Origin of the sequence: Leucobacter sp. PH1c (assembly GCF_000633415.1) — a bacterium.
Lineage (GTDB): Bacteria > Actinomycetota > Actinomycetes > Actinomycetales > Microbacteriaceae > Leucobacter.
This window is the reverse complement of the sequence record NZ_AYMV01000020.1, coordinates 1-57,671: the sequence shown is the minus strand read 5'-3', so window position 1 is coordinate 57,671 and position 57,671 is coordinate 1. Positions and strand designations below refer to the sequence as shown.

Sequence of the window (57,671 nt, the reverse complement as noted above, 5' to 3'; positions counted from 1 at the left end):
TCGTTCGAGCTCGCGGCCGGTGAATCGCGAGAGCTGGTATACCGGTGGACTCCGGAACGCGCGGGCGACGAGCTCGCCGCGGAGCTCGGGATCGCCTGGCAGGCGATGGACGCCGAGCCCGGGACCGGGAGGCTCGCGGTCCCCGTCAGCGGTCACGCGACCGAGGAGCCCGTCGAGCCGCCCGTGCCGCCCACCGTCGTGCCGCCGACCACGGGTCCGCCGACGACGGTACCGCCGGGGCCGGACGGCGCGGGCACCGAGACCCTGCCGCGCACGGGCGCGGCCGACGGCGCCCTCTGGACCGGGATGAGTGCCGGGATCGGCGCGCTGCTCCTCGCGCTGGGCGCCGCCTGCATCGTCGGTCAGCGCGCACGCGCGCGCCAGCGGACCCGGTAAGCGGGTCCGCTGCGCGGCGGTGCGTGAAGTGCTGCGCGGCGGTGCGCTGAGGCCGGAACGCTCAGCCCACCGCCGCGTCACGCGGACTCAGGCGAGCCGCGACCAGTCGACCTCGGCATCGGCACCGCGCACGGTCTCGAACCACGCGGCGACCCGCAGGAGCCGATCGTCCGAGCCGATGGGTCCGGCAATCTGGAGGCCCACGGTGCGGCCGTCGGGCTGCACGCCCGCGCCGACGGAGAGCGCGGGCTGGCCCGACATGTTGTAGGGCACCGTGAAGGAGATGTGCCCCATCGTCTCGCGGGGATCCGTGATGGGCATGGGATCCTCCGCCGGGAACGCCGCAACGGGGGAGACGGGCGAGAGGACGAGGTCGAACGGTTCGGTCGCCGCGCGGGTGAGCCGGGCCATCTCGTCGATCTGGTTGCGGTTGCGCACGGTCTGCGCGGCGGAGATGTCCGCGCCCGCGGCGCACCACTCGGCGATGAAGGGGAGCACGGCGGCGCGCTCGGACTCGGAGAGCAGTTCGTAGTCCGCGTAGGAGCGGCTGCGCCAGAAGTCGACGAGGCCGTCGAGCACCTCGGGGCCGACGAACGGCGCGAGCTCCACGATCTCGGCACCCGCCGCGGCGAAGCGCTCGGCGGCGGCCTCGATGATCGCGCGGGTCTCGGGCTCGACCGGCAGGCCGGAGCCGGCGTCGAGCTGCAGCGCGACGCGCATGCCGCGCGGCTCGAGCGGCTCGGTCGACCAGTCCATCTCGGGGTAGGCGCGCGTGAGGTAGTCGCGGGCATCGGGGCGCGCCACGATCGACATGAGGCGCACGCTGTCGGCCACGGTGCGGGTGAGGGGGCCGGCGGCGCGGCCGTCGTAAGGCACGTCGAGCGGGATGAGGCCCTCGCTCGGCTTCAGCGCCGTGAGGCCCTGCCACGTCCCGGGGAGGCGGATCGAGCCGCCGATGTCGGTGCCGACGTGCAGCGGGCCGTAGCCCGCGGCAGCGGCGGTCCCGGCGCCCGCGGACGAGCCGCCAGAGGTGAGGCGAGGATCCACGCCGTTCCGGGTGATCCCGTGCAGGCTGGACACGCCGGAGGAGAGCATGCCCCAATCGGGCATCGTGGTCGAGCCGAGGATCACCACGCCCGCCTCGACGAGCCGGTCCGTCGTCGGCGCGTTGGCGGCCGAGACCGGCGGGTTCGGGATCGCGGTTCCCGAGGGCTTCGGCTGCCCGGCGCGGGCGATGTTCTCCTTCACCGTCGCCGGCACGCCGTCGAAGGCGCTGAGCGGCGCACCCGCGGCCCAGCGGGCGGTCGAGGCCGCCGCATCCGCGCGCACCTGCTCGGGATCGTGCAGGTAGAGGGCGTTGAGCTGCGGCTCGCGCTCCGCGATCCGGGCCAGCACGTCTTCCGCGACCTCGCTCGGGGTGAGCGTCCCGGCAGCGTACGCCGCGGCGAGCGCGCCGGCGTCGAGGTCTGCGAGTCGGGGGGAGACGGGGGAGGTGCCGGAGGCGGTCACGGGGTGTCCTTTCGAGCGGAGGAGGGGGAGCGGCCGCCCGAGCCGGGCGGCCGCCCGGGTATCAGAACGCGTGCTGCAGCTCCTGGCGCAGCGTGAGCGACGAATCGATGAGGCGCTGCGTGTAGGGGTGCTGCGGTGCGCGGTACACGGTCTCGGTGGGGCCGGCCTCGACGATCTCGCCCGACTGCATCACGATCACGGAGTCGCAGAGGTGCCGCACCACGTTCAGGTCGTGCGAGACGAACACGAGCGTGAGGCCGTACTCGTCGACCAGGTCGGCGAGCAGGTTGAGCACCTGCGCGCGCACGGACACGTCGAGCGCGCTCACGGGCTCGTCGGCGACGACCACCTGCGGGCGGCAGATCAGCGCGCGGGCGATCGAGATGCGCTGGCGCTGCCCGCCCGAGAACTGGTGGGGGTAGCGCTCCGCGGCCGACGCGGGGAGGCCGACGGCCTCGAGCATCTCCGCAACCATCCGCGAGCGCTCGGCCGCGGTCTCGGAGCGGCCGCGCACGAGCAGCGGCTCCGAGATGATCTGCTCGACCGTCATGCGGGGATCGAGCGACCCCATGGGGTCCTGGAACACGATCTGGAGCTGCTGGCGGAGCTCGCGCAGCTGCGCTTCCTTGGCCCCGGCGACCTCGTTGCCCGCGACGATCGCGCTGCCCGAAGTCGGCTGGTCGAGCCCGGCGAGGATGCGCAGGAGCGTCGACTTGCCGGATCCGGACTCGCCGACCACGCCGAGGCGGCCGCCGCGCGGTACCTCGAACGAGATTCCCTTGAGCGCACGGACCTCGGGCGCCGGCTTGAAGAGGCTCGTCTTCCCGCGCGTGTACGTGCGCACCAGATCGGTGACGCGCATCACGGGCTCGGCGGCCGGAGCCGCGGCATCGACGGCGTGCGCGGCGGCGGCCGGCTCGGCGGAGGCCTGCTCCGTGGCAGTCTGCTCGGCGGCTGCGCGCTCCGCCTCGGCGGCGAGCTCCTCGCGCGTCGGGGGCACGTACTCCTTCGCGCTCGCGACCGTGAAGAGGCGCCCATCGGCGTCGGTCGCGTCGAGGTCGCTCGCGGCGAGGAGGCCGCGCGTGTAGGGGTGCTGGGGGCGCAGGAACACGTCCTCGGTCGCCCCCTCCTCGACGACGACGCCCTGGTTCATCACGAGCACGCGCGTGCACATGTTCGCCACGACGGCGAGGTCGTGCGTGATGAAGAGGAGCCCGGTGTTGCGCTTCTTGACGAGCTCGAGGATGAGGTCGAGCACCTGGCGCTGCACGGTGACGTCGAGCGCCGTGGTGGGCTCGTCGCAGAGGAGCAGCGCGGGATCGTTCGCGAGCGCCATGGCGAGCATGACGCGCTGGCGCTGCCCGCCCGAGAGCTGGTGCGGGTAGGCCCGCGCGGCCTGCGCCGGATCGGGGAGGTGCACGGCGTCGAGCATCTCGACGGCGCGACGATTCGCCTCGGCCTTCGACGGGGCGAGCTTGTGGAGCAACATGATCTCGGCGACCTGCGCGCCCACGCGCATGAGCGGGTTGAGCGCCGTGAGCGGTTCCTGAAACACCATGGCCATGTCGCGGCCGCGGATCTTCATGAGCTCGGACTCGGAAGCCTCGAGGAGGTTCCGCTCGGCGCTGCCGGGGCGCTCGGCGATGTCGAGGTGCACCGAGCCGTCGGCGGTGACTCCCGCGGGGAGGAGGCCGAGGAGCGCGGTCGTCGTCATCGACTTGCCCGAGCCGGACTCGCCGATGAGGCCGATGCGCTCGCCGTGGGCCATGTGCAGCGAGAAGTCGTGCACGAGGGTGCGGTCGGGGGTGCGCACGTTCAGCGCGTCGACGGCGAGGAGCGGGCCGCGGCCCTGCGATGCGGTTGCGGTCGAAGAGGTCATTAGCCGCGGCTCCCATTCAGCTTCGGGTCGAATCGGTCACGGAGTCCATCGCCCAGCAGGTTGAAGCCCATGACGGCGATCGCGATCGCGATGCCCGGGATGATGGCGAGGAGCGGGTGGGTGCCGAGGAACTGCTGGGACTCCTGCAGCATGCGGCCCCAGGACGGGGTGGGTGGCGGCGTGCCGAGCCCGAGGAAGCTCAGCCCGGCCTCGGCGAGGACGGCGAGCGCGAACGACACCGAGCACTGCACGACGACGATGCCCACGATGTTCGGGAGCACGTGGCGGAGCGCGATACGGAAGCGGGACTGGCTCGCGGCCCGCGCGGCCAGCACGTACTCCGTGCTCATCACCTGTAGGGTGCCCGAGCGGGCGACGCGGGCGAAGCCGGGGATCGTCGCGATGCCGATCGCGATCATCGCCGTGAGCGTCGAGGCGCCGAACACGGCGCTGAACATGATCGCGAGGAGCAGTGCGGGGAAGGCGAGGGCGATGTCGGAGGTACGCATGATGACCTCCTCGATCCAGCCCCCGCGGATGCCCGCGAGGATGCCGAGCGGGGTGCCGACGAGGAGCGCGATCCCGACCGAGATGATTCCGACGAACAGCGTGATGCGCGCGCCGTAGAGCATGGCGGAGAAGACGTCGCGGCCGTACTTGTCGGTGCCGAACCAGTGCGCGCCGCTCGGGCCCTGGAGCCGGTCGGCGGCGATCGCCTGCACGGGGTCGTACGGGGTCCAGACGAACGAGATGAGCGCGGCGATCGTGACGATCGCGACGAGCGCGAGGCCCACGACGAGCGTGGGGGAGAGACGGCTCCGCTTCTTCGGCGCGCGGGGGGCCGAGATGGCGGTGGTGCGCGGCGCCTGGACCGGGGGCGTGGGGAGATTCTGCGTCGTCATGGTTATGCGCTCTTTCGCATGCGGGGGTCGACGATCGTGTAGAGCACGTCGACGACGAGGTTCAGGACGAGCGTGATCGCGACGAGGACCATCACGACCGACTGCACGGTGAGGAGGTCGCGGTTGCCGACGGCGTCGAGGAGCATCGAGCCGAGACCGGGGATCACGAAGACGCGCTCGATCACGACCGCGCCGATGATGAGGGCGGCGATCTGCACGCCCGTGACGGTGATGACGGGGATCGCCGCGTTGCGGAGCCCGTGCTTCACGAGCGCGCCCATCTTGCTCAGGCCCTTCGCGCGCGCCGTGCGGAGGTAGTCCTCGCTCATGATCTCGAGCACGGCGGAGCGCACGTAGCGGGTGAGGATCGCGCCCTGCACGGAGGCGAGGGCGAGGACCGGGAGGATCAGCCGCCGGAGGAAGTCGCCGAAGTCCTCGTTCGGTGGTGTCCAGCCACTCGCGGGGAGCCAGCCGAGGCCGACGGCGAAGACGAGCACGAGGAGGATCGCGGCGAGGAAGCCGGGGACGGCGACGCCGAGCTGCGAGCCCGCGCCGATCACGACGCCCGAGAGGTTGCGGTGCTTGACCGCGGCCCAGGTGCCGAGCGGGATGGCGATCGCGAGGGCGACGACCATGGCCGTGAGCACGAGGATGAGGCTGACCTGGAGGCGATCGGCCACGAGCGGGCTGATGTCGGTTCGGGTGACGTAGGAGACACCGAAGTCGCCGCGCAGGAGGCCGCCGGCCCAGTCGAAGTACTGGACGATGAGCGGTCGGTCGGTGCCGAACTCCTTGCGCGTCTGCTCGAGCAGCTCGGGGGTCGCGTTCACGCCGAGGGCGATCTGCGCGGGATCCCCGGGGATCAGCCGCATGAAGAGGAACACGACGACCGTCGCGACGAGATAGGTCACCGCAAATCGGGCGAGGTTGATCAGAATCCGTATGGCCATGCGCGGTCCTCGGGTGGTGGTGGTGAGTGCGGGCGCGGACCGAGCGGTCCGCGCCCGCGGGATGTGTGGGGCGGAGCCCCGTTACTTCCAGCTGAGGTCGGTCAGATCGAGCGCCTCGATGATGGCGTTCTCGGGGAGACCCTGCAGCTCGGCCTTCGCGACCGTGATGTTCGGGAACAGGAAGAGCACGCCGGAGGCGGCGTCGTCGACGATCTGCTCGGCGACCTGCTTCATTCCGGACACGTAGCCGGCCTCGTCGGCCTCATCGGCCGCGGCGGCGATCGGCGCGATCTTCGAGTTGTCGTAACCGATGTAGTAGTTCGGGTCGTTGAATACCGTGAGGATGTCGCGCGCCTCGGTCGCGAGGACCGTGGTCATCTGGTAGTCGTGCTTCGTGAAGACCTCGTCGAGCCAGACGGCGGGGAACTCCGAGCTCTCGATCGTCGCGGTGATGCCGACGTCCTTCAGCTGCGAGACGACGATCTCGGAGACGGCCTGCGCGTAGGGGCGGGTGGGCACCGTGTACGTGATGCTCAGGTTCTCCTGGCCGGCCTCCGCGAGGAGCTCCTTGGCCTTCTCGGGGTCGTACGGGTAGCGGTCGTTCAGATCCTCGTAGTACGGATCGGTCGGCGTCGCGTACGTCGCGACGAGCGAGCCGTAGCCGTTCCACGCGGTGTCGAGGATCGCCTGCTTGTCCAGTGCGTAGAGGACGGCCTGGCGCACGCGCACATCGTCGAAGGGCGCGGCCTGGTTGTTGAGCGAGAGCGAGATCTCGCCGCTCGAGGTGCCGGTGGTGACGGTGAACTTGTCGTCGCTCTCGAAGGTGTCGAGGAGCTCGGGCGCCTGGAGGTTCACGATGGCGTCGATGTCGCCCGTGCGGAGCGCGTTCGTCGTCGCGGTCGCGTCCGCGAAGTACTTGAGCGTGACGGAGTCGAGCTCGGGGGCGTCGCCCCAGTAGTCGTCGCGGGTGTCGAGCACGATCTTGTCGTTCGCGGTGAAGGTCTCGACCGTGTAGGGGCCGGTGCCGACGGGGGCGTTCGCGAGATCCGCGACGCCGTCGGGGGAGAAAATCGCGCCGACGGGGGTCGCGAGGCTGAAGAGCCAGGCGTTCGACGGCTTCGAGAGGTGCACGGCGACCTCGGTGTCGGAGAGGACCTCGACGCTCTCGACGACATCCATCTTCGCCTTGAGGCTCGACACCCAGTCGCTCTTCACGCGGTCGAAGCTGAACTTCACGTCGTCGGCGGTGAACGCGTCGCCGTTCGAGAAGGTCACGCCCTCTTCGAGCGTGAAGGTGTAGGTCTTGCGGTCGTCGCTGATCTCCCACGACTTCGCGAGGAGCGGCTGGATCTCGCCGGCCTGGTCGAGCTGCACGAGGCCCTCGTACACGTTCGACATCATGGCCTGCGGGATCGCGGAGCCGGCGGTCGTCGTGAAGTCGAGGTTCACGGGGGCGCCGGTGAGCGCGATCGTCGCGGTGGTCGGCGTGTCGCCGGATCCGGATCCGCCGGAGCCGGCGGATCCTGCCGAGCAGCCGGCGAGCGCGAGCGCGCCTGCGGTGATCAGCGTTGCGGTGAGAGCCAGGGAGTTCCTGCGTCGCATCGTTGCTTCCTATCGAAAAGGGTGGGGCTGCGGCGTCGGCCGCAGCGCATCTCAGTGGGGGACGAGCGGGGTGTGCTCGTCTTCGTGGCCGGGGTGGTGCGGTGGCACCGTGCGTTCACTCCCAATCATCCTTGATTTCCGGGTACTGGCCACGAGGTTCGAACCAGGATACATGGTAAGGCCACTGAGTGGGGACTAGACTGGGCGCAATTTCGTATCAGCGCGAGTCGACGCAGCGCAGCGCGGCGCGAGCGCGATCCCCAGCTACCGGAAAGACCCGCCGTTGATGACGACCCACAGCTTTTCTCCCGCGGTGCCCGTGCACACGTACCAGCGCATCGTCGAGCAGATCGAGGAGGCGATCCTCTCCGGCGAGATCCCGATCGGATCCCAGCTGGCGAGCGAGCGCGATCTCATGGTGCAGTTCAGCGTGAGCCGCCCCACCGTACGCGAGGCGCTCCGCGTGCTCCAGTCGATGGGGCTCATCGAGTCCCGGCCGGGCACGCGCGGCGGCCCGCAGGTGCTCGCGCCGTCCGGCCAGACGCTCGGGCGCTCGTTCCGCACCATGATCGGCACGGACGCCCTGAGCGTCTCCGAGCTCGTGCAGTTCCGCGTGATCCTCGAGGGCTCCGCCTCGAAGCTCGCCGCGCAGCGGCACACGCCCGCCCAGCTCGAGCGCATGCGCGCCGCGGTGGGGCGGATGCAGGCCGCCGCCGACACGAACGATGCCGACTTCGCCTCGGCCGACCTCGAGTTCCACGAGGCCGTGTGGGCGGCGAGCGGCAACCAGATCCTCGAGATGAGCGGCCAGGCCGTCTCCGGTGTGCTGCGGGGCATGATGGCACGCGACGCCGAGGGCGAGCACCACGACAACCGCGTGAAGCTCGCCTCCGCCGCCATCGACCGCGGGCTGTTCGACGCGATCGAGCGGCGCGACGCGCAGGCCGCCGGCCGGATCGCGCGCGGCGCCGTCGCCGAGCGCTTCGGGCCGCTCCTCGACGCGGACGACCGCGCCGCGCTCGATCTCCTCGCGGAGTAGCTCAGGGGCGGGCCGCCCCGCCCCGCGTCGTGCGCGTGGCGCTCACGCCCGTTCGGGCCGCCGGAGCGCCGCCGCCCCGAGCGCCGCGCAGGCGACGGCCGTCGCGATCGCGAACACCGTCACCCCGAGCCCGAGGCCGAGGCGCTCGGCGAGCAGGCCGAGGCCGATCACGGGAAGGGCGCTCCCGAGGTACGTGACGGTGTAGATCGCGCTCACGGTGGAGGCATGGTGCCGCGGGTCGACCGCCGCCGTCGCCGCTGTGAACGCCGCCTGGAAAGCGATGCCCTGGCCCACGCCGGCGAGGAGCGCCGAGCTCACGAGCAGCCCGGGGCTCGCGAGCGGCCCCGCCGCTGCGAGCCCGAGGAGCGCGAGCGCGAGCGCCCCGAGGCCGAGCGGCAGGCGCCAGGCTCCGCGCAGCGGGGCGAGCTGGGTGAGCGCCGAAGCGCCGAGCGTGAGCGCGGCGAGGAGGCCGATCGCGGGGCGAGAGTCGGTGCCCACGATGCCCGCGAAGTGCGACGGGGCGAGGGAGAGGCAGAAGCCGAACACCGTGAAGCTCAGGAAGCCCGTCGCCGCCGCGAGCCGGAACGCGCGGAGCGCTGCGGGGGACTGCCGGCCGGCTCGCCGCTCGCTGCGCGCCACCCGGGGCGGCGCGTCGGCGAGCGCGATCGTCACGGGCCCCGTGTCCGGGCGGCAGAGCTCGTGCGGGGCGGTGAGGAGGATCGCCGGGATGAGCGCCGCGAGCGCGAGCGCGAGCGTGAGGAACGGGGTCATGAGCGGGGCAGCGCTCTGCGAGAGGAGCCCGCCGATGATCGGGCCACAGGCGACGCCGCCCGAGCTCGCGAGCAGCGTGAGGCGGCCCACGAGCGCGGCTCGGCCGGGCAGCAGGACGCGCAGTGCACCGGATGCCGTGCCCGTCGCGCAGGCGATGGCGACGCCCTGCGCGGCGCGGGCGACGCAGAACCAGCCGAGGTTCGGCGCGACCGCGAGGGCGGCCGTGCCGAGCGCCGTGAGGGCGAGCGCCGAGACGAGCACGGTGCGGCGATTCGCCGTGTCCGCGAAGCGACGGAACACGAGGAGCCCCACGATGAGGCTGAGCACGTAGCTCGAGAACGCGAGCGTGGTGCCGAGCGGGCCGAAATCGAGCGTCCGCTCGAGGAGGGGGAACAGCGGCGTCGTGAGGTTCGCGCTCACGAGCAGCGTGAAGAGCGTCAGGGCGGTCAGCGCGGCCCGCGCCCGGGGGCGGACCTGGGGCAGGGTGGGGCCGGTCGCGGGGGAGGCGGGGCGTACGGGGGTGGGTGTCGCGCTCATGGCGTGCTCCTCGGTGGGCGTGCCCTTGTGGGGCGTGTCCGGCCGCGGCCGCCGGGTGTGGCGAGCGCGGGTGGGGTGAAGCGGGGGACGCGCTGACCGCGCCCTGCGCTCTAGTAGAGCGAGAAGTGCTCGTTCCGCGCAAGCGAATCATCTATCATTGATCAAACTGATCAATGGCTCGGTGTTCAATCGAGCGGGAAGCGAGCAAAATGAGCGATCTCGACGCGACCGACCGCCGGATCCTGCGCGAACTCGACCGCGACGCCCGGATGCCGACGGCCATGATCGCGCAGCGGCTCGAACTTGCCCGCGGCACCGTGCAGGCCCGGCTCGAGAAGCTCGCGAGTGCGGGGGCCCTGCGCCCGCACAGCGCCCGGATCTCGCCCGCGGCCCTCGGCCGCCCCGTCGGCGCGAGCCTCCAGGTCGAGCTCGATCAGCACTTCATCGCGGAGGCCATCGCCGCGCTCGCGAACATCCCCGAGGTGCTCGAGTGCTTCGCCCCGGCAGGCAACACCGACCTGCTGCTCCGCGTCGTCGCGAAGAGCCCGGACGACCTCTACCGGGTGAGCGAGGAGATCCGGCTGTGCCCCGGCATCAAGCGCACGTCCACGAGTCTGTTCCTGCGGGAGGTGATCCCGTACCGCGTCACGGGCCTGCTCGCGGAGGACGCCGGCCGGTCCGCCGTGCGGCGCTAGGGGCTGGCGCAGCTAGGACCGGGGCGCCGAGATCCGGGAGCGGTCGACCACGCGGCCGCCGCCGAGCAGGATCCCGCGGAGGAAGCCGCTGCCCCAGCTCAGGTGCATCGTGACGAGCGTGCGCACCGTGAGCCACCGATCGCGCGCACCGCGCTGCTCGGGGATCCGGAACGCCGCGAAGGCGATCCCGAGCAGGTACACGGCGAGCGGCGCGAGCAGCACCGGCCACGCCGAGGACCAGGGGAGCACCCCGGCGATGAGCAGCGCGAGCGCGACGACGCTCACCGCGAGCCCGAGCACGAGCGCGCCGGGGGCGAAGAAGCGCCACGGGTTCGCGCGGCCGTAGCGACGCACGAGCACGGCGCGCCAGGCTCCCGTCGCGAAGAACTGGCGCGCCAGGTCGGCGAAGCTCGCGCGGGGCCAGTAGGTCACCTCGAGCGAGGGATCGAACCACACCGTGAAGCCGGCGCGGCGCATCCGGAGGTTCAGCTCCCAGTCCTCGCCGCGCAGGATCCCGGGATCGTAGCCGCCGACGGCGTCGACCGCCTCCCTGCGGAAGATCCCGAGGTATGCAGACTCGGCGGGGCCGGGCGTGCCATCGCCGTGATACGCACCGCCCCCGAGGCCGAACGGACTGTTGTAGGCGCGCGCGATCGCGCGCTGCACGTCGCCGCGCCCGGCCGCCCGCATGATCCCGCCCACGTTCGCCACCCCGTCGGCGGCGTGCGCGCGAAGCGCCGCGACACCCCGGCTCGTGTAGTCGGGGGTGAGCTCCGAGTGCGCATCGACCCGCACGATCACGGGGTGCGCCGAGGCGGCGATTGCACGGTTCAGCCCGGCCGGGATGTCCCGCTCGGGGTTCGCGACGAGGCGCACGCGGGGATCCTCCCCGGCGAGCCGCTGCGCGATGGCATCGCTCGCGTCCGTGGACGGCCCGAGCGCGAGCACGATCTCCTTCGCCCCCGGGTACTCCTGGGCGAGGATCGTGCGCACCGCAGACTCGAGGAAGTCCTCCTCGTTCAGCACGGGCATGACGAAGCTCACCGCGGGGTGCTCGGGGAGCGCCGTGAGCGCGGGAGTTGCCGGAGGCTCGGGGGACGGGGGCGACTGCACCCGTCGATCCTCCCACACGGGGGTCGCGGGCGCCTGAGCACCCGGGGAGCCGGGCTATCCTGGAACGATGCAGCTGGCGAAGGATATGAAGCGCGCGGTCCGACTGGCCAAGCGGGTGCTCACGGGACGCCGGGCCTACTTCGATGTGCGGGAGATGATCGCGCAGCGCGGTCCGCTCCCCGAAGACCACTTCCGCGTCGCCGTATACTTCGCCGACAGCGACGTGAACATCTACCAGATGCGCCAGTGGTACGCGCCCCTCCACGAGCTCTCGAAGGAGTGGCCCGTGCTCGTCCTTGCGCGGAACGCGGCCGGGGCGCGCCAGCTCATGCGCGAGAGCGGCCTCGATGTCGCGTTCGTGCAGAAGGTCACGGACCTCGAGCGTGCGATCGAGCGCCAGCGCCTCGACGTCGTGCTCTACGTGAACCAGAACACCCGCAACTTCCAGATGATGCGCTACGGCCACCGCTGGCACGTGTTCGTGAACCACGGCGAGAGCGACAAGATGTACATGACGAGCAACCAGCACAAGGCGTACGACTACGCGCTCGTCGCGGGCGACGCCGCGCGTGCCCGGCTCTCGGCCGCGCTCTGGGACTACGACGTCGAGACCCGCACGATCCCGATCGGGCGGCCGCAGACCGACCACCTGAGCGGCGAGCCGCCGTTCACCCCCGACGAGCGCACCGTCGTGCTCTACGCCCCCACCTGGGAGGGCGACCGCCCGGCCGCGTGCTACGGCTCCGTCGCCTCGCACGGCGAGAAGCTCGTCTCCGCGCTCCTCGCCACCGGCCGGCACCGCGTCGTCTACCGCCCGCACCCGCGCAGCGGCGTGATCGATGCGGCGTTCGGCGCAGCGAACGAGCGAATCATCGCGATGATCGCCGCGGCCAACCAGGCGGATCCGTCGGCGCAGCACGTCTACGACCAGGCGCCCGTGCTCGGCTGGCAGCTCAGCCTCCCGGACCTCGCGATCTGCGACATCTCGGCGATGGTCTACGATCGCCTCGCCACGGGCAAGCCGCTCATGGTGACCCGGCCCGTCGCACCCGACGCCGTGGTCGACGAGGGCGGCTACCTGAGCGTGTGCGAGTGGCTCGACGAGTCGGCGCTCGACCGCGCCGTCGAGGTGACCGATCGCGTGATCCACGACGAAGCGGCGATCGAGCGCCTCGGCACCTGGTCGCAGCGCTACTTCGGGGACACCTCGCCCGGAGCGCCCACGCGACGCTTTCACGCGGCGATCGCGGAGCTCTTCGCGCGGGCCGACGCGTGGCGGGAGCGCTCGACCGAGCGCTAGCCGAGGCGCCGGATCAGCCGGCCGGGTGATCCGCGTTGTAGCGGTCGATCACGTCGTCGATCGGGCCGTCGAGCACGAGCCGGCCGCCGTTCAGATACAGCCCGCGCGAGCAGAAGCGCCGCAGGTCGCGCTCGTTGTGCGACACCAGGAACAGCGTCTTCCCCTCGGCGAGGAGCTCCTCGATCCGGCGGTAGCACTTCGCTCGGAAGGCCTTGTCGCCCACGGCGAGCACCTCGTCGACGAGGAGCACGGGCTCGTCGAGCTGCGAGACCACGGCGAAGGCGACGCGCACCTTCATGCCGCTCGACAGGTGCTTGAACGGGGTGTCGATCACGTCGGCTGCGCCCGCGAACTCGATGATCGAGTCGAAGCGCGCGGCGATCTCGCGCTTGCTCAGCCCGTGCAGCCCGCCCGTGAGCTGCACGTTGTCGCGCACCGTCAGGTCGCCGACGAATCCGCCCGTGATCTCGATCAGCGGGGCGACGCCGCCATGCACGGTGACGCGCCCCTCATCGGGGAAAAGGACGCGGGCGACGAGCTTCAGGAGCGTCGACTTGCCCTGGCCGTTGCGGCCGACGACACCGATCGCCTCCCCCCGGGTCACGGAGAAGGAGACATCGCGGAGCGCCCAGAACTCGCCCGCGCGACTGCGGCGCGCGCGGCCCGCGAACAGGTCCTTGAAACTGCGCCGCGCACCGCGGTTGCGCCGGAAGCGCACCCCGAGCCCGTCGGCGGTGATGATCGTCTCCGCGGCGCGCGCCGCGGGTTCCGTGCTGGCCTCGGTCACGTCACAACTCCTTCAGCACGCCGCCGATGGTGCGGCGGAACACGAGCACGCCGACGAGGAGCAGCAGCACGCTGATCCCCGCGGAGGCCGCCACGAGCGACCAGTTCAACTGATCGGGGAAGAACCCCGCGCGGAACAGCCCGAAGATCCCGGAGAGCGGGTTCAGCCAGGCGAGCGGCTGCGCGAACGCGGGGAGATCCGCCGCGCCGTAGATGATCGGCGAAGCGTAGAACATCACGCGGAGGATGAGCTTCGCCGCGCGCTCGAGGTCGCGGAAGAACACGACGAGCGGGGCGATGATGAGCCCGAGCCCGAGCGTCAGGATCGCGAGCAGCACGATCGCGAGCGGCATGAGCAGCAGCTCCCAGCCGACCCGCGCGCCCGAGAAGATCGCGAAGAGCGCCAGCACCGGCAGGCTGAGGAGGAACTCGATGCCCTTCGAGCAGACGATGCGTCCCACCCAGATCCAGTGGGGGAGCGCGATCGAGCGGACGAGCTTCACGTCGCGGAGGAACGCGCGGGTCGAGTCCGAGATCACGCCGTTGAACCACATCCACGGCAGCAGTGCCGTGAGAAGGAACACGATGTAGGGCGCCTCGCCGACCGAGCGAGAGAACACCTGCGTGAAGATGAACCAGTAGATGAGGCTCATGAGCAGGGGATCGAGGATCGACCAGAAGTACCCGAGGAGCGACGTCGAGTAGCGCACCTTCAGGTCGCGTCTGGTCAGGAGCCAGAGGGAGGACCAGGCGGTTGCGCGCGGTGGTCGAGGGGCAGAGTTCACAGGACTATTCTGCCGCTTTTCGCAATTCCCGGCGCGCATGCTCGGCGCGGCCGCGGATTTGATAAATTGGATCCGTGCCGTCCGTAACTCCATCACAACCGTCCTCACCCGAGCCCGCAGAGAACTCGGCGTCGAGCGCTCCGGTTTTCGAAGGAGACTCGACGGCAGCGCCCAGCGGCGCCGCCCGGGTCCGTCCGAGCCGCGCAGCGGGAACGCCCGTGGCGCCGCCCGAGGCTGCCGTGCAGCCCGAGGCTGCGGTGCAGCCCGAGATTGCCGTGCAGCCCGAGCCGGTTGCCGCGCCGGTGCCCGCTGCTGCTGTTCCTGCTGCGGCTCCTGCGGATCCCGCCCCTGCTGCGGCTCCCGTCCCTGCGGTCGCCCCCGCAGCTGCGGCCGCTCCCGCCTCGCACGTCGCTCATGACGATGCGGCGGCCGAGCCCTCGGAGGCCTCGCCGCGCACGGGCCGGATCCAGGTCCCCGTCCCCTCCGTGGTGCGCGCCCGCGAGCGCGGCCGCATCGCCGAGCAGAACCCCGTCGTGCTGCGCACGGAGATGCTCACGAAGACGTACGGCTCGGTGGTCGCGGCGAACGAGGTCTCGATCGCGGTGCACGCCGGCTCCTTCACGGGTGTCGTCGGCCCGAACGGCGCGGGCAAGACGACCACGCTCTCCATGATCAGTGGCCTCCTGCGCCCCACCTCCGGCCGCGTGACGGTCGGCGGCGTCGACGTCTGGACCGATGGTCCCGCGGCGAAGCGCCTCATCGGCTCGCTGCCCGATCGCCTCCGCCTGTTCGACCGGCTCACGGGCGCGCAGCTGCTCTACTACTCGGGTGTGCTCGCCGGCGTCGATGAGGCGGCCGTCGCGAAGCGCTCCGCCGAGCTGGCCGCCGCGTTCGGCCTCGAGTCGGCGCTCGGCCGTCTCGTCTCCGACTACTCGGCGGGCATGCAGAAGAAGATCGCGCTCGCCTGCGCGATGATCCACGCCCCCGAGGTGCTCGTGCTCGACGAGCCGTTCGAGACGATCGACCCCGTGTCGGCCGCGAACGTGACCGAGATCCTCGAGAAGTACGTCGCCGGTGGCGGCAGCGTCGTGATGTCGAGCCACAGCCTGGATCTCATCCAGCGCGTCTGCGACCACGTCTCGATCATCGTCGACGGCAGCGTGATCGCGCAGGGCACGGTCGATGCGGTCCGCGACGGCCTCAGCCTCGAGGAGCGCTTCACGAAGCTCACCGGCATGAGCGACACGCAGAAGGGGCTCGAATGGCTGCACGGCTCTTCCGACTCCGTCTAGCCCTCCTGGGCGGGACGTTCCGCGGGTCGTTCGGGCGTGCGCTCCGCACGGGGCTCGGCTTCCTCGCGCTCGCGGCGATCGCGGTGCTCGCGGCCGCCGCGCCGCTGTGGTGGATCCCGCGCACGGCAGACCGTGCCGTCGTGGACACCGCGTTCGGCGCCGTCGTGCTGCTGGCGGTGCTCGTCGTCCCGTTCTTCGCGAACCGTGGGCACCTGGAGCCCCGCCAGTTCGCGAGTCTCCCCGTGAGCTCCGGCTCGATCGGGGGAGCGCTGCTCGCCACGACCGTGGTGAGCTGGCCGTTCTTCCTCCTCGCGGTCTGGCTCGTCGCGCTCGGCGTGCTGCGCCCGGAGTGGCGCGAGCCGAGCTGGCTCGCCCCCGTCGCCCTCGTGCTCGCGGCTCTCTTCACGCTCGTGAGCGCCCGCGTCGGTTCGGCGCTCGGCAAGCTGCTGGTAGGTGACCGCTACGAGGGCATCGTGCGCACGATCGGTGCGGTGCTGCTCGTCGCGCTCCTGCCGCTCGCGGTGTTCGCCGGCGCATCGACGGCGCGCATCGGCGGCTTCGAGACCGCAGGCGATCTCGCTGACGTGCTCGGCTGGACCCCCTTCGGCGCGCCCTTCGCGGCGCTCGCGCTCGGCGGCGACCCCGCTGCGGCGCTGCTCCGGCTCGCGATCACCGGCGCCGCGATCCTCGTGCTCGGGCTGCTCTGGTTCGGCATCGTGCGCGCCTCGCTCACGCGCATCGAGCGTCCGCTCGATCCCGACGTCGCGCGCAGCGGCCTCGGCTGGTTCGAGCGCTTCCCAGCCCGTCCGGCCCCCGCCATCGCCGCGCGGCTGCTGACGTACTGGGCGCGGGATCCGCGCTACCGCGTCGCGCTGTTCGCGATCCCGATCGCCCCGGTCTTCATGCTCCTCGCGTTCTGGGTGGCCGGTTCGCCGCTCGAGGTGCTCGCTCTGATCCCGCTTCCCGTGATCCTGCTGCTGCTCGGCTGGTCGCAGCACAACGACGTCGCGATGGACTCCACCGCGATCTGGGAGCACGTGGCGAGCGGCACCCGCGGTGCGGCCGACCGCGCCGGACGCCTCGCCCCGGTGCTGCTGCTCGGAGTGCCGCTCGCGCTCATCGGCTCGAGCATCACGGTCACCGTGATCGGCGACTGGCGGGTGCTCCCCGCGGTCGTCGGCCTGAACCTCGGCGTGCTCTTCGTCTCCGCGGGAGTCTCGAGCGTCTTCTCCGTGATGATGCCGTACCCCACCACGCGCCCGGGCGACAGCCCCTTCGTGCAGCCGCAGTGGTCGGGCTCGGGATCGGGGCTCGCGCAGACCCTCTCGATGGCCGTCGCGATCCTGCTGTCGGTGCCCCCGGCCTGGTTCGCGATCACCGCGATCGCGGACGTGGCGCTCGGGGAGAACCTGTGGGCGGCGCTCTTCGGCGCGGGCTACGGGCTGCTCGTCCTGCTGCTCGGCGTGTTCATCGGCGGCCGGATCTTCGACCGGAGCGGCCCCGAGCTGATCGGCGTCACGCAGGTCTACGACTAGGCCGACCCGGAGTTCGCCACGAGCGCTGCGCGCTCCCTGCCTCGCGGGTTTACAATCGAGGCATGGGTTTCTTTACGCGCCGTGATTCCGACTCCTCCGGTGGCCCCGCGGGCGGCACCGACGTGCTCGATCGCGAGCTCGAGCAGCTGCTCGAGGACTCGCAGGTCGAGGACGGCGATCACGAGCGCTTCTCGCACTACGTGCCGAAGGACAAGATCCTCGAGTCCGCGGTGACCGGCAAGCCGGTCCGCGCGCTCTGCGGGAAGAAGTGGACCCCCTCGCGGGATCCCGAGAAGTTCCCCGTCTGCCCCGACTGCAAGCGCGTCTACGAGCGCATGCGCAAGTAGCGCCGCGAGCGCGACGACGAAGGGCCGCGATCCGATGGATCGCGGCCCTTCGTCGTGTCCGCGGTGAGCCCGCCGTGCGCTAGCGGTACTCGGTGGGGATCGCGGGGTCGCCGCGGGTGAGGCTCATCGCCACGGGCGGTAGCTCCTGCACGCGCTGGGTATGGCGCGCGCGGGCGGCGGCGATGCCCTCGCCGCCCGTGTGCCCGGGCTGCAGCTCGCCGTTCAGCACGAGCGGGGCGAGCACCTCGCGGCCGTCCTCGCTCGTGCCCTCGGCGGCACCCGCGGGGCCGTCTCCGAGGAAGATGAGCTCGGCGCGGGCCACGCCGCGCGGAGTAAAGCTGCGGCGCACGCTCTTCCGTCCGCCCACGGACGCCTTGTCGGCGGACTTCTTCGCGACCGAGATCCACTCGCCCGCGTCGTTCTGGTGCGCCACGAGCTTGTAGACCATGCCCATGGTGGGGGTTCCCGAGCCGACGACGACCGAGGTGCCGACGCCGAAGCTGTCGACGGGGGAAGCGGCGAGCGCGGCGACGGTGTACTCGTCGAGGTCGTTCGTCACGGTGATCCGGGTCTGCGTGGCGCCGAGCTCGTCGAGGAGTTCCCGGACGCGCGCGACGACGACGGGCAGATCGCCCGAGTCGATGCGGACGGCGCCGAGCCCCGTGCCCGCGACCTCGATTGCCGTGCGCACGCCCTGCTCGATGTCGTAGGTATCCACGAGCAGGGTGGTGTCGGTGCCGAGCGTGGCGACCTGGGCCTCGAAAGCCTCGCGTTCGCTGTCGTGGAGCAGTGTGAAGCTGTGGGCCGCGGTGCCCATGGTGGGGATCCCGTGGCTGCGGCCCGCTTCGAGGTTCGAGGTTGCGCTGAAGCCCGCGATGTACGCGGCGCGTGCGGCGGCGACGGCGCTGTACTCGCCCGTGCGGCGCGAGCCCATCTCGGCGAGCGGCTTGCCTGCCGCGGCGTGGCGCATGCGCGAGGCGGCGGTGGCGACGGCGGAGTCGGCGTTCAGGATGCTGAGCGCGAGCGTTTCGAGCAGCACGCCCTCCGCGAAGCTCGCCTCGACCGTGAGGATGGGGGAGCCGGGGAAGAACACCTCGCCCTCGGGGTAGCCCCAGATGTCGCCGCTGAAGCGGTAGTCGGCGAGCCAGTCGAGCGTGCGGTCGGTGACGACGCGGCCGGCGCGCAGGAACTCGAGCTCCTCGTCGCCGAAGCGGAACGCCTGGATGGCTTCGAGCAGTCGGCCGGTCCCCGCGACGACGCCGTAGCGGCGTGCGCCGGAGAGGCGACGGGCGAAGAGCTCGAACATGCTGCGGCGCTCGGCGGTGCCGGCGTGGAGCGCCGCGTCCACCATGGTGAGCTCGTAGTGATCGGTGAGCAGAGCCGTTGAGGGATTCACGACGCCAGCATAGCCCGAACGAGGCCTCGGATCGGGGTGTCAGTGGAAGTCTCGCGAGCGGACGTTCGCGGGCGCCGCGAGCGGTTCGAAGCGCTCGGCGATGACGTTGACCACCCCCTCGGGGGAGCGCTCGAGCAGGCCGTGCACGATCAGCGCGGGTGCGGAGCGGGCGACGAGGCGGTTGCGCTGCCAGACCTGCGCGAAGGTGACGATGTTCACGGTGCCCACTTCATCCTCCACCGTGAGAAACGTGATCCCGCCCGCGGTGCCGGGGCGTTGCCGGTGCGTGACGAGTCCGGCGACGCTCACACGGGTGCCCGGGGGCGTGCGGCGGGTGCGGTCGGATCGGGTGATGCCGCGGGCGTCGAGCTCCTCGCGGAGGAGCGCGAGCGGGTGGTCGCCCGTGGCGATGCCGGTGCTCCAGAGGTCGAGCGTGGTCTGCTCCTCCCGGCTGAGCACGGGGAGGAGGGGCGGCTGCACGTGCACCGCGATGCCGGGGAGGAATCGCTCGCGGTTCTCCGCGGCGGGCCCCGCGGACCAGAGCGCCTCGCGGCGGCTGAGGCCGAGGCTGTCGCAGGCGCCCGCCGCGGCGAGCGCCTCGATGCGGGTGCGGTCGAGGTCCGCGCGGCGGGCGAGATCGGCGAGGTCGAGGAAGGGACCGGCGGCACGTGCGCGAACGATCCGCTCCGCGGTGGCGGGTTCGATGCCGCGGATCTCGGAGAGGCCGAGGCGCACGGCGAAGGCCCCGTCCCGGCGGTGGGCGCCGCTCGTGTCGGGCGTGCCGGGCTCGAAGGGCGGCACCTGCGCTTCGGCCTCGTGTGGGGCGAGCGCGCGGACGGGCTCGTCGGCGGTGCATCCCGCATGGGCGGCGGTGCGCGTGGATCCTGAGGGTCCTGAGGGTCCTGCGGGTCCTGAGGGTCCTGAGGGTCCAGCGGGGCTTGCGGGTTCTGCGGGTCCCGTGGCTGTTTCTGGCGCTGATCCGTGCCCGGGCTCGGGCTCGGGCCCGGGCCCGGGCTCCGCGGCCGTTCGTGCTTCGAGCCCGGAGAGCGCGCCCGAGCGTTGCACGTCGACGGGGCGGATCTCGACGCCGTGGCGGCGCGCGTCGGCGACGAGCGTGCGCGGCGCGTAGAAGCCCATGGGCTGCGAGCGCAGGAGGCCCGCGAGGAAGGCCGCGGGGTAGTGCAGTTTGAACCAGGAGCTGATGTAGACGAGCAGCGCGAAGCTGATCGAGTGGCTCTCGGCGAAACCGAAGCTCGCGAAGGCCTGGATCTGCTCGTAGAGGTGCTGCGCGTCCTCATCGGTGATCCCGTTGCGTGCCATCCCGGCGAAGAGAGTGTCGCGGAGGGCGTCGATGCGCTCCTCGCCGCGCTTGGAGCCCATTGCGCGGCGGAGGAGGTCGGCGTCCTCGGCGGAGCAGTCGCCCACGGCCATGGCCATCTGCATGAGTTGCTCCTGGAACAGCGGCACTCCGAGTGTGCGCCGCAGCACGGGCTCCAGCTTCGGGTGCGGGTAGGTGACCTCCTCGGTGCCGTTCCTGCGCCTGAGGTACGGGTGTACCGCGCCGCCCTGGATGGGGCCGGGCCGGATGAGGGCGATCTCGATGACGAGGTCGTAGAAGCTGCGCGGCCGGAGTCTCGGGAGTGTGTTGAGCTGCGCGCGGCTCTCGAGCTGGAACACGCCGATCGCGTCGGCGCGGCACAGCATGTCGTAGACGCCGGGCTCTTCCTTGGGGACGGTTTCGAGGGTCCATCGCTCGCCCGTCGCGTCGGCGATCAGGTCCATGGTCTTCTGGAGGGCGCTCAGCATGCCGAGCCCGAGGAGGTCGAACTTGACGAGCCCCATGCTCGCGCAGGATTCCTTGTCCCACTGCAGCACGGTGCGGCGTTCCATGCGCGCGTGCTCGATGGGGCAGACCTCCCCGACGGGGCGCTCGGTGAGGACCATGCCCCCGGAGTGGATCCCGAGGTGGCGCGGCGCGCTGAGGAACTGCTGCGCGAGCCGCTGCACGGGGAGGGGGATCGGGCTCGCGGGGTCCTCCTCGATCGCGCGCCACCGCTCCATCGCCTTCGTCCAGGCGCGCTGCTGCCCCGGGCCGTAGCCGAGCGCTTTCGCGGCGTCGCGGATGGCGGCTTTCGGGCGGTAGCTGATGATGTTGGCCACCTGCGCGGCGTTGCGGCGCCCGTAGCTGTCGTACACGTACTGGATGATCTCCTCGCGCCGTTCCGAATCGAAGTCGACGTCGATGTCGGGCTCCTCGTCGCGCATGCTCGAGAGGAAGCGCTCGAAGGGGAGGTCGTAGCGGATCGAGTCGACCGCGGTGATGCCGAGCACGAAGCATACGGCGGAGTTGGCCGCGGAGCCCCGCCCCTGGCAGAGGATTCCGCGGCGGCGCGCCTCCTGCACGAGGTCGTGGACGATGAGGAAGTAGCCGGGGAAGTCTTTCTGCTCGATGACTTCGAGCTCGCGCTCCAGCCGTTCGCGCACCGCGCGGCCGAAGGTGCCGTAGCGGCGCTCGGCGCCCTCCCAGACGAGGCGGCGTAGCCAGCTCATCTGCGACTCTCCCGCGGGGAGCGGGAGCTGGGGGAGGCGCGGGCGGGCGGCGCGCAATGGGAACGCGAGGGTGCGCGCGAGGGGCGCGGTGCGGGTGACGGCGTCGGGGGTGCGGGGGAAGCGGCGGAGCTGTGCGGCGCCCGAGCGGAGGCGTGCGACCCCGGACGCGGGGAGGTGCGCGTCGAGCTCGTCGAGGCTGCGCCGGGCGCGCACCGCGGCCATCGCCTCGGCGAGCGGTGCCTGCGCAGCGCTGGCGTAGTGCACGTTGCCGGTGACGATGGTGGGCAGCCCCTGCTCCGCGGCAAGGGCCGCGAGCCGCTCGTTCGCGACGTCGTCGCCGGGGTGCCCGTGGCTGGTGAGCTCGACGAACACCTGGTCCTGACCGAACAGTTCGGTGAGGCGGCGCAGTTCGGCGCGTGCGCGGTCCGCGCCCTGGGCCCGGGTGCTCGCCCCGGCGAGCGCCTGCCGCACCGCACCCTTGCGGCACCCGGTGAGCACGGCCCACTCGCCGTTCGCCTGCGCCGCGAGCTCCTCGAGGCGATAGCTCGGTCGGCCCTTCGCACCGCCCGTGAGCTGGCCCTCGGTGATCGCCGCGGCAAGGCGGTGGTATCCGCTCGCGCCGTTGGCGAGCACGAGGAGGTGCGTGCCCTGCGGGTCGGCGACGCCGAGCTGCGGGACGTCGAGCCCGAGCGACAGCTCCGCACCGTAGACGGTGAGCGGGGGATCGGGCGGGCGCGGGGCGTCGGTGATGTGGGCGGGGTCGGTGATGTGCGCGGGGTCGGTGACGTGGGGCGCAGAGGTGCGGCGCCGGGCGACGAGCTCTGCCGCCTCGGCGAACACGGCGGCGCCGTAGAGCCCGTCGTGGTCGGTCAGCGCGATCCCCGCGAGGCGGAGCCGGGCGGCCTCGGCGACGAGCTCCTCGGGAGCGGAGGCCCCGTCGAGGAAGCTGAAGTGCGAGTGGGCGTGCAGTTCGGCGTACGGCACGGCCTCCTCTGCCGGCGCTGCGCCGGCCCCCGGTGCTGCGGTGTGCGGGGCCGTCGGAGGCGGCTCGGCCGCGTCTGTACCTCCGCCGCCTGCCCCGTCGCCCGCCGTGCTCGCGCCACCCGCCGTTCCGGGCGCGCGGGAGCGGCCCGAGAGCCGGCGTTCGAGCTCGGACCAGGGCAGCGGCGGGTTGTTCCAGCCCATGCTGCGGCTCCTCTCCGTTCCGTTCCGTTCCGTGTTCCTCATCGCGCGTGGTTAGTCATAGCGGCCCTCCGCGAACCACTCCCCGGCCTCGGTGTAGAGCAGCCAGGCGTCGCCGTTCTCGAGCTGCACCTGAAGCCTCGTGCGTGCGGGGGCTCCCGCCCACCAGTGCTCCCGGACGGGCCACGGGGGAGACCAGCCCTGCACCGCGGCGGGCAGCGTCGACCGCTCGACGCTGAGCCGTGAGGGCGGGGCGGTGAGGAGGTCCTCGTCGTCGATCCCGATGCGTTCCCCGGAGGCGTCGGTGAGCTCCGCGGAGAGCGGGACGGGGAAGACGAGGGTCGGTGTCGCGCCCCCGATGGCGCCGGGCCAGGGGCCGGCCGCGGCCGCACGCGCGCCTGCGCCCCGCTGCTGGGTGCCCCAGGGGATCTGCCGCTGCCGGTCGCGGAGCAGCCGGCCGCCGCGCAACTGCATGGTGCCCACGGCGGTGTGCCCGAGTCTGCTCTGCGCACGGCTGAGCTGGTGATGCACCCGTTCGTCCGGTTCGGTGTTCCAGAGCCCCGGTTCGTGCGCCGCGATCCGGTCGGTGTGGGTGGGGACGAGTCGCACCCGCGTGATCCCGGCGCCGCCGCGTTCGGAATCCGAGGAGAGCCCCGCCGCCTGCCAGCGGATCCGCCCGAGTGCATCGGCCGCGGTGAAGTGCCGGGGGTGCGCCCACTCGCGTTCGTGGTGCAGGCCGATGTCATCGGTGAGCTCGACGCGCAGCGCGGTGCAGACAAGCCCGGCTTCGGTGAACCCCGCGATGTACTCCTCCGTGAGCGTTGCGCAGGCGAATGCCAGCTGCTCCGCAGTGCTCACGGGTGGCTCGAAAGCGAGTTCGACGGCGAACTCTCGGACGGGAGCGCGCGGGCGCACCTCGGCGCCGTGGCCGGGGCCCGCGGCGGTCGCACGTCGGTGCACCGCGATCCCGCCCGCACCGAAGCGCTGGCGCACGGCGTCCTCGGGGAGCGCGGCGAAGGCGCCCAACGTGCGGATGCCGAGCCCGTGAAGCACCTCAGCGAAGTCGCTCGGGGCCGCGCGTGAGACGGGCAGCGGGCTGAGAAACGCGGCTGAACCACCGGGCGGCACGATCCGCACCCCGGGGCACGGCGTGGTCAGCCCCGAAGCGTCCTCCGACGAGCGTGCGGCCTGTTCAGCGGCGAACACTCCGTCCGCGATGCCGACGCGGGCGTCGGCGAAGCCGAGCTCGGCAGCGAGCTCGAGAAGCGCTCGCGCGGCGGGCTCCTCGCCCCCGTAATAGCGTGCGGGGCCGCGCACCCGCATGGCGCAGAGCCCCGGGCGCCGGGGCTCCACGCCCGGGACGAGCTGCTCGATCGCGGTCAGGACGGGTGCGAACTGGCGCGCGTCCGCCTCGGGCGCATGCGCGTGGATCTCAATGCTCGGGCAGCGCGCCTGGGCCTCGCGCTCGCGGAGCCCGGCCCGCACTCCTTCGGCCCGTGCCGCGGGGGAGCACGCAACGACCCGGTGCTGTGCGAGGAGTGCGATCGCGGGCCAGAGCGCAGGAGCGTCGGCAGGGGCGCCCGTGCGTGTCCCCGCGTGCGCACCGGAGGGGGGCCGCTCGCCGTTCGCGGCCGCGCTGCGGGCCTGTGCCTCGCGCTCGCGCAGCATCGCGTGGATCGGCCAGTCCGGGATCCAGAGCATGAGCACTCGTTCAGCGGCCGGCATGGTGGCCCTCCTGAAGGTGCGCCGCCGGGGCGGGAGGAACCGCGCGAAGCATCGGGGAAGCGGATGCGGTGCCGCTCGCCGCGTCCGTCGCGAGTTCGGCGAGCGCGCCGTCGGCGAAGCGGACCCGGTGCTGACGCACCCCGCGGCGGTCCTGCGACTGCACCGCGATCTCGCGCTCGGCGAGCACGCCCGTGCCGTGGCCGAGGCCGGTCCAGCGGGACGCGGTGACGCGCAGCGCGCTCTCCGGGTGCGGCCACTCGCCGGAAACGAGCAGCGCAGAGCCGTGCTCGCGCATTCGGGCGGCGATGCGCTCGGCGTCTCCCGCGCGGGGCCGCTGCGGCTGATGGACGAGGACCACGGTGAGCGCCTCGCTCAGCGCACCCGCCAGGCTGATCGCCTCACTGCCCGGTTCGGGAATGAGGATGCAGCGGTCGAGCGCGATCCCGAGCGCCGCTGCGGCCTCGGCCCCGAACGCGGGGAGGCCGATGACCCCGCACCAGGCCCCTGCGGCGGAAGCGGCGGCGAGGAAAGCGAGAGCCAGCTGCGCGGAGCCGCGGACGGTGTAGCTGCTGCCCGCGTGCAGCGCCCCGCCCGGGAGCAAACCCCGGAGGCCCGGAGGGGTGGGGAGCGCGCGCTCGTCCAAGCGCACCGGCTGCATCTGGGAGATGCGCTGCTGGAGCGAGTGGACAGTGGCGGTCGAATTCATGGAGCAATATTCGAACATACGTTCGAATAAGTCAATCCCGCGTGCACCCCGTGTGTTGCGGGCGAGTGGGGGTCCTCCGCATCGCTCCGGGACGGCGTAGGATGGACGGGATGAACGAGGACGAGCTGGACGATTACGAGCGCGAAGCTGAGCTGTCGCTGTTTCGCGAGTACCGCGACATCGCGAGCCAGTTCCGCTATGTCGTCGAAACCGAGCGCCGCTTCTACCTGGCGAACGAGGTCGACCTGAAGCGGCAGGACGCGGGGAGCGACTTCTACTTCGAGCTGACGATGAGTGACGTGTGGGTGTGGGATGTGTACCGCGCCGACCGTTTCGTGAAGTCAGTTCGCGTGCTCACGTTCAAGGACGTCAACGTCGAGGAGCTGTCGGCCCGCGAGTTCTCGCTGCCGCAGGAGCTTGCGCTCGACGAGTAACCACCTCGCGCGGTGCTGCCGCATTGTGCGGCCCGGTCAGGGTGGTTGTTCGAAGGCCGCCCACAGCCCGCTTCCCGTGCCGTGCCCGTGCGGGTTCTCCACATATTGAGGATCCCGCTGCGCGCCGGGCGCCCCGCTGCCGAAAATGATCGGCAGGAGGTGCCCCATGAACCCCGCACTGCACGCCCATCCGGAGCGTTCCGCCCAGCGCCGTACCGTCGGCGCGCACGGCGAAGCGCTCGCCGCAGCGTACCTCGCGGAGCACGGCTATGAGATCCTCGACCGCAACTGGCGGTGCCGTCTCGGAGAACTCGACCTCGTGGTGGAGACGGGGCGCACGCTCGTCGCGGTCGAGGTGAAGACCCGACGCGGTACGGGGTACGGTACCCCGCTCTCTGCCGTCACTCCGCAGAAGGCGGCGCGTCTGCGCCTCCTCGTCGGCGAGTGGCTCGGCGCGCACCGCGATGGGGGCGGGCTGAGCGACCGCTTCGAGGCGATCCGCATCGACGCGATCGGGATCCTGCTCTCGGCGGGATCGGTGCCCCGGATCGATCACCTGCGGGGGATTGTATGAGCGACGTGCGCCGCGTCTCCTCCGTCGCCCTCACCGGTATGCAGGGGGCCGTGATCACGGTCGAGGCCGCCGTGTCGCGGCAGCTCCCCGGCATGGCGATCATCGGCCTTCCGGACACGGCGCTCGCCGAGGCGAAGCTGCGCGTTCGCGCCGCGACCGCGCAGGCGGGGCTCCCGCTCGCCGACCGCTTTCTCACGGTCAACCTCCGCCCCGCCTCGCTTCCGAAGCACGGCTCTGCCTTCGACCTCGCGATCGCTCTCGCGGTGCTCGCTGTGTCCGGGCACCTCCCGGAGGATCGCCTCGCGGAGACCGCGCATCTCGGCGAGCTCGGGCTGGGAGGCGACCTGCGGCGGCCGGCCGGGCTGCTATCCCTGACCATTGCGGCGCAGGCGCTCGGCTTTGCACGAGTGATGGTCCCCGACGAGGGGGCGTGCGAGGCCGAGCTCGTGCCGGGGATCGAGGTGATCGGGGTGCGTGATCTGCGCGAAGCCGTCGGCTGGCACCGGGGCGAGCGCGACTCCGAGCGTCCGGTCGTCGGCGCCCGCGGTGGCGTGCCGGGGAGACGGCCCGCCGGTGCACAGGGAGCACTGTGCGACGAAACCCGAGGCGAGTCGCGTGCCGGATCGAGCGGAGGTGCGAGCGCGGCATCGGGTCTCGACATCCGAGAGATCGTCGGACAGGGTGAGGCGGTCACCGCGCTCGCGGTTGCCGCAGCGGGGCGCCATCACGTGTCCCTGCTCGGCCCGCCCGGCGCGGGAAAGACGCTCCTCGCGTCCCGTCTGCCCACGATCCTGCCCGAGCTCGGCGATGACGAGGCGCTTGAGGTGAGCAGCATCGCCTCGCTCGGTAGCGAAACCGCGTTGACGCGCCTCATCCGCAGACCGCCGTTCGAGAGCCCGCACCACACGGCGTCGGCCGCGGCGGTCATCGGAAGCGGCGCCGGCGCGGCGGTGCGCCCCGGCGCCCTCACCCGGGCCCATCGGGGCGTGCTCTTCCTCGATGAGGCCCCGGAGTTCTCGCGCACGGTACTCGAATCGCTCAGACAGCCTCTCGAATCGGGGCGGGTCGAGATCCACCGCGCCCAGGTCCGGGCCACCATGCCGGCGCGTATACAGCTTGTCCTCGCGGCCAACCCCTGCCCCTGCGGCAACGCGCACTCGACGGACCCTGCGCTGCAGTGCCAGTGCACGCCGAGCGCGCGCCTCCGATACCAGCAGCGCATCTCGGGCCCGCTCGCCGATCGGCTCGACCTCCAGCTGGAACTGCGGCGCGTCTCGCTCGCGCATCGGAACGAACCGAGCGGTGGCCCGCGCACGAGCGCCGAGTTGCGCGCCCGTGTCGCCGAAGCCCGGGCGTGCGCAGGGGCCAGGCTCCACGGCACGGGATGGCGCGTCAACGCCGAGGTCCCCGGAGCTTGGCTGCGGGGGCCCGCGCTCCGGCTCCCCGCCACGGACACCGCGGTGCTCGACCGCGCCCTCAGCCGCGGGGCGCTCACCCTCCGCGGGTACGACCGCGTCCTGCGTGTGGCCTGGAGCATCGCCGACCTCGCGGGAACCGGGCGGCCGCGCCGGAACGAGATCGCCCAGGCGCTCGTCCTGAGGAGTGGGGGAGCCCAGTGACCGGCCAGGCCAGTCGTCGGCCCGCCCCGCTCGTCCCCGACTCGGAGACCCGAGCGCGGCTGCGCGCACTGTGGGCCCTGGGTGCTCCCGGGGAACACACCGCTCCGGCGGCGCTCGACCACATCGCCGAGCTCTTCGCGCGAATCGTCTGGTCCCGACTCACGGAACCGGGGGACGCGGTCGCGGGCGCACTCATCGCGCGGCTGGGCGCCGCTGGGGCGCTCGCGCCGCTCGTGCGAGGCTCGAGCACCCGAGAACTCGCGGCCCTCCTGCGCGACGGGGGCGGCGAACACGGGGACCCGGGCCCGGATGCCGGTGACGAATCGCTCAGCGGCCCCGTGCTTGCGGCCGCGCTGCGACGGTGGCGCCCCCGCCTCGCCGAGTCCGAGACTGCCGGCGACATCGAGCGGGCGCTCGCGCTGGGCATGCGCGTCGTGACACCGTCCCACGACGCCTGGCCGCAGCAGCTCAACGACCTCGGGCCTCACGCGCCGCACCTGCTCTGGGTTCGCGGAGATCCGCGCACGCTCAGCATGCCCGCGCTCGCGGTCGTAGGGGCTCGCGCCTGCACGGGCTACGGCACCCACGTCACTGCCGATCTCGCAGGCGCTGCGGCGTCCGCCGGCCGAGTGATCGTCTCCGGCGCCGCGTACGGCGTCGACGCGGTGGCCCACCGCACTGCGCTCGCCGCAGGGCGTCGCACAGTCGCGGTGCTCGCAGGAGGAGCCGATCGCGTGTATCCGGCCGCGCACGACGCCCTGCTCGCCCGGATCCGGGAGCAGGGCGCGGTGTGCGCCGAACTCGTGCCGGGAACCGCGCCGACGCGGTGGCGCTTCCTCCAGCGCAACCGGCTCATCGCGGCCCTGTCGGGGGCCACGCTCGTCACCGAGGCTGGGGTTCGCTCCGGTTCGCTCAACACCGCCGGCCACGCGGCGACGCTCGGTCGCCCGATCGGCGCGGTCCCCGGGCCCATGACCAGCGCGGCGTCCTCGGGGTGCCACCGACTCATTCGCGAGTACGGGGCCGCGCTTATCTCGAGCGAGCACGACCTCGCGGAGCTCCTCGAAGACGCGCACGACGCCTGGCCCGGGCCGGGCGCGGGCACGGGCGCGGGCACGGGTGGGGCTTCCGCGGGCGTGGCTTCCGCGGGCGAGGCCCCTGCGGGCGAGGGCTCCGTGGGCGAGGCTCCTGCGGGCGAGGGTTCCGTGGGCGAGGCTCCCGCGGGAATCGCCAGCGGGGGAGCCGCTGCCGCTGCGGAGCGAACCAGAGCCGCAGCCCCGGAGGGAGCCGACGACCGGCAGCCGGTGCTGCACCGCCGGGTGATCGACGCGCTCCCGCTTCGCGGCTCCCGCTCCGTCGATGAGGTTGCGCGTCACGCCGGCGTGGAACCCGGGGACGCGCAGCGCGCGCTTGCGGAGCTGCACCTCTTGGGCGAGGTCACCCGCCGGGACGCGCCGGGCCCGGAACCGTATCGTTGGGCGCTGCGGCGGGGGTAGGGGAACGACTGCGCTCGTTCACTGGGAGCGCTCAGCGGAGTCGACGTCGATGCCCTCGGCGTGCGATCGAGAGGCGGGCGGCAGCGATGCAGGCCGCTGGGCGCACCGCGGAGTACGGCTGCGTGTGAACGGGGGAGGTGGCGGGTGCTGTGCGCCCCCCCCGGGGCAAGATTGGGACCGCTTTGATCCGGTATGGAGTGGCTATAACGGATCAAAGTCGCTGCAAACTTGGGGAAACGGGGCGAGCGACGAGGCAGAGCAGGGGAGAATGTGAGGCATGGACCTCACGACCGCCACCGCAGCGTTTCTCGCCGCGGTCCAGTCTGAGTACGGCTACTCCGAGCACACCGTGCGCGCGTATCGTCGGGACCTTCAGGACTTCACCGAGTTCGCCGCCGACGCCGGGTCGACGCAGCTCCCCGAGTGCGACCTCGAACTGATGCGCGCGTGGCTCTGGGATCGGCAGCAGCGCGGGCTCGCGGCGAGCACGCTCGCCCGGAACGTTGCCACACTGAAGTCGTTCGGCACCTGGCTCGAAACACGGCAACTCGTGCCGGGCAACCCCGCCGGGCGGCTGCGCACCCCGAAGGCTCCGCAGTCGCTGCCCCGCGTGCTCGGGGACGAACAGATCGCCCGCATCCTCGACCGAGCCGCGGCGCGCGCCGCGAGCGGGGACCCGGACGCGCTGCGCGACCACGCGGTACTCGAACTGCTGTACGCCACCGCGCTCCGGGTGTCTGAGTTGTGCGGCCTGAGCTCCAGCGGCTTGGATCGGCGGCAGCGCACCGTGCGCGTGCTCGGCAAGGGCGGCAAGGAGCGCGTGGTCCCCTTCGGCGCCCCGGCTGCGAAAGCGCTCGCCGCCTACGAGGAACACGGACGCCCGGCGCTCCTCGCCCGCGCGGCCGACCGAGGACCCGCGCGTGATGAGCGTGCGCCCGCAAGCTCCGGGCGCACCCCTGGGGGAGCGGAGCTGTTTCTCGGGACCTCGGGATCCCCGCTGACCCCGAGTGCCGTGTACCGGCTCGTCTCCCGAGAGCTCGAGCAGGAGCCGGGCGGTGGCCCGAGCGGACCGCACACCCTGCGCCACACGGCGGCGACCCACCTGCTCAACGGCGGAGCCGACCTGCGCGTGGTGCAGGAAATGCTGGGGCATTCCAGCCTCGCGAGCACACAGGTATACACGCATGTCTCCACGGAGCGGCTCGCCGAGCGTTATCGTCAGGCGCACCCCCGCGCCTGACCCCTGGCCGGAGTCCTGGCTCGGGCAGCCCGCTCAGTATCAGTCCCCGTCCCAGGGGAGCAGCTCGGGGCGTCCGAGCAGAAAACGGAGCGGCGAGACGTACCGCTCGTCGACCCGCACGCCGAGGTGCACGCACTCATCCCCGCAGTGCCCGCCGGCTGCGGCGAGGCCGATCGCGTCGCCCGCGCGAACGGCCGTGCCCGCCGGGGGAGCCGCGGTCACCGGCTCCAGCGCATAGACGGTCGTGGCATCGACGCGCACCGAGACCACAGAACGATCCGCGACTGCTCCGGCAAAGACGACCTCGCCGCCCGCTGGGGCGCGCACGGCCGCTCCCGGGTGTGCGGGCAGATCGATTCCCCGGTGCCCGGAGGTGTATGGGGTCTCGGGTGCGCGGAACGGTCCGACCACGTTGAGCGGGCCGGGGAGCGGCGACAGCCAGCGGTCGACGTACGGGTGGGAGCGCGCCGAGCGCTCGGCGCCGACCGGCGACGCCGAGCGCGGCACCGGGAAAACTGCGGAGTACCGCGGGGGAGCGTGCATCGGCGTGGGCGCGAGACCGCGCATCGGTGCGAGCGCGGACTCACACACGGGGGCCAGCGCCGGGATGAGTGCTCCGCCTGTGGCTTCGCGCTCGAACGCCGTGCCCGAGGTGTCCCGCCACTCGAGCGCGCGGAGCGTCCAGAGTGCCCCGAACGCACCGAGCAGGCTCAGTACGACGACCATGAGGAGCGCGCCCAGCGCGCGGGTTGCTCGGAAACTGAGGGTCGCTCGGGAATCGAGGGGTGCTCGGGATGCGCGTGCTGCTCGGGATGCGCGCGCTGCTTGGAATGCGCGCGATGCCCGAGGCGCGCGCGCTCGAGAGGGGAACCAACGGGAGAGAGTCATGTGGGGAGCATGCCGGGGCAGCGCGCTTCGGGGAGTGAAAGACGCGGGGTGTGGAAACGGATCCCGCTGAGGGCCTGGGGGCGGTGAGTGTGAGCGGAGCGCGGTACCGGAACGCGATGCATTTCGGCACCGGAACGCACCGCGATGCACCGCGACACCGCGCTGCACCGCGAACCCGGACACTCGAAACCCCGGAAACCCCGGAAACCCCGGCCGCCGGAAGCCCCGAAGCCCCGGCTGCCGGCCCTCCCGAAATCCCCGCCGCCGCGACACGCGAAACCGCGCGCCCGCGTGCGGTGCGCGGGGGACGCGGATGCTACACTGGTCGACGCGCCTCGAAAGAGGTGACTTCGCGTGCCCACTCATCGGCGCACCGCCACCGGTCTTCGGTTCTCTGATCGAAGCGGCGGGGCTCGAGGGCACCAGGATCTGATCGCATCCGCGATCGAATACAACCGCAAGCGCGCCATTCGTGGTGCGCAGAACAGGAGAACGGCAATGGCCGTCGTTACCATGCGCCAGCTGCTCGACAGCGGCGTCCACTTCGGACACCAGACCCGCCGCTGGAACCCGAAGATGAAGCGCTTCATCTTCACCGAGCGCTCGGGCATCTACATCATCGACCTGCAGCAGTCGCTCGGCTACATCGATGCCGCGTACGACTTCGTGAAGAACACCGTTGCCCGTGGCGGCAACATCCTCTTCGTCGGCACGAAGAAGCAGGCCCAGGAGGCCATCGCCGAGCAGGCGACCCGCGTGAACCAGCCCTACGTGAACCAGCGCTGGCTCGGCGGCCTCCTCACGAACTTCCAGACCGTCACCGGTCGCCTCGAGCGCATGAAGGAGCTCGAGCAGCTCGACTTCGAGGGCACCACGAGCGGCTTCACCAAGAAGGAGCTCCTCCTCAAGAAGCGCGAGCTCGAGAAGCTGCAGAAGTCGCTCGGCGGCATCCGCAACATGGGCAAGACGCCCTCGGCTCTCTGGGTGGTCGACACCAAGAAGGAGCACCTCGCGATCGACGAGGCGAAGAAGCTCGGTATCCCCGTGATCGCCATCCTCGACACGAACTGCGACCCCGACGAGGTCACCTACCCGATCCCGGGCAACGACGACGCGATCCGCTCGGTCGCGCTGCTCACCCGCGTGATCGCCGACGCCGTTGCTGAGGGCCTCATGGAGCGCCACCAGAAGCCCGAGGCTGGCGAGGCCGCTGCTGAGCCCCTCGCCGAGTGGGAGGTCGAGCTCCTCGGTGCCGAGACCCCCGCCGCCGAGGCTGCTGAGGCGCCCGCCGCTGAGGCACCCGCTGCAGAGGCCACCGAGGCCGCTGCTCCCGCTGCCGAGTAATTCGGTTCCCCGTACACGTTCAGAACCACTCAGAAGGAGTCACACATGGCTGCAGTAAGCATGGCCGCTGTGAAGGAGCTGCGCGAGCGTCTCGGCGCCGGCATGCTCGACAGCAAGAACGCACTCGTCGAGGCTGAGGGCGACATCGAGAAGGCGATTGAGATCCTGCGTCTCAAGGGCCTGAAGGGCGTCGCGAAGCGCGGCGACCGCGAGGCGAGCGAGGGTCTCGTCGCGGTCCGCCAGACCGAGGGTGCTGCAACGATGATCGAGCTCGTCTGCGAGACCGACTTCGTCGCGAAGAACGAGAAGTTCATCGCTCTGGCAGATCGCGTCCTCGACGCGATCACCGCCGCGAACGCGACGAACGCCGAGGAGGCCCTCGCGGCCCCCGCCGACGGCAAGACCGTTGCCGACGTGATCGCTGACGAGTCGGCGATCATCGGCGAGCGCATCGTGCTCCGCAAGGTCACGCGCGTCGAGGCTCCCGCGACGGCTGTCTACCTCCACCAGACCTCGAAGGATCTGCCCCCGCAGATCGGCGTGGTCGTGGGCTACGAGGGCGACGGGGCAGAGGCTGCACTCAGCATCGCTCGTCACATCTCGTTCGCCGATCCGCTCTACGTCACGCGCGACGAGGTTCCCGCGGCCGACGTCGAGAAGGAGCGCGAGATCGTCACCGAGATCTCGAAGAACGAGGGCAAGCCCGAGGCTGCGCTCCCGAAGATCGTTGAGGGGCGTCTGAACGCGTTCTTCAAGCAGGTCGTGCTCGGCGAGCAGGTCCACGCGCTGGATGACGAGAAGCGCGACGTGAAGAAGGTCGCTGAGGCGGCCGGCATCACGGTCACCAGCTTCGCTCGCAGCAAGGTCGGCGCCTAACTGGTAGTCACGGGACCCGGGCCAATTTGGTCCGGGTCCCGTGCTATGCCCGCACTATCATGGGCCTGAGTCGCAGGCCCCACACCATCCACCACCCGTGCCCCGCGAAGGAGACCCCACATGACTGAGACCGCAGACCGCAAGCGTCGAGTACTGCTGAAGCTTTCCGGCGAGGCGTTCGGTGGCGGCACCCTCGGGGTGAACCCCGACGTGGTGAGCCAGATCGCTCGCGAGATCGCCGCTGCAATGGAGCACGCCGAGGTCGCGGTCGTCGTCGGCGGCGGCAACTTCTTCCGCGGCGCCGAGCTCTCGCAGCGCGGCATGGACCGCGAGCGCGCCGACTACATGGGCATGCTGGGCACCGTGATGAACGCCCTCGCCCTTCAGGACTTCCTCGAGCAGGCGGGTGTCGAGACCCGCGTGCAGTCGGCGATCACGATGACGCAGGTCGCCGAGACCTACATCCCGCTCCGCGCGATCCGCCACCTCGAGAAGGGGCGCGTCGTGATCTTCGGCGCAGGCGCCGGCCTGCCCTACTTCTCCACGGACACGGTCTCCGCGCAGCGCGCGCTCGAGATCCACGCCGAAGAGGTCCTCGTGGCCAAGAACGGCGTCGATGGCGTCTACACGGCCGATCCCGCGAAGGATCCCGAGGCGACCCTCATCCGCGACATCAGCTACGGCGAGGCGCTCGTCCAGGGCCTCAAGGTCGTCGACTCGACCGCCTTCAGCCTCTGCATGGACAACGGCATGCCGATGCGCGTGTTCGGCATGGAGCCGGCGGGCAATGTCACCGCCGCGATCCGTGGCGAGAAGCTCGGCACGCTCGTTCACCGCTAAGCTTGATCCAGTTCGGCAACACATAAGGAGAGCACCGTGATCGAAGAGGTCTTCGTCGATATTAAGGACCGCATGAACGGCGCGGTCGAGTCCGCGAAGGAGGGCTTCGCCTCGGTGCGCACCGGTCGGGCCAACCCCGCGCTGCTGCAGAACCTGCAGGTCGACTACTACGGCACCCCGACGCCGCTGCCGCAGCTCGCCTCGGTGCAGAACCAGGACGCGCGCAGCCTCATCATCACCCCCTACGACAAGGGTGCGATGAAGGACATCGAGCAGGCGATCCGCGACATGCCGAACCTCGGGGCGAACCCCTCGAACGACGGCTCCGTGATCCGCGTCGCGCTGCCCGAGCTCACCGAGGAGCGCCGCAAGGAGTTCGTGAAGATCGTCAAGGGCCGTGCCGAGGACGCGCGCGTTGCGATCCGTAACGTGCGTCGCCAGGGCAAGGACGACCTCGAGGCGCTCAAGAGCGAGATCGGTGAGGACGAGGTGACGCGCGCCGAGAAGGAGCTCGAGCTCGTGACCAAGCAGTTCATCGAGCAGATCGATGATGCGCTGAAGCGCAAAGAAGCCGAGCTGCTGGAGGTCTGAGCCGCATGACCGGCTCGGAGCGTCGCGACGAGCTGCGCAGCGCCTTCGAATCGAAGCGCGCGCAGCTCGAAGCGACGAACGCCCGCATTGAGGCCCGCGCGGGCCGCAACCTGTTCTTCGCGATCCTCTCGGGGCTCGTGTTCGGCGGAGTGTTCCTCGCGAGCCTGTTCCTCATGCGCGAGGTGTTCGTCGCGCTCGTCGCGATCATCGTGTCGATCGCGCTCGTCGAGCTCGCATCGGCCTTCCGCGTGGCGGGGCGCCGCGTGCCCCGGGTGGGGGTCGTGCTCGGCGGCCTCGTCGTCGTGGGTGGCGCGTTCCTCTGGGGCGCCGAGGGCATGCTGCTCGGTCTCTTCGCCGGTTCGGCGCTCCTCACGGTCTGGCGTCTCGTCGAGGGGCTCTTCCCCGCGTGGGAGACGCCGCCGCGCACGCTCGTCCGCGACGTGTTCTCCGGGCTCTTCACGCTCGTCTACGTCGCCTTCCTCGCCTCCTTCGCGGTGCTGCTCGTCGATGCCGACCGCGGGGAGTGGTGGGTCTTCTCGCTCGTCGCGATCGTCGTGTCCGTCGATGTCGGGGCCTACGCCGCCGGCGTGACGCTCGGCCGCACCAAGATGACCCCGCGGATCAGCCCCAACAAGACCTGGGAGGGCTTCTTCGGCGCGGCGATCGTCGCGACCGCGGTCGGCGTCTCTGTCGCCATCTTCGCGCTCGACCAGCCCTGGTGGGTCGGTGTCGTGCTCGGCGTCGTCGTGCTGTTCACCGCAACCGGGGGAGACCTCACCGAGTCGCTCATCAAACGGAACCTCGGCGTCAAGGACATGAGTTCCTGGATCCCGGGCCACGGCGGCTTCCTGGATCGGCTCGACTCGCTGCTCCCCTCCGCCGTCGGCGTCTACGGCGTCGCGCTCGCGCTCGGGGTCGTGTGATGTCCGCACATTCCCAGCAAGGGCGGCGAGGCTCCGGGCAGAATGGATCGGTGCACACCTCGTTCCCGCTCGCGACCGGATCCCAGCTCGGCTACGCCCAGGAGCCCGTCGACGCCTTCCTGGCGCGCGCTCGCGGCGCCTACGAGGGGGCGGCCTCCGAAGGGACGCCGCTCACCGCCGAGGAGATCCGCCAGACAGCCTTCCCCGTGAAGCGCGCGGGCTACTCGACGCGCTACGTCGATGCCGCACTGGATCGCCTGGAAGAGGTGTTCTTCGAGCGCGAGCGGCGCGCCAAGGTCCGCGCCGCGGGCGAGGATGCGTGGTGGGACGAGACTCGCGCGCTCCTGTCCGAGGTGCGCGGTCGGATCCAGCGCCCGCGCGGTCGCCGGTTCCGGCGCCGGGGGATCTTCGCGACCGGCTACCGCCGCTCGCAGGTCGACGCCTTCCTCGACCGGGTCTCCGAGATGTTCGAGCGCCGCGAGCTCGAGATGCCGCCCGCCGAGGTGCGCGACGTCGTGTTCCACTCGCAGTGGCGCGGCTACGACGAGGATCAGGTCGACGCCCTGCTCGACGGCGTCGTGGAGATCATCCTTTCCACGCGCTAGTGCCGCCGCGCGGTGCGCTTCTGCCCGCCACATCTCGTGCTCCGCATGCGGTCACTCGGTTCGCCCTGACTGCGCGGTCGGTGCAGCCGCTACCGTCGGAGCGTTCCTTGCTCGACACACATGCACTCGGGTGTCGTCGGGGCCGGAACACCCTCGTGGAGCGTACTCGAGATACTCATTTGGCCGCGGCCTCCTGCGCCCGATCGATGGCAGTCCGTTCTGTGGTCTGCGACGACCGATGGACATGGGAGCTCTTTCCCTGTGAGCGCGCAGGGGGAAGATCGTGTCGGGAGTGAGCTCCTCAAGCGCTCGGTAGCCTGACCATGGAAAGCCTACGTTCACCAGACAAGGTCGAATTGCGGCAACTGGCGACACGGAAGTCCTGATGCGGTCACGCCTCGATGCTGGCGGCGGCTACTCTGCGACCTATTCTGTGGCCTCGAACGGGCCGGCTCCGCTCGACCCAAGCCAGAGGCGCGCCCGCAGATCCCCTTCAGATACAGGAGCCGTTTGGATATTTGGCGGCTTCGGCACGCGGGCCTCCCCATGGAAACGTGGCAAGAATAGGTACCCCGCGAGAGCTTTCTGTGCATGTTAGCTTGCTCCACACCCTGATGGCTTTCGTTGATTGGAGGATCGATGTTCGCACGCCTGTTCCTCTCGCTCTTAGATCTGACCGCCGACTCAGGGAAGTTGAGAGCCTCGCAGTCGCTGCGTGCGGGACATCACTCAAGCCTCAGGAAACGTACCGTTGCGATTGCCGCTGCTGTGGGGCTCGCGGGGGCACTTGCTGGCGTCTCGCTCGTTGCTGAAGAACCCACAACAGCAGAGGCCATTTCCTTCTGTAACGCGAACGAACCCACATCGATTCGCGGCTGGAACTCCTACTGCAATCGTGGGGCGTATGCAGTGTATGCGCTCAATAGCTGGTCTCGACACGGCAACTGGGCCGGGCACCGAACGTGGGCTTACAGCTCTGACGGGTTGTCATATGCGAACAGAGGGGTAATGAAGGGCTAGCGGATGATCTTCGCGGCGAATGAGAAAAAACTCATCCCTGTTGTGATGTTGGCACTGGTTCTCAGCGGGTGCGCCGATGGGGAATACACGGCTCCCGACGGCCCACGGTCCATTACCGGCCCTTGGGCTCAAGAAATCGCATCCTTGCTGAGAGACTATCCTTCGAGCTTTGCGCGAGAAGTATTTGCAGACAGCAAGGTTACGGAGCAGGAACTCTCGGAAGCAATAAACCTCGTTGAAGACTGCTTCACTCTGCACAATCTTGAAGTGACGTGGGATAAGTATGGCCGAGAGACTGTTACCGGCGAAACACTGTCCAGTGACCAACCGCCTGACATCTTGGGAGAGTGCGCGTTCTCGGACGGTGGGGTCATGGTCATGTATTACCGCATGCGACTGAATCCCGAAAAGGTTGATGACATGGAGCTGTGGGCCGCGTGCCTCGTTCAGGAGGGAGTGGTGGAGCCTGGATTCACCAAGCATGACCTCCTCGGGCAATTCGACGCCGGAAGCAAGCCCTGGGACGACAACGATCCGAGAGGTCCAGGGTGCATGACAGACCCGCTGGGACTCATGCCATAGTGCAGTCTGACACTGTGCTCGCCGGGAGAGCAGGTTGATTGGATGAGACCCTCCGGGGTGCCGAGTGAGCCCAGGCTCACTGGGCTGGCCCGCTCCGCCGGACAAAGAACTGAGTGAGCGACGCAAGACGACGCTCTTCCATTCCCTGCCGAGCAAGCTCATAGTGGGGTTTCCTGCTTCGACATTGCAGCCCTCCACCCGTACACGCAGCACACACCCAAACCCTCGTTCACGACAACACCGGCGAGGACAGACCTGATTGAGGAAGATGCCTGCACTCGCGCTCCGACGATGAAGCTACATCTCTATGAGACAGAGTGAAGCGCAGGAATATCGAGCATTGTCCTTCCGTACTCGAGGGCGATGTGTGGCTCATGGTTCCCTGTGCGCAGGGCGCATGAACTTCGCATCGTGTGCGGACCGTCGTTGATCTGAAAGCACACCCTGGGAACGCCTGTGGGGTGCCGTACGTGATGAGCGGCGTTCCTGGCGCACGCCTACTGTGCATCTTCCCGGTTGGCGCGCTGATCAAAGCGGTACGTACTGCTCACTACACGTGAGAGCGAGGATCGCTCATGTCGCACTTCATCTCGTAGTGCTGCCATTCTCGTCAGGGGAATGCGGGAATTTGCGGAGGACTTGCTCCGTCAAGTCAGGGCAGTCCGCACGGCTCCGTCCCGGCGGTGCTGGGAGAATTCCCGGCCGCGTTGTCCCCGAGCCGTTGCTGAGATAGAATCGTTACATTGTGGCTTCTCTGAACTCTTCCTCCGCCTCCCGTCGCTTCCGGCTGCGTGGCCCCATCGCGGGGCTCGCCGTCGTGGGCTTCCTCGGCGCTGCCGTCATCGCGCCCTTCGCGCTGCCGAGCGCGCAGGCGGACGACGAGGCGCTCGCCTACCAGGCGTTCCAGGAGCGGATCCACCAGGAGTTCACGCCCAACGTGTCGCCCGAGGCTGACCTGGTCTACGCCGAGGTTCCCGTCGTCCAGCTTCCCGATCCCGAGGAGGAGCGGAAGAAGAAGGAGGCCGAGGAGAAGGCGAAGAAGGAGGCCGAGGAGGCCAAGCTCGCCGCGGAACGCGAGGCCGGCGGATCGAGCGCCGGGCTCGGCGCGCCGCCGAAGTACTCCGGGGGCGGCTCGCCCGCCGAGTGGATGGGCGCCGCCGGCATCGCCGAGGGCGACTGGGGCTACGTCGACTTCATCGCTTCCAAGGAGAGCGGCTGGAACCCGAACGCGACGAACGCGAGCTCGGGCGCCTGCGGGCTGATCCAGGCGTACCCCTGCAGCAAGGTTCCCGGCAACGGCTACGACCCGATCGACAACCTGCGGTGGGCGAGCGGCTACGCGACCGACCGGTACGGGAGCTGGGCGCAGGCGTACGCCTTCTGGACCGCCAACCACTGGTGGTAGGGGATCCCCGGAATGCCGCGCAAGCACCGTCGCGCGCAGCCATCTGAGCTGCGCGATGTCACCCGCCTCGCGAACGGTGGTGCGCAGCGCGTGAGCCGCCGCGGACGCGAGTGGTTCGTCCGGGAGATTTCGGCGTCGCGCGCCGAGAAGGAGTACCGCTGCCCGGACTGCGGGTCCGGGATCCCGATCGGGCAAGCGCACGTCGTCGCCTGGTCCGCCGAACACCTGTTCGGGGACTCCGCAGCCGTGCAGGATCGGCGGCACTACCACGCGCACTGCTGGCGGCTCTCCTAGCTACCGCCCTGCGCGAGGAGCAGTTCGCCCGGAGGCTCCGAGGCTCCGAGCTCCGAGCGGGATGACCCTGACCGGGCGGTGCGCCCGGGATCCGCTCGCCCGGCTCAGAAGAGCGTCGGCGCCGACGGCGCAGCGGGCTCCACGTCCACCGCGGGCGCGGTACGGGCGGGAGCGCCGGCGAGACCGGGGCCTGCGTCGGGTGCCCGGCCCGCCTTGAACGCGGTCGCCGCAGCGCGCGCGCGATCGTCGGCCGCCTCGTTCAGGGGGTGCCCCACGTGGCCCTTCACCCACTCGAAGCGCACCGTGCGGCCGATGAGAGCCTCATCGATCCGCTCGAGCAGATCGCGGTTGAGCACGGGCTTGCCGTCGGCCTTGCGCCAGCCGCGTCGCTTCCAGCCCGGCATCCACTGCGTCACCGAGTTGATGACGTACTGGCTGTCGCACAGGATGAGGAGCGGCTCCTCGGCGCGCTCCGCAGTCGCGAGGAGCAGATCGAGCACCGCCATCAGCTCGCCCTGGTTGTTCGTGGCCTTGGGCCACCCGCCGGCGCGCCACTGCTGCTCGTCGATCACCCAGGCCCACCCGGCCGGTCCGGGATTGCCGAGTGCCGATCCGTCTGCTGCCGCGGTAAGAGTCATGGGTCCAGTCTGTCAGAGCGAGTGCGGTGGGGGAGTACAAAGCCCCGGCCGGGCGCGCGGGCCGCAGCCCGAGTGCGCGCCCTACCGGGGCCGGTGGTGGATCAGGACGCCGAGGCGTCCGTCGGCTGCGTGCCGGGCGCGGCGGAAGCATCGGCCTGCGCGCCGGAGCCCTGCGCATCGTCGCTCGTGAGCGCGTCGGCGACGGGCGCGTCGACGAGACGCCCGGCGACCGTGCTCATCTTCTGCGCGTTCGTGATGACCTCCCCGAGGCTCTCGAAGTAGCGCGCGACGGCGCCGCGCTCGACCTTGAGCTGGGTCATGCGGTCCTCCGCGGCCGCGAGCACCTTGGAGGCGCGGTCCTCGGCAGCGGCGAACGTCGCCTGCGCGCGGCGCTCCGCCTCGAGCACGATCTCCGCGGCCTGCCGCTCGGCTGCGGCGCGCGTGGTGCGCGCCTCCTGCGCGGCGTCACGGGTGATGACCTCGTACTCGGCCCGCGCGGCCTCGAGCTGGCCGCGGAGCTCGGTGAGCTCGGCCGCGACGGCCGAGGTCTCCTGCGCGGCGGTCTCGGCAGCGGTGCGCTGGCGCTCGGCGAGATCCTGCTCGAGGGCCTCGCGCTGCTGCGTCGAGCTCAGGCCGAACTCGCGGCTCTCGGTCTCGATGCGCTCCTGCAGCTCGCGGAGGCGGTCCTCGGTCTCGGCGCGCTGCGCGGCGAGCTGCGCCTCCTCCGTGCCGCGGTACTCGGCGAGCTCGGCGACCGTGTCCGCGCGGAGCAGATCGGTCTCCTCGGTTACGGCGGCGCGCTGAGCGGCCACCTCGCGAGCGATCGCGGCCTCATGCGCCTCGCGCTCGGTGCGGATTCGCTCCTCGTGCTGGGCGAGCTCGGTCGCGATGGTGCGATCGTGCTCGTCGCGCTCACGGGCGAGGTCGGCCGCGAGCTTCGCGCGCTCGCGCTCCATGCGGAGCTCCAGCTCCTCGCGCTCCAGGCCGAGTGCTTCCGCAGCCTCCTCGCGCAGGATCCGGGCCCGCTCGGTCTCCGCTGCGAGCTCGTCCGCGATGCGCTGCTCGTGCGCGATCAGCTGCGCGCTGAGGCGCTCGTCCTGCACCGTGGCCGCGTCGGCCAGGCTCGACTCGTGCGCGGCGCGCTCCCGCTCGGCGAGCTGCGCGGCGCGTTCGCGGGCGGTCGCGACCTCGTCGGCGTGCGTGCGCTGCTCCGCCTCGATCTGCTCGCGGTGCGCGGCCCACTCGGTGATCACGCGATCCTGGTGGGTGACGAGCTCCGAGCCGATGCGCTCCTCGTGAGCGCTGCGCTCCTCGCTGATGCGGGTCTCGTGCGCGGCGAGCTCGGCCGCGAGCGCGGACTCCTGCGCGTCGCGCGTCGCCGCGAGCTCCTGGGCCTGCCCCGCACGCTCGGTGGCGAGCGCCTCGTCGTGGCTCGCTCGCTCGGCGGCGATGCGCTCGGCGTGCTCGGCCTGCTCAGCGGCGATGCCCTCCTCGTGCGCGGCCCGCTCCGTCGCGATCCGCTCCTCGTGCGCGGCGCGCTCGCTCGCGATGGCGGCCTCGTGGGCCTCCCGCTCGCTCGCGATGCGGGCGTCGTGCGCCTCGCTTTCGCTCGCGATTCGGGTCTCGTGCGTCTCGCTCTCGGCGGCGATGCGGGCGTCGTGCGCCTCCCGCTCGGCGGCGAGCGTGGCGTCGTGCGCCTCTCGCTCGCTGTCGAGCTCCGTGCGCTGCTGCGTGCGCTCGGTGTCGATCCGCGACTCGTGCGCCTCCTGCTCATCGCGGAGACGTGCCTCGTGCGCGACGATCGCGGCGCGGAGCGACTCATCGTGCTGTGCGCGCTCGCGCGCGAGTTCCGCGTCGTGGGTCTCGCGCTCGGAGGCGATGCGCTCGCGATGCGCCGCGAACTCGCCGCTCAGCAGCTGCTCCTGCGCGTCGCGGGCAGCGGCCAGTTCGGCTTCCTGCGCGCTCTGCTCGTCGGCGCGCTCCTGGGAAGCGAGCGCGGTGAGGCGCTCCTGCTCGCGGTTCGTCTGCGCCGTGAGTGTCTCGAGCTCGGCGCGGTGCGCCTCGAGCTCGCGCGCGATCGCCGCCTCGTGCTCGGCCCGCTCCTGCGCCGCCCGGTCCTGGTGCGTCTGCTGCTCGAACGCGATGCGACGGTCGTGCTGTTCGCGCTCGCTCGCGAGGGCGGCGTCGTGCTCCTCGCGCTCCTGCGCGATGCGGCCGCGAAGCGTGTCCATCTCGGTGGTGAGCGCGCGGCGCTGCGCGTCGGCGTCGGCTTCGAGCTGGCGCGAGCGCTCCGTGAAGCGCTCCTCCTGCTCCGCCTCCTCCCGCTGCCGGGCTGCCTCGAACTCCGCGCGGGCGCGCTCGCCCTCGCGCACGAGCCGGGCGCGCTCGAGCTCGGCTTCCCGCTCGCTCTCCTCTTGCTGGCGCGACAGCGTGACTGCGCGGTGCTCGGTCTCGCCCCGGAGCTCCTCGGCCGCGGCGCGTGCCGCAGCCGTGACCCGCTCCGCCTCCGCCTGCGCCGTCGCGAGCTCGGCCTGCGCCGCGCGGTGCGCGCCCTCGCGCTCCGCCTGCGCTTCGCGCTCCGCGGTGCTGCGCGTCAGCTCGGCCGCGCGACGCGCCTCGTCAATCAGTCGCTCGCGCTCAGCGTTCGCCGCAGCGTCCTGCTCCGCGGTGTCGGTGCGCGCCCCCGTGATGAGCACCTCCGCCTGCTCGGACGCGGAGCGGACGAGCTCGTCGGCGCGGGCCTGCGCCGCGGCGAGCACGCGGGCGCTCTCCTCCTCGGAGCTGCGGCGCAGCTTCTCCGCGTCGAGATCGGCCTGGGCCATGAGTCGCTGGGCGTGATCCTCGGCGACCTGCAGGCTCTTCTCCACGCGGAGGCCGAGTCCCGAGTAGCCGCTCGCCCCGAGCTCCGCGACCTGCTCCTGCAGCTCGGCGATCAGCTGGCGCTGCTCCTGCCCGAGCGTGGACGCCTGCTGGTGCGCGGACTGCACCGCCTCGAGGTGCGACTGCAGCGTGGCGATGTGCCCCGTCAGTGCTCCGAGCCGTTCGTCGACCTCCTCGCGGTTGTAGCCGCGGAAGGCGGGGGAGAAGGGCTGGGCTGCTTCGGACACGTGCTCTCCGGGATCTGAAACGGGGTGTTCCCGCGCGTGACGCACCCGGGGGTGGCGGCGCAGGCATGTAAGGGTTCATGATAGTTCACATCCGGGTGTCCCGCGCGGGGATCTGAGTGCGCGCGAGGCGAAATCAGGGGCCTCCGCATGTGCCACACGGAAAGCTCCGGTAGCGTTGAACGCTGAGGGATCCGGAGCACGCACCGGGGGCCACCGTCGCCGGCGCAGGATCCCGACAACGAAATGTGAGGAGCTCACGTGCGATACGTGCTTGCGATTGCGACGCTCGCGCTCTCCGGCGTGCTGCTGATCCTCGGTCTCGGCCAGCGAACCTTCCTGGCCGGTCCCGCGGAGATCAGCTTCCCGGTCGACACGAAGTCCGAGACCGCCTACGCCGTGATCGACGGCGCCGACTTCGCGAAGGTCCCGGGTCAGGCGAACGTCGTCGTGAAGGGCGAGAACGCCTTCGTCGCGACGGGCGCCACCCGTGATGTGCGCGGCTGGCTCGAGCCGTTCTCGCACGCCGAGCTCTCCGTGGACACGCGTGGTGAGAAGCTGCTGAGCGCGCTCATCGCGCCCGCGATCACCGATGCGCCCGCGAGCGACGCCGCAGCGAGCGACGCCGTCGCCGCCGAGGAGGCCGCGTCCGACACCGGGCTCGACCCGCGCGGCTCGGACCTCTGGCTTGAGGAGCGGGTGATCGACGAGGCCGGCACCGGCACCGAGACCGAGACGCTCCGCGTGCCCGTCTCGCTGGCGGCGGATCAGTCCGTGCTCATCGCCTCCGACGGCACGCAGCCCGTGCCGAAGGACGTCTCGCTCGTCTGGGCCCAGGACCGCAACACCCCGTGGGCCGGTCCGCTCCTCGTTGGCGGCGCTGTGCTCGCCCTCGTCGGCGGTGTGCTGTACCTCCTCGCGGTCGATCACGACCGGCGCGGGCTCGGCCCGCGCCGTGGGCGGAAGGGGCCGCTGCAGGGCATTCGCAATGCGTTCTCGCGCACCCCGAAGGGGACCGCGGCTCCCACGACCGAGACCGCGGCAAGTGCGGCGGCGGGAGCGGGATCCGCGGCAGGAGCCGGTGCTCCGGCGAGCGGCGCGAGCTCAGCTGAGGGCGCGAGCCCCGCGGCCGGCGGAGACGCGGCCCAGCGGCGAGCGGAGCCGCGCCGTCGCGGCCTGCGCCGCGCTGCCCTCCCCGCGCTCGGACTCACGGCCGTCTTCGCGCTCACCGGCTGCTCCGCCGGCTACTGGCCGCAGCTCGAGCAGCCCAGCCCGACCGCGGAGGCGCCCGCGCCCACCGCGTCGGCGGTCGCCCCCGTCCCCGTGACCGAGGGGCAGCTCGACCGCATCGTCGAGCGCGTCGCAGACACGGCAGCCCAGGGCGATGATGAGCTCGACGCGACCGTGCTCGCCGAGCGCTTCACGGGCGACGCGCTCGCGCAGCGCACCGCCAACTACACGATTCGCGCCGCGCAGCCCGACTACGCGGTTGTGCCGCCGCGCCTCACGGATCAGGCGCTCGACTACCAGCTGGTGCAGAGCACTGAGGGCTGGCCGCGCACGCTGTTCGTCACCGTCGCATCGACCGCGGGCGGCGCGGCCCCCGCGGAGACCGCGGACGGCGCCGACGCGAGCGCCGAGACGGCTGCTTCGCCGTCGCTCGCGCTGCTCCTCACGCAGGAGGATCCGCACCAGAACTACCTCGTCTCCCGAGTGATCGCGCTTCGCGGCGGCATCTCGATGCCGCAGGCCGCGCCCGCGGAGGACGGGACGGCGCTCCTCTCGAACGATATCGAGACGCTCGTGCTCGCCCCGGGCAAGGTCGGCGAGGCCTACGCCGCGCTGCTGCAGAACGGGAAGGACGCCGAGCAGGCGGCACTCTTCGACCTCGACACCGACACGCTGCTCGACAGCTACGGCAAGGCCCGCGCTGAGGAGGCGCAGGCCTCCTCCGACGCCAAGGGGCAGACGATGAAGTTCTCCGTCGCCGCGCGGCAGGGCGACGCGAAGCCCGTCGCGCTCTCCACGGGCGCGGGCGGTGCGCTCGTCGCCACCACGGTGATCGAGGAGCAGATCGTCGATGCGGACGGCGGCCGGTACAAGCCGCAGGCGAAGGACGCCGTGACCGCGCTCTCCGGGCTCACCGGCGAGCAGGACCGACTCGTGCAGGAAGTCGCGCACCAGATGCTCTTCTTCGTGCCCAGCAAGACCGCCGGAACCCAGATCGAGCTGCTCGGCGTGACGAGCGAGCTCGTGGGAGTGAGGAACTGACCATGGCCCAGCAGATGCCCGAACGGATCCCCGGAGGCGGGGTCGACCTGAGCCACCTCGCCGCGCGCGGCCAGGCCGGTGCAGCAGGCGCCCCGGGCGCCCCGGCTGCCGGAGGCCCGTCCGCCGCAGCCGGTGGGGCCGGCGCAGACTCCCGCGTCGTGGACGTGCCCTCGCTCGTGATGGACGTCACCGACGCCGCCTTCGAGTCGGTCGCGCAGCTCTCGAGCATCGTGCCCGTCGTCTTCGTGCTGGGTGCGTCGTGGAGCGAGCCCGCGCAGGCGCTCACCCCCGTGCTCGAAGAGATCACGCGCGAGCTCGATGGGCGCGCGATGCTCGCCCGCGTGGACGTCGACGCGAGCCCCGGGCTCGCGCAGGCGTTCCAGGCCGAGACCGTGCCGAGCGTCGTCGCCCTCGTCGGCGGCCGCCCGGTGCCGCTGTTCCAGGGCGTGCAGCCCGAGCCGCAGGTGCGCGAGCTCTTCGTGCAGTTGCTCCAGCTCGCCGAACAGCACGGCGTGGTCGGCCGCGTCTCCGCGCCCGACGCGGGCGACGAACCCGCCGTGCCCGCCGAGCCCCAGATCCCCGAGGCGCACCTCGCCGCGGTCGAGGCGGGGGAGCGCGGCGACTTCGCCGGCGCCATCGCCGAGTGGGAGGCCGTGCTCGCGAAGGCCCCGGCCGACGCCGCAGCCCGCGCAGCGCTCGTGCAGATGCGCCTGCTCCACCGCCTGAGCGGCCACTCCGCGGACGACATCCGCTCCGCAGCGGCCGCGGCCCCCACGGGGGTGCCCGAGCAGCTCGCCGTCGCCGACCTCGACGTCTCCGGCGGGCACATTGAGGACGCGTTCCTCCGCCTGCTCGAGCTGTTCGCCGCGAGCGACGCCGAGGATCGCGCCGTGATCCGCGAGCGCCTCCTCGAGCTCTTCGAGGTCGTCGGCGTCGCCGATCCGCGCGTCATCGCCGCGCGCGGCCGCCTCGCGAACCTCCTGTACTGAGCCGACGCGTCGCTCCGCCGTGCGCGCCTATCTCGACCACGCCGCCACCTCGCCCATGCCGGACGAGGTGGCGGCGGCGTACCTGGACGCGCTCCGCACCGTGGGCAACCCGGCGTCGACGCACGCGCATGGACAGGAGGCCGCAGATCGGCTCGAATCCGCCCGCGCCGAGATCGCCGCGGCGCTCGGCTGCGATCACGCCGAGCTGATCCTCACGGGCGGCGGAACCGAATCCGTGAACCTCGCGCTCAAGGGCCTCTTCTGGGGGCGGCGGCGGGCGGGATCCGGATCGACGATCCTCGTCGCCGACGGGGAGCACCACGCGACGCTCGAATCCGCCGAGTGGCTGCGCGACACGCAGGGGGCGACGCTCGTGTGGCTGCCGCTCGACGCGGACGGGCGCCTCCTGCCGGACACGCTCCGCACCGCGATCGCGGACGCGGGCCCCGGCGAGGTCGCGCTCGTCTCCTTCCTCGCCGCGAACAACGAGGTCGGCACGATCCAACCCGTTGCTGAGCTCTGCGCGGTCGCCGAGGAGGGCGGGATCCCCGTGCACGTCGACGCCGTCGCGGCGCTCGGCCAGGTCCCGATCGACTTCGCGCGCTCCGGGGCGACGGCGCTCAGCGTCTCCGCCCACAAGATCGGCGGCCCGGTCGGCGTGGGCGCGCTCCTGCTGTCGCGGCGCGCGGCGATCGAGCCGCTGCTCCACGGCGGCACGCAGCAGCGCGGCCGATCCGGCACCCAGGACGTCGCGGGCGCCGTCGCCTTCGCGGCCGCGCTCTGGGCGGTCCTCGGCCCGGATGGCGCGCCGCGCCCCGCCGCGCTCGCCCGTCTCGCGCAGCTCCGCGACGAGCTCATCGGCGGTATCCGCGCGATCGATCCGAGCGCCGAGCTCCGCGGACCGCAGCCCGGAGCCGAACGGCTCGCCGGGAACGCGCACTTCACCTTCCCCGGCTGCCAGGGCGACTCGCTCGTGCTCCTGCTCGACGCAGCTGGGGTCTCCGTCTCCGTGGGATCCGCCTGCCAGGCCGGCGTGGCCGAACCCTCCCACGTGCTCCGCGCGCTGGGCCTCCCCGAAGCGGTCGCCGCGGGCGCGCTCCGCTTCAGCCTCGCCACGAGCACCGAGCCCGCCGAGATCGAACGACTCCTCGCGGCGCTCCCCGACGCGCTGCTGCGGGCACGATCCGCCGGGCTGGCCTAGAATACTCGGGTGAAAGTTCTGGCAGCAATGAGCGGAGGCGTCGACTCCGCGGTCGCTGCGGCGCGCGCGGTCGAGGCCGGCCACGAGGTCGTCGGGGTGCACCTGGCGCTCAGTCGCATGCCGGGAACGGTGCGCACGGGCTCCCGCGGCTGCTGCACGATCGAGGACGCGATGGACGCCCGGCGGGCCGCGAATCTGCTCGGGATCCCGTTCTACGTCTGGGATCTCTCGGAGCGCTTCAAGGAAGACGTGGTCGACGACTTCATCGCCGAGTACGCGGCGGGCCGCACGCCGAACCCGTGCATGCGCTGCAACGAGAAGATCAAGTTCGCCGCGCTCCTCGACAAGGCGATCGCGCTCGGCTTCGACGCCGTCGCGACGGGGCACTACGCGAGCCTCGTTGACGGCGACACCGGCCGCGAGCTGCACCGCGCGAGCGCGTGGTCGAAGGACCAGTCGTACGTGCTCGGCGTGCTCACCGAGCGCCAGCTCGCCCACTGCTATTTCCCGCTCGGGGACACGCCGTCGAAGGACCTGATCCGCGCCGAGGCCGCCGAGCGCGGCCTGCAGGTCGCGCAGAAGCCCGACAGCCACGACATCTGCTTCATCCCCGACGGTGACACGCGCGGCTGGCTCTCCGATCACGTCGCCCGCACGCCGGGCGAGATCCTCGACGAGACCGGCGAAGTGGTCGGCACGCACGACGGCGCCCACGGGTACACGGTCGGGCAGCGGCGCGGCCTGCAGCTCGGGCGCCCCGCCGCCGACGGGAAGCCGCGCTACGTGCTGTCGATCCGGCCCGTCTCGAACCAGGTGGTCGTCGGACCGAAGGAGCAGCTCGAGATCTCCCGCATCGCGGGCGGGCGCTTCAGCTGGGCGGGGGAGCCCGGCTTCGACCCCGAGACGCCCTTCGTGTGTGAGGTGCAGATCCGCGCCCACGCCGAGCCCGTGCCCGCGACCGCGCGCCTGCGCGCGATCGACGAGGCCGAGCGCACCGAGCAGCACCGCGCCGACGCCACACACGAGATCATCGTCGACATCGACCTGGAGCACGCGGAGCCCCTGCTGGGCGTCGCGCCCGGGCAGACCGCCGTGCTTTACATCGGCACCCGGGTGCTCGGCCAGTTCACGATTGACCGGGCGCTGCCGCTCGAACAGGTTGTACTCGGTGCGGGTGCGAGCGCGGGTGCGGCCGGTGTTGCTGTGGCGGCTGGCGACGGCGCGTAGGCCGGTACGTTCGCGGGCTGGTGCGCTGCGGCGTGCCCACGCGCACCCGATTCCACAGGAGAAATCCGCAATCTCGGACCGGTTCCCCGAAAAAGCTCCGAGATTCCAGATTTCTCCTGTGGAAAGGGGCGGTGAACGGCGCTGCGGCGGTGGATCAGGATCGTCCGGCGGGCGGCCACGCGCGGACCCGCTGCACTGGGCCACTGTCAGGGGTCGGCTTTAGAATTGTGGCGTGAACACGAACTCCGACCGCTCCGTCGCGCAGCCGGCCCTCGAGCCTGCGCTGCCCACCGACTTCGCCGCTGCGCGGGCCGAAGCCGAGCGCCTCACCACCGAGATCGAGCGCCTGCGCCGCGCCTACTACTCGGAGGGGGCGAGCCTCGTCTCCGATGCGGAGTACGACGCGCAGTTCCACCGGCTCGAAGCGCTCGAGCGCGCCTTCCCGGAGCTCGCGGGCCAGGACAGCCCCACGCGCGAGGTGGGCGCGGCAGTTGTGTCCGCGGGCTTCCCCGAGCACGAGCACGCCGAGCGGCTCCTGAGCCTCGACAACGTGTTCTCCCTCGACGAGTTCCGTGAGTGGGCCGAGAAGACTCGCGCCGCGGCCGGGCGACCGGTGCGGTGGCTGTCCGAGCTCAAGATCGACGGACTCGCGATCAGCCTCGCCTATCGCAACGGCGAGCTCGAGACCGCAACGACGCGTGGCGATGGCCGGGTCGGCGAGGACATCACCGAGAACGTCGACCTCATCCCCGCGATCCCTCGGCGCCTCACCGGCGAGGGGATCCCGGAGTTCTTCGAGGCGCGCGGCGAGGTGTTCCTCCGCGGATCGGACTTCACCTGGTTGAACGAGCGCCAGCACGATCTGCAGGCGGCCTACGTTGCCGAGCAGCTGGCGCGGGGGCGTGCTGAGGATCAGATCCCCGTCCGCTTCCCGGAGTTCGCCAATGCGCGGAACACCGCAGCGGGCAGCCTGCGGCAGCGCACCGAGAAGAAGACGCCCGCGGAACTCGAGCTGATGCGGGAGCGGCTCGGCCGGCTCTCGCTCTACGTGCACGGGATCGGGGCCTGGGCGCACCCCGACTTCGAGAACCAATCGGACGCGTACCGCCTGCTCGGCGAGTGGGGGCTCCCGGTCTCGCCGCACTCGCGCGTGTTCGAGACGGTCGAGGAGGTCGTCGCGTTCATCGAGGATCGCGGCGAGCACCGGCACGACGTCGAGCATGAGATCGACGGCATCGTCGTGAAGGTCGACGAGCTCGCGCTGCACGCCGAGCTGGGGGAGACGAGCCGGGCCCCGCGTTGGGCGATCGCTTACAAGTACCCGCCCGAGGAGGTCCACACGAAGCTCCTCGACATTCGGGTGGGTGTGGGGCGCACGGGCCGCGCGACGCCCTACGCGGTGATGGCGCCCGTGAAAGTGGCCGGATCGACCGTGAGCCAGGCCACGCTGCACAACCAGCAGGTGGTGAAGGCGAAGGGCGTGCTGATCGGCGACACCGTCGTGCTGCGCAAGGCCGGCGACGTGATCCCCGAGGTCCTGGGCGCGGTGCTCGAACTGCGCGACGGGAGCGAGACCGAGTGGCGCATGCCCGAGGGCTGCCCCGAGTGCGGCACCACGCTCCGGGCGATGAAGGAGGGCGACATCGACCTCCGCTGCCCGAACGCGCGCGACTGTCCGGCGCAGGTGCGTGGCCGCGTGGAGCACATCGGCTCCCGCGGCGCGCTTGATGTCGAGGTGCTCGGCGAGATCACGGCGGCGGCGCTCACCCAGCCCGAGGTGCCCGAGGTTCCGCCGCTCACCACCGAGGCCGGGCTGTTCGACCTCACCCTCGAGCAGCTCGTGCCCATCGAGGTGATCGTGCGCGACGCCGAGACGGGCGAGCAGCGCATCGACGAGGAGACGGGCGAGCCCGTGCGGCGCGCTCCGTTCCAGCGGCTCAGCGCGGCGAGCTACCCGCCCGGCTGGGAGGACAAGACCCCGGCCGAGCGGCGCGCGGCGGGGATCCGGAAGAGCCACCGCGAGGTGCTGCCGTCGAAGACCGCCGAGACGTTCCTTGCCGAACTGGAGCGGGCCAAGACAAAGCCGCTCTGGCGCCTCCTCGTCTCGCTGAACATCCGACACGTCGGCCCCGTTGCGGCACGCGCGCTCGCCGAGTGGTTCGGATCGCTCGACGCGATCCGCGCGGCGACGGTCGAGGAACTGGCCGAGGTCGACGGGGTGGGCGGGATCATCGCCGAGTCGCTGCTCGACTGGTTCACGGTCGATTGGCACGTCGAGATCGTCGACCGCTGGACGGCCGCCGGCGTGCAGTGGGCCACGCCGGGCCACCCCGGGCCCGGGGCCGCGGTTGCCGAGGGCGGCGTGCTCGCCGGGCTCACCGTGGTCGCGACGGGCAGCCTCGACGGGTTCACCCGGGACGGCGCCAAGGAAGCGATCATCCAGGCCGGCGGGAAGGCCGCCTCGAGCGTCTCGAAGAAGACGGACTTCGTCGCAGCCGGCCCCGGAGCGGGATCGAAGCTCGCGAAGGCCGAAGAGCTGGGGATCCCGGTGCTCGACGCCGAACAGTTCGCCGTGCTTGTGACCGAGGGCCCCGCGGCGCTCGGACTCGGCGGCGACAGCGAGACGGACGCTGCGGCAGACGAGGACGGTGCGCCGGAGGCGAGCCCCGAGGAGGCGTAGCCCGTACCCCAGGCCCGGCGCCCGCGCGCCGGGGTGCGGCGTCGGGATTCCGCGTCGGCGACGAGTTATCCACAGTTTCGAGATACGACGTCCGCGGGCCTGCCAGCTGGCTACGCTGAGGGCACCCCGAGGACACTCGAGGGTCCGGAATGCACTCGAGCGGGGCCACGCGCGCGGCAACGGCGATCCGCAATCCGTCACCTGTCACTCCCGAATCGCCAACCGTCACCCGCCAACCGTCACCCGCCATCCGTCACCCGCCAACCGTGAATCGTGAACCGAAGGAGTTGCCGTGACTGAACACGCCGCCGCCCCGCAGCGCGCCGCCTGGGCCGAGCAGGATCCACTGCTCACCGAGTACTACGACACCGAGTGGGGCATGCCCGTCACGGACGACCCCGGCGTCTTTGAACGGCTCAGCCTCGAAGCGTTCCAGTCCGGCCTGTCCTGGCTCACGATTCTGAAGAAGCGTGAGGCCTTCCGTGACGCGTTCGCGGACTTCGAGCCGCAGCGGGTTGCGGCGTTCGGCGAACGGGATGTCGCCCGGCTCCTCGCCGACCCCGGGATCGTGCGGAACACCCGCAAGATCGAGGCGACCATCAGCAACGCTCGCGCCACCCTGGCGCTCGCCGAAGCGGGGGAGACCACGCTCGCGGAACTCGTCTGGGCGGCGATGCCCGAGCGCTCGCCCGCACCCGTGACGGACGCCGAGGTGCCGACCACCTCTCGCGAATCCCAGGCGCTCGCGAAGGAGCTGAAGCGCCGTGGCTTCAGCTTCGTCGGCCCCACGACCATGTACGCCCTCATGAGCGCGATCGGTATCGTCGACATCCACCTGGTCTCGAGCCACCGCCGCGGCTGCTCGGGGCTCTGGGCACCCGACGGGAGCCGTCGTGGACACCCGTTCGCGGAGGGGTGACGCCGCCGGCCCCCTGGCGCTATGGTGAAGCTATGTGCACACGATTCCTGTGGTCCTCGCTCGGTGAGCCCGGCTCCGGCAACGTTCTGGTGGGCCGCAGCATGGACTGGTTCGAGGACACGGCGACGGTGCTCGCCGTGCGGCCGCGCGGCGTCGAGCGCGAGAGCGCCCCGGGGGATCTCGGCTCGTTCACGTGGCGCTCGGAGTACGGCAGCGTCGTGTGCCTCATGTACGGCGCGATCGCCGTCGACGGGCTGAACGAGGTCGGCCTCCAGGTCAGCGGCCTCTATCTTGCGGAGTCGAACTACGGCGAGCGGGATACGAGCCGCCCCGGCCTGGCGCTCGCACAGGCGATCCAGTGCCTGCTCGACCGCTTTGACACGGTCGCAGCCGCCGTGGCCTGGCTCGAGTCGAGTGACGTGCAGATCATCCCGCTCGACATCGGCGGGAAGCCCGGCACCGGCCACATCGCGCTGGGCGATGTGAGCGGCGACTCGGCGATCATCGAGTTCGTCGACGGCGCGCTCACCGTGCACCACGGCACCGAGTACACCGTCATGGCAAACTCGCCCGTCTACGCGGAGCAGCTCGAGCTCGAGCAGCGCTACGCCGGCCTCGGCGGTGAAGCGCCGCTGCCCGGCGGCACGGATTCGCCCGACCGCTTCGCGCGCGCCGCGTTCTACTCGGCCCGCCTGCCGGAGACCGCAGACGCCCGCGCCGCTGCGGCTTACGCATTCAGCGTGATCCGCAACGCATCCGCGCCGTTCGGTACCGCGGACCCGGTGCGGCCCAACGTGTCGACCACGCGCTGGCGCATCGTCGCCGACCTCACCGACCGGCGCTACTTCTTCGAGTCAACGAGCAACCCGAACGTGGTCTGGGTGGAGCTCAGCCAGCTCGACTTCGGCGCCACCAGCGAACTGCGCTTCGCGCCGGAGGAGACCACGAGCGTGAGCGGCAAGGTGAACGGAGCCTTCGCGGCCGTCTGACGGCCCCGTGTCGGTGGCGCTCGCTAGGATGGTGGGGTTGACACACAACCCGAAGCCATGATGGAGCAGCATGCCTGAAACTTCTGCGGCCGAGCGCGCCGCATCGAGCGGGGAGATCACGGCCGCGACCGTGCAGCACCTCGCCGGTCTCTCCCGGATCGCCCTCACCGACGCCGAGATCGATTCGCTGACGACCGAGCTGGGCTCGATCCTCACGAACATCGCGAAGGTGAGCGAGGTCGCGGGCGCCGATGTTCCCGCGACGAGCCACCCGCTCCCGCTGAACAACGTCACCCGCCCCGACGAGATCGCCGACGTGCTCACGCGCGAGCAGGCGCTCGAGAACGCACCCGAGACCGCGGACGGCATGTTCCGGGTCTCCTCGATCCTGGGGGAGGAGCAGTAGTGTCCGATCTGATTCAGCTGACCGCGGCCGAGCTGTCCGCGAAGCTCACCGCGGGCGAGGTCTCCGCCGTCGAGGCGGCGCAGGCCCACCTCGATCGCATCACCGCCGTCGACGGCGAGCTCCACGCGTTCCTCGCGACCGACGCGGAAGCCTCGCTCGCCGCGGCCCGCGCGATCGACGAGCGTCGCGCCGCGGGCGAGGAGCTCGGCGAGCTCGCAGGCGTCCCGCTCGCGATCAAGGACGTGCTCGTCACGACCGATATGCCCTCAACGAGCGGCTCGAAGATCCTCGAGGGCTACCGCTCGCCGTTCGACGCCACGGCCGTCGCGAAGGCGCGCGCCGCGGGCCTCGTGAACATCGGCAAGACGAACATGGACGAGTTCGCGATGGGCTCGGCCACCGAGAACTCCGCGTACGGCCCCACGCACAACCAGTGGGATCGGTCCCGCGTTCCGGGCGGCTCGGGCGGCGGTTCCGCCGTCGCCGTCGGCGCCTTCGAGGCACCGCTCGCGCTCGGTTCCGACACGGGCGGTTCGATCCGCCAGCCTGCGGCCCTCACGGGAACCGTCGGTGCAAAGCCCACCTACGGCGGCGTGAGCCGCTACGGTGCGATCGCGCTCGCCTCCTCGCTCGACCAGATCGGCCCGTGCGCGCGCACCGTGCTCGACACGGCGCTGCTCCACGACGTGGTCGCGGGACACGACGCCCACGACTCCACCTCGCTCGATCACGCGTGGCCCTCGATGGCCGCTGCGGCGCGCTCGGGCGCGGACCCCACGAGCCTCCGCGGGCTCCGGGTCGGCGTCGTGAAGCAGCTCATGATCGACGGCGTGCAGCCGGGCGTGAAGGCCCGCTTCGACGAGTCGCTCGCGCTGCTCGCCGCGCAGGGCGCCGAGATCGTCGAGATCGACGCTCCCCACTTCGAGTACGCGGTCGCCGCGTACTACCTGATCCTGCCCGCCGAGGCATCGAGCAACCTGGCCAAGTACGACTCGGTGCGCTTCGGCCTCCGCGTCACCCCGCAGGGCGGCGGCACCGTCGAGAGCGTCATGAGCGAGACCCGCGCCGCCGGCTTCGGCGCCGAGGTAAAGCGACGCATCATCCTCGGGACGTACGCGCTCTCGGCCGGCTACTACGACGCCTACTACGGCAGCGCGCAGAAGGTCCGCACGCTGATCCAGCGCGATTTCGCCGCGGCGTTCTCGCAGGTCGACGTCATCGCCTCGCCCACCGCGCCGACGACCGCCTGGGCGCTCGGCACCCACGGCGGCGACCCCATGCAGGACTACCTGAACGACGCCACGACGATCCCCGCGAACCTCGCCGGGATCCCGGGGCTCAGCCTGCCCATCGGCACCGCGAGCGAGGACGGGCTCCCCGTCGGCCTCCAGCTGATGGCCCCCGCGTTCGAGGACGCGCGCCTGTACCGCGCGGGCGCCGCGATCGAGTCGCTCATCACGGCGCGCGACGGCGCTCCGTTCTGGGCGCAGGCCCCCTCCCTTGCAGGCGCACCGACCGGGAAGGCGAACGCGTAATGGCAAAGACCAAGCTCATGGACTACTCGGAGGCGCTCGAGCGCTTCGAGCCCGTGATCGGCCTCGAGGTGCACGTCGAGCTGAACACGAAGACCAAGATGTTCTCCTCGGCCCCGAACACCTTCGGCGCCGATCCGAACACGAACCTCACGCCGGTGTGCCTCGGCCTGCCCGGCGCGCTGCCCGTGGTGAACGACCAGGCGGTGCGCTACTCGATCAGCCTCGGGCTCGCGCTCGGCTGCGAGATCGCCGAGGTCTCGGGCTTCGCCCGGAAGAACTACTTCTACCCGGACATGGCGAAGAACTACCAGATCTCGCAGTTCGACGATCCCATCGCACACGACGGGTCCGTGGAGATCGAGCTCGCCTCGGGCCGCGTGGTGCACGTGCCGATCGAGCGCGCCCACATGGAGGAGGACGCCGGCAAGCTGAACCACGTGGGTGGATCGACCGGCCGCATCCAGGGCGCCGAGTACTCGCTCGTCGATTACAACCGCGCAGGCGTGCCGCTCGTCGAGATCGTCACCCGCCCCATCTTCGGCGGCGAGGCCGATACGCCCGAGATCGCTGCGGCCTACGTCGCGACGATCCGCGAGCTCGTGCTCTCGCTCGGCATCTCGGATGCGCGCATGGAGCGGGGCAACCTCCGCTGCGACGCGAACGTGTCCCTCCGCCCGCGCGGAAACGAGGACGCCGGGATGAGCGTGCTCGGCACGCGCACCGAGACGAAGAACGTGAACTCGCTGCGCTCGATCGAACGCGCCGTCCGCTTCGAGATCCAGCGCCAGGCGCAGATCCTCTCCGAGGGTGGAAGCATCACCCAGGAGACCCGCCACTGGCACGAGGACACGGGGGAGACCTCGCCCGGTCGCCCGAAGAGCGATGCCGACGACTACCGGTACTTCCCGGAGCCGGACCTCGCTCCGCTCACGCCCTCGCGCGAGCTGGTGGAGGAGCTGCGCGCGCAGCTTCCCGAGCACCCGACCCTTCGCACCCGTCGTCTGAAGCAGGAGTGGCAGTTCTCTGCGCTCGAGTTCCAGGACGTCGTGAACGCCGGGCTCGTCTCCTCGATCGAGGCCACGGTCGCCGCCGGCGTCCCCGCGCAGGCGGCACGCAAGTGGTGGACCGGTGAGATCGCCCGCATCGCCAACGAGCGCTCGGCGGCACCCGCCGACCTCATCACCCCGGAGCAGATCGCCTCGGTGGTCGCGCTCGTCGACGCGGGAACGCTGAACGACAAGCTCGCGCGCCAGGTGATCGCGGGCATCATCGACGGGGAAGGCACCGCGCAGGAGATCGTCGACGCCCGAGGTCTCGCCATCGTCTCGGACGACGGGGCGCTCATCGCCGCCGTCGACGCGGCGCTCGCCGAGCAGCCGGACGTTCTCGCGAAGATCCGCGACGGCAAGGTGCAGGCGGCCGGCGCGATCATCGGCTCCGTGATGAAGGCGATGCGCGGACAGGCCGACGCTGCGCGAGTGCGCGAGCTCGTGCTCGAGCGAGCAGAAGCCTAAGCTCAGGGCACGACACGCCAGGCGGGCGCGGATTCCACACGGGATTCGCGCCCGTTTCGCGTTTTCGGGGCGCTGCAGCGGGGGAGGGCCGCTTGGTGGGGGTGTGGCAACTTTGGCGGTCTCACGCGGGGACACGCCCGAGAACGGGGCGTGGTTTGCCGTCGGGTGCCGATCGGCGTAGTGTATTCCCTTGTCAGCGCAACGCAGCCGGTCAGCGAGGCAGAAGCCAAGCGGTCCGGTTCATACGAATGCGCAGCGAGCACGTGATGTGCTAGCATAGACAGGTTGCTGTTCGGAAGGGTTCCTTCGGGGGTTCTACGGGTGGTGTCTGGTCTTTGAGAACTCAATAGTGTGCACTTGATTGTCAAATGCCAATTATTTATCCCGTCGCCAGGCTTTTGGGTCTGGTTGATGGCGATTCCTTTTGGACAAATTATTGAACGTCAGTAATGATGTTCGCTTTTGTCAGG

47 protein-coding genes (1 of these 47 running past the window's edge) are annotated in these 57,671 nt (G+C 71.3%); 31 read left to right on the top strand and 16 right to left on the bottom strand.

All coding sequences use genetic code 11. From position 1 onward, the window contains the following. A protein-coding gene (locus U874_RS0106930; protein ID WP_157834225.1) for a choice-of-anchor D domain-containing protein crosses the window boundary here: on the top strand, positions 1-396 show its final stretch. 1,041 nt of this gene lie to the left of the window's left edge; 396 of the gene's 1,437 nt are visible here — the last part of the coding sequence; its start codon lies off the left edge, out of view; it ends in the stop codon at positions 394-396. Positions 397-483: 87 nt separating this feature from the next. On the opposite strand, the gene U874_RS0106925 is transcribed toward U874_RS0106930, so the two are convergent. The 5 genes from U874_RS0106925 to U874_RS0106905 all read right to left on the bottom strand — a co-directional run bounded on the left by U874_RS0106925 (position 484) and on the right by U874_RS0106905 (position 7,238). Continuing rightward, on the bottom strand, positions 484-1,905 hold the full coding sequence (locus U874_RS0106925; protein ID WP_025133812.1) for an amidase: 1,422 nt from the start codon (positions 1,903-1,905) through the stop codon (positions 484-486). 61 nt (positions 1,906-1,966) lie between these two features. Beyond that, the gene (locus U874_RS0106920; RefSeq protein ID WP_025133811.1) at positions 1,967-3,784 is read right to left on the bottom strand and encodes an ABC transporter ATP-binding protein; all 1,818 of its coding nucleotides are present in this window, start codon (positions 3,782-3,784) and stop codon (positions 1,967-1,969) included. Further along, entirely contained in the window at positions 3,784-4,686 is a 903-nt protein-coding gene (locus U874_RS0106915) for an ABC transporter permease (protein WP_025133810.1), read from the bottom strand. Before U874_RS0106915 ends, U874_RS0106920 begins: the two co-directional genes overlap by 1 nt. A gap of 2 nt (positions 4,687-4,688) precedes the next feature. After that, on the bottom strand, positions 4,689-5,636 hold the full coding sequence (locus U874_RS0106910; protein WP_025133809.1) for an ABC transporter permease: 948 nt from the start codon (positions 5,634-5,636) through the stop codon (positions 4,689-4,691). An 81-nt stretch (positions 5,637-5,717) separates the two neighbouring features. After that, on the bottom strand, positions 5,718-7,238 hold the full coding sequence (locus U874_RS0106905) for an ABC transporter substrate-binding protein (RefSeq protein ID WP_025133808.1): 1,521 nt from the start codon (positions 7,236-7,238) through the stop codon (positions 5,718-5,720). A 286-nt stretch (positions 7,239-7,524) separates the two neighbouring features. On the opposite strand from U874_RS0106905, the gene U874_RS0106900 reads away from it, so the two are divergent. Then, positions 7,525-8,277, top strand: coding sequence for a FadR/GntR family transcriptional regulator (locus U874_RS0106900; protein ID WP_036057938.1), 753 nt, complete (start codon positions 7,525-7,527; stop codon positions 8,275-8,277). A 42-nt stretch (positions 8,278-8,319) separates the two neighbouring features. Here the strand turns inward: U874_RS0106900 and U874_RS0106895 are convergent, their stop codons facing one another. Continuing rightward, complete coding sequence (locus U874_RS0106895) at positions 8,320-9,585, bottom strand: MFS transporter (RefSeq protein ID WP_025133806.1); 1,266 nt, start codon at positions 9,583-9,585, stop codon at positions 8,320-8,322. Positions 9,586-9,794: 209 nt separating this feature from the next. Between U874_RS0106895 and U874_RS0106890 the strand changes: the two genes are divergently transcribed. Then, a complete protein-coding gene (locus tag U874_RS0106890) occupies positions 9,795-10,280 on the top strand; it encodes an Lrp/AsnC family transcriptional regulator (RefSeq protein ID WP_025133805.1) in 486 nt (161 codons plus the stop codon). A 12-nt stretch (positions 10,281-10,292) separates the two neighbouring features. Here the strand turns inward: U874_RS0106890 and U874_RS0106885 are convergent, their stop codons facing one another. Continuing rightward, positions 10,293-11,393: a glycosyltransferase family 2 protein gene (locus U874_RS0106885; protein WP_029987858.1), complete on the bottom strand. Its 1,101-nt coding sequence runs from the start codon at positions 11,391-11,393 to the stop codon at positions 10,293-10,295. A gap of 67 nt (positions 11,394-11,460) precedes the next feature. Between U874_RS0106885 and U874_RS0106880 the strand changes: the two genes are divergently transcribed. Beyond that, on the top strand, positions 11,461-12,693 hold the full coding sequence (locus U874_RS0106880; RefSeq protein ID WP_025133803.1) for a CDP-glycerol glycerophosphotransferase family protein: 1,233 nt from the start codon (positions 11,461-11,463) through the stop codon (positions 12,691-12,693). Between the two features lie 13 nt (positions 12,694-12,706). Here U874_RS0106880 and U874_RS0106875 read toward each other — a convergent pair whose 3' ends face one another. Further along, positions 12,707-13,435 (bottom strand): ABC transporter ATP-binding protein, encoded by a 729-nt coding sequence (locus tag U874_RS0106875; RefSeq protein WP_036057958.1) that lies wholly within the window; start codon positions 13,433-13,435, stop codon positions 12,707-12,709. Between the two features lie 46 nt (positions 13,436-13,481). After that, positions 13,482-14,264, bottom strand: a complete 783-nt coding sequence (locus U874_RS0106870) for an ABC transporter permease (RefSeq protein WP_025133801.1) — start codon at positions 14,262-14,264, stop codon at positions 13,482-13,484. 218 nt (positions 14,265-14,482) lie between these two features. Here U874_RS0106870 and U874_RS15660 point away from each other — a divergent pair, with 218 nt between their 5' ends. The 3 genes from U874_RS15660 (at position 14,483) to U874_RS0106855 (ending at position 17,438) form a co-directional block, all read left to right on the top strand. Further along, on the top strand, positions 14,483-15,556 hold the full coding sequence (locus U874_RS15660) for an ABC transporter ATP-binding protein (RefSeq protein WP_025133800.1): 1,074 nt from the start codon (positions 14,483-14,485) through the stop codon (positions 15,554-15,556). Then, on the top strand, positions 15,526-17,091 hold the full coding sequence (locus U874_RS0106860; protein ID WP_025133799.1) for a hypothetical protein: 1,566 nt from the start codon (positions 15,526-15,528) through the stop codon (positions 17,089-17,091). The genes U874_RS15660 and U874_RS0106860 overlap by 31 nt, the downstream gene beginning before the upstream one ends. Before the next feature lie 62 nt (positions 17,092-17,153). Continuing rightward, positions 17,154-17,438 (top strand): DUF3039 domain-containing protein, encoded by a 285-nt coding sequence (locus tag U874_RS0106855; RefSeq protein WP_025133798.1) that lies wholly within the window; start codon positions 17,154-17,156, stop codon positions 17,436-17,438. 79 nt (positions 17,439-17,517) lie between these two features. Here U874_RS0106855 and U874_RS0106850 read toward each other — a convergent pair whose 3' ends face one another. From U874_RS0106850 to U874_RS0106835, 4 genes are read right to left on the bottom strand one after another with little or no spacing between them, the layout of a single operon-like run. Then, a complete protein-coding gene (locus tag U874_RS0106850; protein WP_025133797.1) occupies positions 17,518-18,834 on the bottom strand; it encodes a nicotinate phosphoribosyltransferase in 1,317 nt (438 codons plus the stop codon). Between the two features lie 39 nt (positions 18,835-18,873). Next, positions 18,874-22,569 (bottom strand): error-prone DNA polymerase, encoded by a 3,696-nt coding sequence (locus U874_RS0106845; RefSeq protein WP_025133796.1) that lies wholly within the window; start codon positions 22,567-22,569, stop codon positions 18,874-18,876. A gap of 51 nt (positions 22,570-22,620) precedes the next feature. Further along, positions 22,621-24,291, bottom strand: coding sequence for a DNA polymerase Y family protein (locus U874_RS0106840; protein WP_025133795.1), 1,671 nt, complete (start codon positions 24,289-24,291; stop codon positions 22,621-22,623). Further along, complete coding sequence (locus U874_RS0106835; protein WP_025133794.1) at positions 24,278-24,997, bottom strand: hypothetical protein; 720 nt, start codon at positions 24,995-24,997, stop codon at positions 24,278-24,280. Before U874_RS0106835 ends, U874_RS0106840 begins: the two co-directional genes overlap by 14 nt. Positions 24,998-25,107: 110 nt before the next feature. Here U874_RS0106835 and U874_RS0106830 point away from each other — a divergent pair, with 110 nt between their 5' ends. From U874_RS0106830 to U874_RS0106810, 5 genes are all read left to right on the top strand, one after another. After that, positions 25,108-25,431 (top strand): DUF2469 domain-containing protein, encoded by a 324-nt coding sequence (locus tag U874_RS0106830; RefSeq protein ID WP_025133793.1) that lies wholly within the window; start codon positions 25,108-25,110, stop codon positions 25,429-25,431. A 166-nt stretch (positions 25,432-25,597) separates the two neighbouring features. Continuing rightward, positions 25,598-26,005: a YraN family protein gene (locus tag U874_RS0106825; protein ID WP_025133792.1), complete on the top strand. Its 408-nt coding sequence runs from the start codon at positions 25,598-25,600 to the stop codon at positions 26,003-26,005. Beyond that, positions 26,002-27,624, top strand: coding sequence for a YifB family Mg chelatase-like AAA ATPase (locus tag U874_RS0106820; RefSeq protein ID WP_025133791.1), 1,623 nt, complete (start codon positions 26,002-26,004; stop codon positions 27,622-27,624). The genes U874_RS0106825 and U874_RS0106820 overlap by 4 nt, the downstream gene beginning before the upstream one ends. Next, positions 27,621-29,120 (top strand): DNA-processing protein DprA, encoded by a 1,500-nt coding sequence (gene dprA / locus U874_RS0106815; protein ID WP_025133790.1) that lies wholly within the window; start codon positions 27,621-27,623, stop codon positions 29,118-29,120. Before U874_RS0106820 ends, dprA begins: the two co-directional genes overlap by 4 nt. Positions 29,121-29,397: 277 nt before the next feature. Then, positions 29,398-30,360: a tyrosine-type recombinase/integrase gene (locus tag U874_RS0106810; RefSeq protein ID WP_025133789.1), complete on the top strand. Its 963-nt coding sequence runs from the start codon at positions 29,398-29,400 to the stop codon at positions 30,358-30,360. Positions 30,361-30,399: 39 nt separating this feature from the next. Here U874_RS0106810 and U874_RS15070 read toward each other — a convergent pair whose 3' ends face one another. Then, positions 30,400-31,086, bottom strand: coding sequence for a murein hydrolase activator EnvC (locus U874_RS15070; RefSeq protein WP_025133788.1), 687 nt, complete (start codon positions 31,084-31,086; stop codon positions 30,400-30,402). Positions 31,087-31,746: 660 nt separating this feature from the next. On the opposite strand from U874_RS15070, the gene rpsB reads away from it, so the two are divergent. From rpsB to U874_RS0106760, 9 genes are all read left to right on the top strand, one after another. Further along, positions 31,747-32,592: a 30S ribosomal protein S2 gene (gene rpsB / locus U874_RS0106795; RefSeq protein WP_025133787.1), complete on the top strand. Its 846-nt coding sequence runs from the start codon at positions 31,747-31,749 to the stop codon at positions 32,590-32,592. Between the two features lie 45 nt (positions 32,593-32,637). Further along, a complete protein-coding gene (gene tsf / locus U874_RS0106790; RefSeq protein ID WP_025133786.1) occupies positions 32,638-33,468 on the top strand; it encodes a translation elongation factor Ts in 831 nt (276 codons plus the stop codon). Between the two features lie 120 nt (positions 33,469-33,588). Next, positions 33,589-34,308: a UMP kinase gene (gene pyrH, locus U874_RS0106785; RefSeq protein ID WP_025133785.1), complete on the top strand. Its 720-nt coding sequence runs from the start codon at positions 33,589-33,591 to the stop codon at positions 34,306-34,308. Between the two features lie 36 nt (positions 34,309-34,344). Then, the gene (gene frr / locus U874_RS0106780) at positions 34,345-34,899 is read left to right on the top strand and encodes a ribosome recycling factor (protein WP_025133784.1); all 555 of its coding nucleotides are present in this window, start codon (positions 34,345-34,347) and stop codon (positions 34,897-34,899) included. Between the two features lie 5 nt (positions 34,900-34,904). After that, on the top strand, positions 34,905-35,822 hold the full coding sequence (locus U874_RS0106775) for a phosphatidate cytidylyltransferase (protein WP_025133783.1): 918 nt from the start codon (positions 34,905-34,907) through the stop codon (positions 35,820-35,822). 50 nt (positions 35,823-35,872) lie between these two features. Beyond that, complete coding sequence (locus U874_RS0106770) at positions 35,873-36,427, top strand: DivIVA domain-containing protein (RefSeq protein ID WP_029987849.1); 555 nt, start codon at positions 35,873-35,875, stop codon at positions 36,425-36,427. Positions 36,428-37,450: 1,023 nt separating this feature from the next. Next, positions 37,451-38,029, top strand: coding sequence for a hypothetical protein (locus tag U874_RS15520; protein ID WP_157834224.1), 579 nt, complete (start codon positions 37,451-37,453; stop codon positions 38,027-38,029). A 745-nt stretch (positions 38,030-38,774) separates the two neighbouring features. Next, entirely contained in the window at positions 38,775-39,434 is a 660-nt protein-coding gene (locus U874_RS0106765) for a transglycosylase SLT domain-containing protein (RefSeq protein ID WP_025133781.1), read from the top strand. A 12-nt stretch (positions 39,435-39,446) separates the two neighbouring features. Beyond that, a complete protein-coding gene (locus tag U874_RS0106760; RefSeq protein ID WP_025133780.1) occupies positions 39,447-39,728 on the top strand; it encodes a hypothetical protein in 282 nt (93 codons plus the stop codon). Between the two features lie 104 nt (positions 39,729-39,832). Here U874_RS0106760 and U874_RS0106755 read toward each other — a convergent pair whose 3' ends face one another. Then, positions 39,833-40,366, bottom strand: a complete 534-nt coding sequence (locus tag U874_RS0106755) for a ribonuclease H (protein WP_025133779.1) — start codon at positions 40,364-40,366, stop codon at positions 39,833-39,835. A gap of 101 nt (positions 40,367-40,467) precedes the next feature. Beyond that, positions 40,468-43,473, bottom strand: a complete 3,006-nt coding sequence (locus U874_RS0106750) for a hypothetical protein (RefSeq protein WP_025133778.1) — start codon at positions 43,471-43,473, stop codon at positions 40,468-40,470. Between the two features lie 258 nt (positions 43,474-43,731). On the opposite strand from U874_RS0106750, the gene U874_RS0106745 reads away from it, so the two are divergent. The 10 genes from U874_RS0106745 (at position 43,732) to gatB (ending at position 57,201) form a co-directional block, all read left to right on the top strand. After that, complete coding sequence (locus U874_RS0106745) at positions 43,732-45,741, top strand: hypothetical protein (RefSeq protein ID WP_025133777.1); 2,010 nt, start codon at positions 43,732-43,734, stop codon at positions 45,739-45,741. Between the two features lie 2 nt (positions 45,742-45,743). Continuing rightward, entirely contained in the window at positions 45,744-46,730 is a 987-nt protein-coding gene (locus U874_RS0106740) for a tetratricopeptide repeat protein (protein WP_025133776.1), read from the top strand. A gap of 19 nt (positions 46,731-46,749) precedes the next feature. Next, complete coding sequence (locus tag U874_RS0106735) at positions 46,750-47,931, top strand: cysteine desulfurase family protein (RefSeq protein WP_025133775.1); 1,182 nt, start codon at positions 46,750-46,752, stop codon at positions 47,929-47,931. 9 nt (positions 47,932-47,940) lie between these two features. Next, complete coding sequence (mnmA, locus tag U874_RS0106730; RefSeq protein ID WP_081809922.1) at positions 47,941-49,158, top strand: tRNA 2-thiouridine(34) synthase MnmA; 1,218 nt, start codon at positions 47,941-47,943, stop codon at positions 49,156-49,158. Between the two features lie 232 nt (positions 49,159-49,390). Continuing rightward, positions 49,391-51,838, top strand: a complete 2,448-nt coding sequence (gene ligA / locus U874_RS0106725) for an NAD-dependent DNA ligase LigA (protein ID WP_369802349.1) — start codon at positions 49,391-49,393, stop codon at positions 51,836-51,838. Between the two features lie 292 nt (positions 51,839-52,130). Continuing rightward, positions 52,131-52,757: a DNA-3-methyladenine glycosylase I gene (locus U874_RS0106720; protein ID WP_025133772.1), complete on the top strand. Its 627-nt coding sequence runs from the start codon at positions 52,131-52,133 to the stop codon at positions 52,755-52,757. 32 nt (positions 52,758-52,789) lie between these two features. Continuing rightward, positions 52,790-53,746, top strand: a complete 957-nt coding sequence (locus U874_RS0106715; protein ID WP_025133771.1) for a linear amide C-N hydrolase — start codon at positions 52,790-52,792, stop codon at positions 53,744-53,746. Between the two features lie 70 nt (positions 53,747-53,816). Continuing rightward, positions 53,817-54,152, top strand: a complete 336-nt coding sequence (gene gatC, locus U874_RS0106710; RefSeq protein WP_025133770.1) for an Asp-tRNA(Asn)/Glu-tRNA(Gln) amidotransferase subunit GatC — start codon at positions 53,817-53,819, stop codon at positions 54,150-54,152. Further along, positions 54,152-55,687 (top strand): Asp-tRNA(Asn)/Glu-tRNA(Gln) amidotransferase subunit GatA, encoded by a 1,536-nt coding sequence (gene gatA / locus U874_RS0106705; protein WP_025133769.1) that lies wholly within the window; start codon positions 54,152-54,154, stop codon positions 55,685-55,687. The genes gatC and gatA overlap by 1 nt, the downstream gene beginning before the upstream one ends. Beyond that, positions 55,687-57,201 carry an Asp-tRNA(Asn)/Glu-tRNA(Gln) amidotransferase subunit GatB gene (gatB, locus tag U874_RS0106700; RefSeq protein WP_025133768.1) on the top strand — a complete coding sequence of 505 codons (1,515 nt, stop codon included), beginning with the start codon at positions 55,687-55,689 and terminating at the stop codon, positions 57,199-57,201. The genes gatA and gatB overlap by 1 nt, the downstream gene beginning before the upstream one ends. Positions 57,202-57,671: the final 470 nt, after the last annotated feature.

What these genes read in the sequence shown, in the direction of transcription:
- U874_RS0106920 (WP_025133811.1), bottom strand. Translation starts at nt 3,784, where the DNA reads ATGACCTCTTCGACCGCAACCGCATCGCAGGGCCGCGGCCCGCTCCTC.
- U874_RS0106915 (WP_025133810.1), bottom strand. Translation starts at nt 4,686, where the DNA reads ATGACGACGCAGAATCTCCCCACGCCCCCGGTCCAGGCGCCGCGCACC.
- U874_RS0106910 (WP_025133809.1), bottom strand. Translation starts at nt 5,636, where the DNA reads ATGGCCATACGGATTCTGATCAACCTCGCCCGATTTGCGGTGACCTAT.
- U874_RS0106905 (WP_025133808.1), bottom strand. Translation starts at nt 7,238, where the DNA reads ATGCGACGCAGGAACTCCCTGGCTCTCACCGCAACGCTGATCACCGCA.
- U874_RS0106900 (WP_036057938.1), top strand. Translation starts at nt 7,525, where the DNA reads ATGACGACCCACAGCTTTTCTCCCGCGGTGCCCGTGCACACGTACCAG.
- U874_RS0106895 (WP_025133806.1), bottom strand. Translation starts at nt 9,585, where the DNA reads ATGAGCGCGACACCCACCCCCGTACGCCCCGCCTCCCCCGCGACCGGC.
- U874_RS0106890 (WP_025133805.1), top strand. Translation starts at nt 9,795, where the DNA reads ATGAGCGATCTCGACGCGACCGACCGCCGGATCCTGCGCGAACTCGAC.
- U874_RS0106880 (WP_025133803.1), top strand. Translation starts at nt 11,461, where the DNA reads ATGCAGCTGGCGAAGGATATGAAGCGCGCGGTCCGACTGGCCAAGCGG.
- U874_RS0106860 (WP_025133799.1), top strand. Translation starts at nt 15,526, where the DNA reads ATGGCTGCACGGCTCTTCCGACTCCGTCTAGCCCTCCTGGGCGGGACG.
- U874_RS0106855 (WP_025133798.1), top strand. Translation starts at nt 17,154, where the DNA reads ATGGGTTTCTTTACGCGCCGTGATTCCGACTCCTCCGGTGGCCCCGCG.
- U874_RS0106845 (WP_025133796.1), bottom strand. Translation starts at nt 22,569, where the DNA reads ATGGGCTGGAACAACCCGCCGCTGCCCTGGTCCGAGCTCGAACGCCGG.
- U874_RS0106840 (WP_025133795.1), bottom strand. Translation starts at nt 24,291, where the DNA reads ATGCCGGCCGCTGAACGAGTGCTCATGCTCTGGATCCCGGACTGGCCG.
- U874_RS0106835 (WP_025133794.1), bottom strand. Translation starts at nt 24,997, where the DNA reads ATGAATTCGACCGCCACTGTCCACTCGCTCCAGCAGCGCATCTCCCAG.
- U874_RS0106830 (WP_025133793.1), top strand. Translation starts at nt 25,108, where the DNA reads ATGAACGAGGACGAGCTGGACGATTACGAGCGCGAAGCTGAGCTGTCG.
- U874_RS0106825 (WP_025133792.1), top strand. Translation starts at nt 25,598, where the DNA reads ATGAACCCCGCACTGCACGCCCATCCGGAGCGTTCCGCCCAGCGCCGT.
- U874_RS0106820 (WP_025133791.1), top strand. Translation starts at nt 26,002, where the DNA reads ATGAGCGACGTGCGCCGCGTCTCCTCCGTCGCCCTCACCGGTATGCAG.
- U874_RS0106810 (WP_025133789.1), top strand. Translation starts at nt 29,398, where the DNA reads ATGGACCTCACGACCGCCACCGCAGCGTTTCTCGCCGCGGTCCAGTCT.
- U874_RS15070 (WP_025133788.1), bottom strand. Translation starts at nt 31,086, where the DNA reads ATGGTCGTCGTACTGAGCCTGCTCGGTGCGTTCGGGGCACTCTGGACG.
- rpsB (WP_025133787.1), top strand. Translation starts at nt 31,747, where the DNA reads ATGGCCGTCGTTACCATGCGCCAGCTGCTCGACAGCGGCGTCCACTTC.
- tsf (WP_025133786.1), top strand. Translation starts at nt 32,638, where the DNA reads ATGGCTGCAGTAAGCATGGCCGCTGTGAAGGAGCTGCGCGAGCGTCTC.
- pyrH (WP_025133785.1), top strand. Translation starts at nt 33,589, where the DNA reads ATGACTGAGACCGCAGACCGCAAGCGTCGAGTACTGCTGAAGCTTTCC.
- U874_RS0106775 (WP_025133783.1), top strand. Translation starts at nt 34,905, where the DNA reads ATGACCGGCTCGGAGCGTCGCGACGAGCTGCGCAGCGCCTTCGAATCG.
- U874_RS15520 (WP_157834224.1), top strand. Translation starts at nt 37,451, where the DNA reads ATGATCTTCGCGGCGAATGAGAAAAAACTCATCCCTGTTGTGATGTTG.
- U874_RS0106760 (WP_025133780.1), top strand. Translation starts at nt 39,447, where the DNA reads ATGCCGCGCAAGCACCGTCGCGCGCAGCCATCTGAGCTGCGCGATGTC.
- U874_RS0106755 (WP_025133779.1), bottom strand. Translation starts at nt 40,366, where the DNA reads ATGACTCTTACCGCGGCAGCAGACGGATCGGCACTCGGCAATCCCGGA.
- U874_RS0106740 (WP_025133776.1), top strand. Translation starts at nt 45,744, where the DNA reads ATGGCCCAGCAGATGCCCGAACGGATCCCCGGAGGCGGGGTCGACCTG.
- U874_RS0106715 (WP_025133771.1), top strand. Translation starts at nt 52,790, where the DNA reads ATGTGCACACGATTCCTGTGGTCCTCGCTCGGTGAGCCCGGCTCCGGC.
- gatC (WP_025133770.1), top strand. Translation starts at nt 53,817, where the DNA reads ATGCCTGAAACTTCTGCGGCCGAGCGCGCCGCATCGAGCGGGGAGATC.
- gatB (WP_025133768.1), top strand. Translation starts at nt 55,687, where the DNA reads ATGGCAAAGACCAAGCTCATGGACTACTCGGAGGCGCTCGAGCGCTTC.